The 57,671-nt window shown below is 42.3% G+C and carries 54 protein-coding genes, 1 rRNA gene, 1 pseudogene and 1 riboswitch; of the genes and pseudogenes, 28 read left to right on the forward strand and 28 right to left on the reverse strand.

The annotated features are described in order from the left end of the window. Together ACE3PQ_RS08085 and ACE3PQ_RS08090 are read right to left on the reverse strand one after the other, a co-directional pair. Positions 1-312: ribosomal RNA gene (locus ACE3PQ_RS08085) — 16S ribosomal RNA — on the reverse strand; the annotation flags it as partial. A gap of 365 nt (positions 313-677) precedes the next feature. Beyond that, the gene (locus ACE3PQ_RS08090; protein WP_374296879.1) at positions 678-1,232 is read right to left on the reverse strand and encodes a peptidylprolyl isomerase; all 555 of its coding nucleotides are present in this window, start codon (positions 1,230-1,232) and stop codon (positions 678-680) included. A 227-nt stretch (positions 1,233-1,459) separates the two neighbouring features. Here ACE3PQ_RS08090 and ACE3PQ_RS08095 point away from each other — a divergent pair, with 227 nt between their 5' ends. Together ACE3PQ_RS08095 and ACE3PQ_RS08100 are read left to right on the forward strand one after the other, a co-directional pair. Then, entirely contained in the window at positions 1,460-2,203 is a 744-nt protein-coding gene (locus tag ACE3PQ_RS08095) for an FKBP-type peptidyl-prolyl cis-trans isomerase (RefSeq protein ID WP_374296778.1), read from the forward strand. Between the two features lie 243 nt (positions 2,204-2,446). Then, a complete protein-coding gene (locus tag ACE3PQ_RS08100) occupies positions 2,447-3,136 on the forward strand; it encodes an FKBP-type peptidyl-prolyl cis-trans isomerase (RefSeq protein WP_374296780.1) in 690 nt (229 codons plus the stop codon). A 90-nt stretch (positions 3,137-3,226) separates the two neighbouring features. On the opposite strand, the gene rph is transcribed toward ACE3PQ_RS08100, so the two are convergent. The 4 genes from rph to ACE3PQ_RS08120 all read right to left on the reverse strand — a co-directional run bounded on the left by rph (position 3,227) and on the right by ACE3PQ_RS08120 (position 7,021). After that, on the reverse strand, positions 3,227-3,943 hold the full coding sequence (rph, locus tag ACE3PQ_RS08105; RefSeq protein WP_298893732.1) for a ribonuclease PH: 717 nt from the start codon (positions 3,941-3,943) through the stop codon (positions 3,227-3,229). A 132-nt stretch (positions 3,944-4,075) separates the two neighbouring features. Beyond that, complete coding sequence (locus ACE3PQ_RS08110; protein ID WP_374296781.1) at positions 4,076-4,645, reverse strand: YqiA/YcfP family alpha/beta fold hydrolase; 570 nt, start codon at positions 4,643-4,645, stop codon at positions 4,076-4,078. 123 nt (positions 4,646-4,768) lie between these two features. Continuing rightward, entirely contained in the window at positions 4,769-5,932 is a 1,164-nt protein-coding gene (locus ACE3PQ_RS08115; protein ID WP_374296783.1) for a fatty acid desaturase, read from the reverse strand. A 45-nt stretch (positions 5,933-5,977) separates the two neighbouring features. Next, complete coding sequence (locus ACE3PQ_RS08120; RefSeq protein WP_374296785.1) at positions 5,978-7,021, reverse strand: flavin reductase family protein; 1,044 nt, start codon at positions 7,019-7,021, stop codon at positions 5,978-5,980. A gap of 189 nt (positions 7,022-7,210) precedes the next feature. Here ACE3PQ_RS08120 and ACE3PQ_RS08125 point away from each other — a divergent pair, with 189 nt between their 5' ends. Continuing rightward, positions 7,211-7,855 (forward strand): TetR family transcriptional regulator, encoded by a 645-nt coding sequence (locus ACE3PQ_RS08125; RefSeq protein ID WP_374296787.1) that lies wholly within the window; start codon positions 7,211-7,213, stop codon positions 7,853-7,855. A 103-nt stretch (positions 7,856-7,958) separates the two neighbouring features. Here ACE3PQ_RS08125 and ACE3PQ_RS08130 read toward each other — a convergent pair whose 3' ends face one another. Continuing rightward, positions 7,959-8,591, reverse strand: coding sequence for a thiol:disulfide interchange protein DsbA/DsbL (locus ACE3PQ_RS08130; protein WP_374296789.1), 633 nt, complete (start codon positions 8,589-8,591; stop codon positions 7,959-7,961). A 226-nt stretch (positions 8,592-8,817) separates the two neighbouring features. Between ACE3PQ_RS08130 and ubiG the strand changes: the two are divergent. The 3 genes and pseudogenes from ubiG to ACE3PQ_RS08145 all read left to right on the forward strand — a co-directional run. Beyond that, a pseudogene (gene ubiG / locus ACE3PQ_RS08135) lies at positions 8,818-9,516 on the forward strand (bifunctional 2-polyprenyl-6-hydroxyphenol methylase/3-demethylubiquinol 3-O-methyltransferase UbiG); the annotation flags it as partial. Positions 9,517-9,602: 86 nt separating this feature from the next. Then, positions 9,603-10,280, forward strand: a complete 678-nt coding sequence (locus tag ACE3PQ_RS08140; RefSeq protein ID WP_374296880.1) for an HAD family hydrolase — start codon at positions 9,603-9,605, stop codon at positions 10,278-10,280. 124 nt (positions 10,281-10,404) lie between these two features. Beyond that, positions 10,405-11,151 (forward strand): YciK family oxidoreductase, encoded by a 747-nt coding sequence (locus ACE3PQ_RS08145; RefSeq protein WP_374296791.1) that lies wholly within the window; start codon positions 10,405-10,407, stop codon positions 11,149-11,151. Between the two features lie 463 nt (positions 11,152-11,614). Here ACE3PQ_RS08145 and ACE3PQ_RS08150 read toward each other — a convergent pair whose 3' ends face one another. From ACE3PQ_RS08150 to tyrS, 3 genes are all read right to left on the reverse strand, one after another. After that, a complete protein-coding gene (locus tag ACE3PQ_RS08150) occupies positions 11,615-12,820 on the reverse strand; it encodes an alkane 1-monooxygenase (RefSeq protein WP_374296793.1) in 1,206 nt (401 codons plus the stop codon). A 199-nt stretch (positions 12,821-13,019) separates the two neighbouring features. Next, positions 13,020-14,378 (reverse strand): hypothetical protein, encoded by a 1,359-nt coding sequence (locus ACE3PQ_RS08155; protein ID WP_374296795.1) that lies wholly within the window; start codon positions 14,376-14,378, stop codon positions 13,020-13,022. A 585-nt stretch (positions 14,379-14,963) separates the two neighbouring features. Continuing rightward, complete coding sequence (tyrS, locus tag ACE3PQ_RS08160) at positions 14,964-16,178, reverse strand: tyrosine--tRNA ligase (RefSeq protein ID WP_374296797.1); 1,215 nt, start codon at positions 16,176-16,178, stop codon at positions 14,964-14,966. Between the two features lie 79 nt (positions 16,179-16,257). Here tyrS and ACE3PQ_RS08165 point away from each other — a divergent pair, with 79 nt between their 5' ends. The 6 genes from ACE3PQ_RS08165 (at position 16,258) to ACE3PQ_RS08190 (ending at position 23,176) form a co-directional block, all read left to right on the forward strand. Continuing rightward, positions 16,258-17,391, forward strand: coding sequence for an anhydro-N-acetylmuramic acid kinase (locus ACE3PQ_RS08165; protein WP_374296798.1), 1,134 nt, complete (start codon positions 16,258-16,260; stop codon positions 17,389-17,391). Between the two features lie 193 nt (positions 17,392-17,584). Continuing rightward, positions 17,585-18,073, forward strand: coding sequence for a hypothetical protein (locus ACE3PQ_RS08170; protein WP_374296800.1), 489 nt, complete (start codon positions 17,585-17,587; stop codon positions 18,071-18,073). Between the two features lie 90 nt (positions 18,074-18,163). Then, a complete protein-coding gene (gene ribF, locus ACE3PQ_RS08175) occupies positions 18,164-19,174 on the forward strand; it encodes a riboflavin biosynthesis protein RibF (RefSeq protein WP_374296801.1) in 1,011 nt (336 codons plus the stop codon). Positions 19,175-19,243: 69 nt separating this feature from the next. Further along, entirely contained in the window at positions 19,244-22,090 is a 2,847-nt protein-coding gene (gene ileS / locus ACE3PQ_RS08180; RefSeq protein ID WP_374296802.1) for an isoleucine--tRNA ligase, read from the forward strand. Further along, positions 22,083-22,640, forward strand: a complete 558-nt coding sequence (gene lspA / locus ACE3PQ_RS08185) for a signal peptidase II (RefSeq protein WP_374296803.1) — start codon at positions 22,083-22,085, stop codon at positions 22,638-22,640. Before ileS ends, lspA begins: the two co-directional genes overlap by 8 nt. Positions 22,641-22,693: 53 nt before the next feature. Beyond that, positions 22,694-23,176: a peptidylprolyl isomerase gene (locus ACE3PQ_RS08190; RefSeq protein ID WP_374296805.1), complete on the forward strand. Its 483-nt coding sequence runs from the start codon at positions 22,694-22,696 to the stop codon at positions 23,174-23,176. Positions 23,177-23,291: 115 nt separating this feature from the next. Here ACE3PQ_RS08190 and ACE3PQ_RS08195 read toward each other — a convergent pair whose 3' ends face one another. Beyond that, positions 23,292-23,543, reverse strand: coding sequence for a GlsB/YeaQ/YmgE family stress response membrane protein (locus ACE3PQ_RS08195; RefSeq protein ID WP_241571934.1), 252 nt, complete (start codon positions 23,541-23,543; stop codon positions 23,292-23,294). A gap of 101 nt (positions 23,544-23,644) precedes the next feature. Continuing rightward, a complete protein-coding gene (gene hpt / locus ACE3PQ_RS08200; protein WP_322111815.1) occupies positions 23,645-24,184 on the reverse strand; it encodes a hypoxanthine phosphoribosyltransferase in 540 nt (179 codons plus the stop codon). 323 nt (positions 24,185-24,507) lie between these two features. Between hpt and ACE3PQ_RS08205 the strand changes: the two genes are divergently transcribed. The 6 genes from ACE3PQ_RS08205 to gluQRS all read left to right on the forward strand — a co-directional run bounded on the left by ACE3PQ_RS08205 (position 24,508) and on the right by gluQRS (position 31,097). Next, a complete protein-coding gene (locus ACE3PQ_RS08205; protein WP_374296808.1) occupies positions 24,508-25,683 on the forward strand; it encodes a hypothetical protein in 1,176 nt (391 codons plus the stop codon). Positions 25,684-25,766: 83 nt separating this feature from the next. Further along, a riboswitch (TPP riboswitch) is annotated at positions 25,767-25,911 on the forward strand. A gap of 96 nt (positions 25,912-26,007) precedes the next feature. After that, positions 26,008-27,903, forward strand: a complete 1,896-nt coding sequence (gene thiC, locus ACE3PQ_RS08210; RefSeq protein ID WP_374296810.1) for a phosphomethylpyrimidine synthase ThiC — start codon at positions 26,008-26,010, stop codon at positions 27,901-27,903. 116 nt (positions 27,904-28,019) lie between these two features. Then, positions 28,020-28,616: an NUDIX domain-containing protein gene (locus ACE3PQ_RS08215; protein WP_374296812.1), complete on the forward strand. Its 597-nt coding sequence runs from the start codon at positions 28,020-28,022 to the stop codon at positions 28,614-28,616. Next, a complete protein-coding gene (locus ACE3PQ_RS08220; protein ID WP_374296814.1) occupies positions 28,613-29,428 on the forward strand; it encodes a metallophosphoesterase in 816 nt (271 codons plus the stop codon). Before ACE3PQ_RS08215 ends, ACE3PQ_RS08220 begins: the two co-directional genes overlap by 4 nt. A 188-nt stretch (positions 29,429-29,616) precedes the next feature. Further along, the gene (dksA, locus tag ACE3PQ_RS08225; protein WP_374296816.1) at positions 29,617-30,147 is read left to right on the forward strand and encodes an RNA polymerase-binding protein DksA; all 531 of its coding nucleotides are present in this window, start codon (positions 29,617-29,619) and stop codon (positions 30,145-30,147) included. A 2-nt stretch (positions 30,148-30,149) separates the two neighbouring features. Then, the gene (gene gluQRS, locus ACE3PQ_RS08230) at positions 30,150-31,097 is read left to right on the forward strand and encodes a tRNA glutamyl-Q(34) synthetase GluQRS (protein WP_374296818.1); all 948 of its coding nucleotides are present in this window, start codon (positions 30,150-30,152) and stop codon (positions 31,095-31,097) included. A gap of 83 nt (positions 31,098-31,180) precedes the next feature. Here the strand turns inward: gluQRS and ftsW are convergent, their stop codons facing one another. Further along, positions 31,181-32,353, reverse strand: a complete 1,173-nt coding sequence (gene ftsW / locus ACE3PQ_RS08235) for a putative lipid II flippase FtsW (RefSeq protein WP_374296882.1) — start codon at positions 32,351-32,353, stop codon at positions 31,181-31,183. A gap of 81 nt (positions 32,354-32,434) precedes the next feature. Next, positions 32,435-33,778 carry a UDP-N-acetylmuramoyl-L-alanine--D-glutamate ligase gene (murD, locus tag ACE3PQ_RS08240; protein ID WP_374296819.1) on the reverse strand — a complete coding sequence of 448 codons (1,344 nt, stop codon included), beginning with the start codon at positions 33,776-33,778 and terminating at the stop codon, positions 32,435-32,437. A gap of 237 nt (positions 33,779-34,015) precedes the next feature. Here murD and ACE3PQ_RS08245 point away from each other — a divergent pair, with 237 nt between their 5' ends. The 4 genes from ACE3PQ_RS08245 to ACE3PQ_RS08260 all read left to right on the forward strand — a co-directional run bounded on the left by ACE3PQ_RS08245 (position 34,016) and on the right by ACE3PQ_RS08260 (position 36,181). Next, positions 34,016-34,369, forward strand: coding sequence for a hypothetical protein (locus ACE3PQ_RS08245; RefSeq protein WP_374296821.1), 354 nt, complete (start codon positions 34,016-34,018; stop codon positions 34,367-34,369). Positions 34,370-34,422: 53 nt separating this feature from the next. Beyond that, a complete protein-coding gene (locus tag ACE3PQ_RS08250) occupies positions 34,423-34,716 on the forward strand; it encodes a hypothetical protein (protein WP_374296823.1) in 294 nt (97 codons plus the stop codon). A gap of 21 nt (positions 34,717-34,737) precedes the next feature. Continuing rightward, positions 34,738-35,319 carry a YqiA/YcfP family alpha/beta fold hydrolase gene (locus tag ACE3PQ_RS08255; protein WP_374296825.1) on the forward strand — a complete coding sequence of 194 codons (582 nt, stop codon included), beginning with the start codon at positions 34,738-34,740 and terminating at the stop codon, positions 35,317-35,319. 70 nt (positions 35,320-35,389) lie between these two features. Further along, the gene (locus tag ACE3PQ_RS08260) at positions 35,390-36,181 is read left to right on the forward strand and encodes a PP2C family serine/threonine-protein phosphatase (RefSeq protein WP_374296827.1); all 792 of its coding nucleotides are present in this window, start codon (positions 35,390-35,392) and stop codon (positions 36,179-36,181) included. A gap of 131 nt (positions 36,182-36,312) precedes the next feature. Here ACE3PQ_RS08260 and acs read toward each other — a convergent pair whose 3' ends face one another. Together acs and mpl are read right to left on the reverse strand one after the other, a co-directional pair. Then, positions 36,313-38,256 carry an acetate--CoA ligase gene (gene acs, locus ACE3PQ_RS08265; protein WP_374296829.1) on the reverse strand — a complete coding sequence of 648 codons (1,944 nt, stop codon included), beginning with the start codon at positions 38,254-38,256 and terminating at the stop codon, positions 36,313-36,315. A gap of 381 nt (positions 38,257-38,637) precedes the next feature. Next, complete coding sequence (gene mpl / locus ACE3PQ_RS08270; RefSeq protein WP_374296884.1) at positions 38,638-39,999, reverse strand: UDP-N-acetylmuramate:L-alanyl-gamma-D-glutamyl-meso-diaminopimelate ligase; 1,362 nt, start codon at positions 39,997-39,999, stop codon at positions 38,638-38,640. 230 nt (positions 40,000-40,229) lie between these two features. On the opposite strand from mpl, the gene ACE3PQ_RS08275 reads away from it, so the two are divergent. From ACE3PQ_RS08275 to ACE3PQ_RS08285, 3 genes are all read left to right on the forward strand, one after another. Beyond that, entirely contained in the window at positions 40,230-40,583 is a 354-nt protein-coding gene (locus ACE3PQ_RS08275) for a DMT family protein (RefSeq protein WP_374296831.1), read from the forward strand. A 100-nt stretch (positions 40,584-40,683) separates the two neighbouring features. Continuing rightward, positions 40,684-42,231 (forward strand): mucoidy inhibitor MuiA family protein, encoded by a 1,548-nt coding sequence (locus tag ACE3PQ_RS08280; protein WP_374296833.1) that lies wholly within the window; start codon positions 40,684-40,686, stop codon positions 42,229-42,231. A gap of 358 nt (positions 42,232-42,589) precedes the next feature. Further along, positions 42,590-42,940 (forward strand): hypothetical protein, encoded by a 351-nt coding sequence (locus ACE3PQ_RS08285; protein WP_374296835.1) that lies wholly within the window; start codon positions 42,590-42,592, stop codon positions 42,938-42,940. Between the two features lie 83 nt (positions 42,941-43,023). On the opposite strand, the gene ACE3PQ_RS08290 is transcribed toward ACE3PQ_RS08285, so the two are convergent. Then, on the reverse strand, positions 43,024-43,731 hold the full coding sequence (locus ACE3PQ_RS08290; protein ID WP_374296837.1) for an SIMPL domain-containing protein: 708 nt from the start codon (positions 43,729-43,731) through the stop codon (positions 43,024-43,026). A gap of 345 nt (positions 43,732-44,076) precedes the next feature. On the opposite strand from ACE3PQ_RS08290, the gene ACE3PQ_RS08295 reads away from it, so the two are divergent. Continuing rightward, positions 44,077-45,051 (forward strand): mechanosensitive ion channel family protein, encoded by a 975-nt coding sequence (locus ACE3PQ_RS08295; RefSeq protein ID WP_374296839.1) that lies wholly within the window; start codon positions 44,077-44,079, stop codon positions 45,049-45,051. Here ACE3PQ_RS08295 and ACE3PQ_RS08300 read toward each other — a convergent pair. The 6 genes from ACE3PQ_RS08300 to prfB form a co-directional block, all read right to left on the reverse strand. Beyond that, entirely contained in the window at positions 45,037-45,741 is a 705-nt protein-coding gene (locus ACE3PQ_RS08300; RefSeq protein ID WP_374296841.1) for a 16S rRNA (uracil(1498)-N(3))-methyltransferase, read from the reverse strand. The two genes, ACE3PQ_RS08295 and ACE3PQ_RS08300, sit on opposite strands and share 15 nt — an antisense overlap. Next, the gene (locus ACE3PQ_RS08305) at positions 45,738-47,078 is read right to left on the reverse strand and encodes a 3-deoxy-D-manno-octulosonic acid transferase (RefSeq protein ID WP_374296843.1); all 1,341 of its coding nucleotides are present in this window, start codon (positions 47,076-47,078) and stop codon (positions 45,738-45,740) included. Before ACE3PQ_RS08305 ends, ACE3PQ_RS08300 begins: the two co-directional genes overlap by 4 nt. Before the next feature lie 91 nt (positions 47,079-47,169). Beyond that, positions 47,170-47,778, reverse strand: a complete 609-nt coding sequence (locus ACE3PQ_RS08310) for a hypothetical protein (RefSeq protein WP_374296845.1) — start codon at positions 47,776-47,778, stop codon at positions 47,170-47,172. Between the two features lie 157 nt (positions 47,779-47,935). Continuing rightward, positions 47,936-49,000: an alkene reductase gene (locus ACE3PQ_RS08315; protein ID WP_374296847.1), complete on the reverse strand. Its 1,065-nt coding sequence runs from the start codon at positions 48,998-49,000 to the stop codon at positions 47,936-47,938. A gap of 19 nt (positions 49,001-49,019) precedes the next feature. Next, entirely contained in the window at positions 49,020-49,322 is a 303-nt protein-coding gene (locus ACE3PQ_RS08320) for an ArsR/SmtB family transcription factor (protein WP_374296849.1), read from the reverse strand. A 158-nt stretch (positions 49,323-49,480) separates the two neighbouring features. Next, positions 49,481-50,576, reverse strand: a protein-coding gene (gene prfB / locus ACE3PQ_RS08325) for a peptide chain release factor 2 (protein WP_241571879.1) whose coding sequence is annotated in 2 segments (ribosomal slippage) — positions 49,481-50,503 and positions 50,505-50,576 — 1,095 coding nt in all. Because the reading frame shifts where the segments join, the coding sequence is not laid out codon by codon here. Positions 50,577-50,985: 409 nt separating this feature from the next. Between prfB and ACE3PQ_RS08330 the strand changes: the two genes are divergently transcribed. Both ACE3PQ_RS08330 and ACE3PQ_RS08335 read left to right on the forward strand, forming a co-directional pair. Then, on the forward strand, positions 50,986-51,780 hold the full coding sequence (locus ACE3PQ_RS08330) for a putative porin (RefSeq protein WP_374296852.1): 795 nt from the start codon (positions 50,986-50,988) through the stop codon (positions 51,778-51,780). A gap of 151 nt (positions 51,781-51,931) precedes the next feature. Further along, on the forward strand, positions 51,932-52,894 hold the full coding sequence (locus ACE3PQ_RS08335) for an IS30 family transposase (RefSeq protein ID WP_374296854.1): 963 nt from the start codon (positions 51,932-51,934) through the stop codon (positions 52,892-52,894). Between the two features lie 171 nt (positions 52,895-53,065). Here ACE3PQ_RS08335 and mnmE read toward each other — a convergent pair whose 3' ends face one another. From mnmE to rpmH, 5 genes are all read right to left on the reverse strand, one after another. Then, positions 53,066-54,445, reverse strand: a complete 1,380-nt coding sequence (gene mnmE, locus ACE3PQ_RS08340) for a tRNA uridine-5-carboxymethylaminomethyl(34) synthesis GTPase MnmE (protein ID WP_374296856.1) — start codon at positions 54,443-54,445, stop codon at positions 53,066-53,068. A 123-nt stretch (positions 54,446-54,568) separates the two neighbouring features. After that, complete coding sequence (gene yidC, locus ACE3PQ_RS08345) at positions 54,569-56,296, reverse strand: membrane protein insertase YidC (RefSeq protein ID WP_374296858.1); 1,728 nt, start codon at positions 56,294-56,296, stop codon at positions 54,569-54,571. 5 nt (positions 56,297-56,301) lie between these two features. Then, positions 56,302-56,622, reverse strand: a complete 321-nt coding sequence (gene yidD, locus ACE3PQ_RS08350) for a membrane protein insertion efficiency factor YidD (protein ID WP_374296860.1) — start codon at positions 56,620-56,622, stop codon at positions 56,302-56,304. 11 nt (positions 56,623-56,633) lie between these two features. Beyond that, entirely contained in the window at positions 56,634-57,065 is a 432-nt protein-coding gene (gene rnpA / locus ACE3PQ_RS08355; RefSeq protein ID WP_374296862.1) for a ribonuclease P protein component, read from the reverse strand. A gap of 95 nt (positions 57,066-57,160) precedes the next feature. Then, entirely contained in the window at positions 57,161-57,295 is a 135-nt protein-coding gene (gene rpmH / locus ACE3PQ_RS08360) for a 50S ribosomal protein L34 (RefSeq protein WP_000831329.1), read from the reverse strand. Positions 57,296-57,671: the final 376 nt, after the last annotated feature.

The following is a 57,671-nucleotide window of genomic DNA, read 5'->3' on the forward strand; positions in this document are numbered from 1 at the left end:
CAGTGTGGCGGATCATCCTCTCAGACCCGCTACAGATCGTCGCCTTGGTAGGCCTTTACCCCACCAACTAGCTAATCCGACTTAGGCTCATCTATTAGCGCAAGGTCCGAAGATCCCCTGCTTTCCCCCGTAGGGCGTATGCGGTATTAGCATCCCTTTCGAAATGTTGTCCCCCACTAATAGGCAGATTCCTAAGCATTACTCACCCGTCCGCCGCTAGGTCATATAGCAAGCTATATTTCCCCGCTCGACTTGCATGTGTTAAGCCTGCCGCCAGCGTTCAATCTGAGCCATGATCAAACTCTTCAGTTTAATATCATTCAGTGACTTAAGGTCACAATTCTGGCTCATTAACCTTACTGACTAAAAATTCGCTCAAATAAACTTCGAGTAATTTCTACCAATTCAATCAATGAATATATATTCGATCAATCAACCAGTAAAAATCCACACAAGTTGTTCTTCTTTAACTCTTAATGATCATGTTTTTATCTCGTCGATAAAAACGCAACGCAATAAAATACTCACATCACCCTAAGTGACGTTCCGATCAATTGCGTTGGGATGTGCGCATTATATGTAAATAATTTGCTGACACAAGCCCTTTATGCAACTTTTTTGCAATGCTTGTGCCTTTTTTGAGCAAATTATCATTTTATGCCCATTTGTTGTGCATTTTATTTGGTTTTAGTCACTTTTACATCACGAATGATAATGGTCTGTGCCGGTACATTTGCGTGCATGCCTTTACGGATCGTTGGTTGTTTGGCAATTTTATCGACGATATCCATGCCTTTGGTCACTTTGCCGAATACCGCATAGCCATAATCACGCGCACCATGATCAAGCATACTATTATCAACCAAATTGATAAAAAATTGACTAGTTGCCGAATCCACCACACCTGTACGTGCCATTGCGATCGTGCCTCGGGTATTCTTCAAACCATTTTTTGCTTCATTTTTGATCGGTGCATTGGTTTCTTTTTGCTGCATTTCTGCCGTAAATCCACCACCTTGAATCATAAATCCTGGAATAACACGATGAAATATCGTGCCTTTATAAAAACCTGTCTTTACATATTGCACAAAGTTCTTTGTACTGATTGGCGCTTTTTCATCATCGAGTTCGATTTGAATGTCGCCCATTGAGGTTTTCATCGTGACTTGCGTTGCTGCCAAGCTCATTTGTGTAGCGAATAAAAGTGTTGTTGCTAAGAGTAGGTGTTGCATTTTCATTTTGAGATTCCTTGTCGAGTTTCCTCATTTAATTTCTTAGGAAAGGATTGAAACAATCTATGATTTTCAACGATTGATTTTCGAAAGCTTAATTTAAAGGACGTTCTACCTTACATCTGTATAATTTTTTGTACAGGTTTATGATAATACAGCATTTAAAAGGCAAATTATCTGTTAAACTTATCACACCTTTGTTTTATTTTCTGTCCTACGGATATCTTATGAGTAAAGCTTTACCCATCGTTGTTGCAGCTGTCATTGGTGGTGCCGCTATGGTACCTGTATATATGGCAAGCAAAGATCCTGCAAGATTTCAGGCGAGCTCTCATTCAGCAACATTTAATCCTGAATCAGCGTCTGCAGTTGAAAAAATTAGCTATGTACTTGGTTATGAAGTAACGAGTCAAATGACGCCACCTGAGTTGGATGTGAATGCTTTTTCTGCGGGTGCAAAAGCGGGACATAGCAAAGAAACTTTCCCAATGACGGAAGATGAAGTCAAAGTTGCTTATCAAGAGTTTATTGCTGCTCAACAAAATGCTGCGGTACCTGCTGAGCAAGCCGTAACTCAAATGCCTGCGCCAGACGCATCTGCTGATGTCGCTTTCTTAAAAGATAACGGTAGTAAACCAAATGTCAAAACGACTGCTTCAGGCTTACAGTACACCGTTGATAAAGAAGGCTCTGGCAAGCAACCGAAAGCCACAGATACCGTCCGTGTCCATTACGAAGGCAAGTTGCTTAATGATCAAATCTTCGACAGTTCTTTTGCGCGTGGAGAACCTGTCGAGTTCGGTTTAAATCAAGTCATTCCTGGTTGGACTGAAGGTTTACAATTGATGAAAGAAGGTGCTGTATATACCTTCTACATTCCTTCTGAGCTTGGTTATGGTGTGCAAGGCAAAGGCCCTATTCCACCAAACAGCACTTTGATCTTCAAGGTACAGCTCATCAAAGTGATGTAATTTGAATTTTATCGTCAATAAGCCTTCATTATTTGCGGGCTTTTTTTATTGCTGATTATAAGTATATCATATTGATTTTCTATTACAAAAACATACAACCAGTACAATAAATTATTGTAATGTGATGTCAAAGTGGTTCTCCGTTTGGCTATAAGCTTAAAGCATGTAGCACTTGCTAAAAACAGCTAAACGACATCCAATAGAATCAAGTTGTGTCGGTGAAACAAAAAAGTTGGAATAATGATGAAAAAAATTGCCTTAGTAAGCCTCATGCTCATCGCAGGCCAAAGCTTTGCAGCAGAGAAAGTAACAGAAAAGAGTAGTGAACGTGTTCAAGCCGGTTATAGTTTTGGCTATTTAGTCGGTCGTTCAAACAGTAATGCCTTAGATGACTTAGATTTGGATAGCTTTTTTGAAGGTTTCAAACAGGGCTTCGAAGGTAAAGAATCGTCGCTGAGCAATGAACAGATGATCAGCATTTTAAATCAATATAAGAAAAAATCTGAAGCAGCTGAGTTGGTCGAATTCAAAAAACTTGCTGATAAAAACCTGACTCAAGGACAATCTTTCCTTGCGGATAATGCCAAAAAATCAGGCATTAAAGTGACCGAATCAGGCTTGCAGTATCAGATCGTCAAGCAAGGTTCTGGTAAAAAACCATCAGCAACCAGTAAAGTACTTGTGCATTATGAAGGTCGTTTGATCGACGGCACAGTATTTGATAGCTCCATCGCACGTGATCAACCAATCTCTTTTCCACTCAATAAAGTCATTGCAGGTTGGCAAGAAGGTTTGCAGCTCATGCAAGAAGGCGATCAATATCGTTTATTCATCCCTGCAAAATTGGCTTATGGTGAAACAGGTGCAGGTGCAAATATCCCGCCAAATAGTGCTTTGATCTTCGATGTACAGCTATTAAAAGTGGAATCATAAAACCTATTACAGAAGAACTTTATCATCAAAAAATGCCACAATCTTGTGGCATTTGTTGTCTTCGGTGTTGATCTAAATTAAAAAAGGAAATTACCAACCTAAAGCTTTTTGTTGTTCCTCAACAAGCTGTTTAATCCCTTCTTCCGCCAATGCCAACATTTGATTGGCTTGTTCACGAGTAAATGGTTTTTCTTCGGCTGTACCTTGGATTTCGATAAATTCACCTGACTGGGTCATCACCACATTCAAGTCTGTTTCACACGTTGAATCTTCATCATAATTTAGATCTAGTAATGCTTCGCCATTATGGATACCCACAGATACCGCAGCGACTAACCCTTTCAGCGGATCATTTTTAATTTTTTTCTTTTCTAGCAATACATTCATCGCATCAATCAATGCAACTGCCGCACCTGTGATCGACGCTGTACGTGTACCACCGTCCGCTTGGATCACATCACAGTCAATAGTAATAGTATTTTCACCGAGCTTTTTCAGATCCACCATCGCACGTAGGCTACGACCAATTAGGCGTTGAATCTCTTGAGTACGACCGCTTTGCTTACCACGTGCTGCTTCACGGTCCGAACGAGTATGCGTCGAACGTGGCAACATACCATATTCCGCAGTGACCCAACCTTGTCCCTGACCTTTGAGGAAGCGAGGCACGCTGTTCTCAATGCTCGCAGTACAAAGCACTTTGGTATGCCCAAACTCGACCAAAACCGAACCTTCTGCATAGCGTGTATAGTTGCGTGTGATTTTGATTGGGCGGAGTTGGTTTTCAGCACGTTGATCTATGCGCATGGTCGATCCTTATAAAAATGGTTTAAAAATATTTGGGAAATTTTGAGGAAACAAATTAATAGCACAGTTTGCTCAGGGCTTGAGGCAAAAGTATAACAACCGAATATGACAAAGCCTAGCCATTTACAGGCATCAGCGTTTAATAAAAGTTTCAATCTGTTGTCGATACTTGCCATTATCGGCAAAACGATGATCCTCAAACTCATCGACAATGATGTTGGCTTTCGGCAAAGTGTCGATCGCAATCTGATAGTCTAAGACCTCATCCTGCTTTGCCAATAGCATCAATATCTTAGACTGATCAAGCTGTTGGAACGATGCAGAAGATAACTGTGCAGATAATTGCTGGAGCTCATCGACCTGTTGCTGTGACCATGTAAATTGCTCACCATTATAACGTGTCACCGTACCAATATATTTCTGTAAGGTGTGCGGAGATTGTAAAGCAGGATTAATCAGCACCAATTTCACAGGAAATTGCATGGCAAGTAATAGCCCATAAAACCCGCCCAGCGAACTACCGACGATCGTGGTGATCTGTTCTTTTTTTATCAGTGCGGATAAATCATTCAAATCACTAAGCGGTCGATGATTCAGATCAGGTGCAAAAACATCATTACCAAACCATTGTTTGAGTTGCAAAGATTTCACACCATGACCAACTGATGCAAAGCCATGAATAAATAGAATTTTTTCTGACATATTGAAATTTATACAGTTTGAAGAAGTTTACTTATTTTAGCGAAAAAAAGAGCTAGCGAACACACCTACTAGCTCCATGCAAGAAACGAAATTTTTGATTTAAATTTGAAGCACTTACTTCAGTTATTTTGACAACAACTTCCCAAAACGAGCTTTAAATTTGTTTTGAACCTCAGCTTTCCATTGCTGGCGTTCATCTTTATTTGATACAGACATTTTTGCCAATCGAGTCCACACTGTCGCAAACTGTGCATTAAAACTTGCACTGTTGTAGTTGACACCAAACTCTTCGCACACAGCACGAACTTTTGGTGCAACTTCCTGATAACGATTGGCAGGCATATCGGGGAATAAGCGATGCTCAATCTGATGACTCAAATTACCACTTAAAAAGTGCATCCATTTGCCTCCTGTGAAGTTACTTGAACCACGGATTTGGCGTAAATACCACTCTGCACGTGTTTCAGTCGCTGTGTTATCTGGCTCAAAGTTTTCTGCATCTTCGGTAAAGTGACCATTAAAAATCACTGCCGATGACCATAGGTTACGGATAATATTCGCTGTTGCATTGGCTGTAAGTACAGGAATAAAGTTTACTGTGGCAATGACAGGGAAAAATACATAGTCCTTCAAGATTTGACGTGTGGCTTTATTACGGAAATTCGCCGAATCCTGCCAAACTTGCGCCCATGTTTTGGTTTTATACGCAATGGCATCTTCTAAATGTAAGTTTTGCACACCCACATACCACTCGAAGAACACCATCAATTGAATCGCCAAAGGAATATTCCATAAAAAGCGTGGCTCCCAAGCCTGCTCGTCACTGACCCTAAGCAAGCCATAGCCGACATCGTGATCCATACCGACAATATTGGTATAGGTATGATGAATATAATTGTGCGTATGTCGCCAATCATCACCAGTGCAAACATTATCCCAGTCAAAGTCTTTGCCACGCAAGCTGTCATCATTCAACCAGTCATATTGGCCGTGCATGACATTGTGACCAAGCTCCATATTTTCAACGATCTTAGACACCCCCAACATGCTTGTGCCAAGTAACCACACAGGTGGTAACCACCCTGCAAACATCAACATGCCACGTGATGCGATCTCGGTATAACGCACAAAGTTACGGACTTTGTAAATATATTTTGCGTCTTTCTCGCCTAAATCGTCCATCACCTCTTGGCAAATGGCATCAATCTTGGCACCAAATGCTTCGATTTGGTCTGCTGTTAAATATTTTGATTTGCTATTTAACGGAAATTTCACTGCTGTATTCATGGCTATTTTCCTCGTATTTGTTTTTCTAGGATTGAAATAAATGGATTAAAGATCAATGGTGACAGGGCTTAGCGCCTGACTGACACACAATTTAATCTGTTGATTGTCAATTTGATCAATTTCACCTGTGATAATGTTCTTAGTGACACCACTGACTTTAGTACACGTGCAACTATTACAGATCCCCATACGACAACCTGAAGTTGGGCGAAGTCCTGCATCTTCAGCACTTTCCAAAAGTGTTTTGGTGGCGATGAAGTCACGCTGTGCTCGGCGGAAGGTAATCGGTTGCTCTGTTGCACTATCGTCTACACATGGTTGAAAGTATTCACTATGCAACTGATTTGAAATATCATGCATTGCAAAAATGGCTTTTGCACTTTTCATCAACGGTGTTGAACCACAGATATAAGTATTGATAGATTTCCAATCTGCGCACCGCTCTGTCAATAAAGCTTCATCTAAATACTGTTTAGAGCTACTTGTATCAATGAAGTGATAATGAAACTGTGGATACTGCTGACTCAAGTGCTCAAGTTCCACGTGGAACACTGGCGCACGGTTGAAATAAATCAAATGTATTGATTCAAGGTTTTGTGCAATGGCTTGCTTCACCATTGCATAGATCGTCGTAATACCGCTGCCTGATGCAATCATCAATGCGGATGCTTTGCCATGATGTAGAACAAAATCGCCTTGCACTTGAGAGATTTCCACCACGATGTCATCTGCGGATTTGCAGAGATAGTCTGAAACCAAACCTTGTGCTTTAATACCTAAAACAATTTGACCTTTGGCATCATTATCAACAATCGAGTAACTACGTTGATGATGCACACCATGCACTTGCACAGTGACTAAGACTGACTGCCCTGCTTGCCATTGACTTTTGAATTTTGGATTGTCTGCCAAAACCACTTTGTACATATCATTGCCCAAAGTTTGACGTGCAATGATCGAGGTTTTGATTTTGCGCAACGACCATAGTGGGTTGAACTGTGCTAGGACAAAGTCGACAAAGTCTTCTTTGATCCAATGTGGTTGATAAGATGTGTTAGATATTGCTACGTGAGTTACTGCTGTGTTCATGCTCGCGTTCCTCTTTGCTGCTGGTTTTTATTGAGTGAACATATGTACTCTAAGAGAACATGTGTGCACTATATCTGCAGTTTTAATTTAAGTCAGCACTTGTACACTGAATTTTTTTAGGTCAATTTCTTCTTTTTTGCTAGACTGTGGCTTTCCATATGTCTTTATTGCATTTTTTGAGTTTAATCCATGTCGATTCGTGATGAACGCAAACAACAAAGTCGCCAAGCTTTGCTTGATGCAGCACTTAAGCTCAGCACATCAGGGCGTTCATTTAGCACCATTAGCTTGCGTGAAATCGCTCGTGAGGTTGGTTTAGTACCAACGGCGTTTTATCGTCATTTTGAAGATATGGATCAGCTCGGTTGCAACTTGGTCGAACAAGTTTCTTTGCGTTTAAGAGAAGTCATATTGCAACTACGTCAGGGTTATTTCATTCAACAAAATGCCAAAACGCGTAGCAGTATCGAATTATTTTTTAAAGCCGTGGATGAAAGCCCGCAAGATTGGTTATTCTTTATTGCTGAGCGTTGGGGCGGATCACTTGCAGTACGCCAAGAAATTGCCAATGAAATTGATATTTTGATCGCAGGACTGGGTAATGATCTGACGGAAAGTACCAGTTTTAAACATGTGGAAAGTGCTGAAGACTTGATGGTGATCTCGACCATTTTGATCAACTTATCATTTACTTGGGCGATGACGTGGCGCAATATGCGTGAAAATCTGAGCTCACCACAGCTCGAAACAGAGCAACAGCAATATATTGATCAAGTGACGGTACAGGTAAGATTACTGTTCCGTGGCATTGAAAATTGGCAAAGTGCTGAATAAAACAGCATTTCTATTTTCAAATTAGAACCTCACCGAAAATTTGTGCATAAAAAAGCCCGAACTATTTCGAGCTTTTTAAAACTAAGCACTTTTAAATCATCTATTACGATGCTTTCTTCATGCCTTGGCGTTCTTTGTTGACCAAATAATTCACGACTTGAATAACACGTTGACTATCACCATGCACGATGTACTTACCATTGACAACTACCGCAGGTACACCTGTCAATTGATAATGCATTGCCAAGTTTTTGGCTTTGTTGATTTTGCCTGTGATCGCGAATGAATTGAACAAGCTGTTAAATTTCTTGGTATCTGCACCATATTTGGTATAGAACTGCGCCAAAGATGCTTGATCAAAAATCTGTTGACCACCTTTGTGGATCGCATCAAATAATGGGATATGCGCTTTACGACGGATTTTCAATGCTTCAGATACATAGTAACCACGTGCATTTTGCTCCCAAACTGGATTCATCGCCGCAGGTGTACGCACAAAGTTTACGTCTTTTGGCAATTTGCGAAGCCATTTTTGCATTGGGTGCTCTAGGCTGTAGCAGTGTCCACAACCATACCAAAAAAACTCACGCACCTCGATCTTGCCAGCAACGTCCACTTTGCCTACTTTTGGTGCCAATTTATAATCTCTTCCTTCGATAAATTGTTCTGCGGCAAACGTCATTCCTGAAACTGTCATCACTGCAGCAGACATTACCGTTAAAGCAAGCTTTTTCATTGGTCTATACGTCCTCATCATCTTGAATAATTTTTTAAGTGTTCACACTATAAAGGATATTAAATAAAATAAATATAGAGTAAATAGGGACGAATCGTTTTAATCTGTGAACAGATTTTTGTTCGTTGATTACGATTAATAATGTTCTTCACTGGTATTCTAAGCTAAGCTAGGATAATCCGTTTATTTATAGAATAATTTTCCATTTTCCCAAAGGTACTGAGATATGACCACACCCAATGTCGATGCCCAAGAGATCGCCAAATTTGAAGCTTTGGCAGATAAATGGTGGGATCAACACTCCGAATTTCGCCCTTTGCATCAGATCAATCCGCTACGTCTAAATTGGATTGATGAAAAGTCTGGTGGACTCACAGGCAAGAAGATTCTCGATGTCGGCTGTGGTGGTGGTATTCTGGCGGAAAGTATGGCACGTCGTGCAGGTTCTGTACTCGGTATTGATATGGGTGAAGCACCGCTTGCGGTTGGACGTATCCATGCCGAGCAAGAAGGTGTAAATAATATCGAGTATAAGCAAATTCCAGTTGAACAACTCGCATTAGAACAGGCAGGTCAATATGATGTCGTGACCTGTATGGAGATGCTCGAACATGTGCCTGATCCTGCGTCTATCGTAAAAGCCTGCTTTGATTTAGTGAAGCCCGATGGTCATGTATTCTTCTCAACCATCAACCGTAATCCGAAGTCGTACCTATTTGCGATTATCGGTGCGGAGTATGTACTTCGCATGTTGCCTCGTGGTACGCATGATTATCACAAATTCATTCGCCCTTCTGAATTGGCAGGTGCGATTCGTGGTGCAGGTTTGGAACTCAAAGCCATGACCGGACTGCATTACAACCCACTGACCAAATACTATTGGCTTGCTCCGAATGTCGATGTCAACTATATGGTGCACACGGTCAAGCCTGCTGTAGCCACATCTACTGAAAAAGCATCAAATAAAACTGCTGAAAAAAGCAAAACATCTCAAGTAGGTAACGAGGCATGATCAAAGCGGTTTTATTCGACCTTGATGGCACCTTGATCGACACAGCAGCAGACTTTATTCGCATCATTCAAGCCATGTGCCGTGAAGGTAGTGTTGAGGTCGTATCTGCCGAACGCATTCGCACTCAAGTGTCTGAAGGTGCTCGTGCTATGGTGCGTTTGGTCTACCCTGAGTTAGAAGTTACCGATCCTAGATTTCTAGAACTCCGTCAAGCTTTCCTTGATCGCTACGGTGCAGATATTGCAGTGGATACCATGCTATTTGAGGGGATGGATGAACTACTCATTCAGCTTGAACAGCGCAGTATTCCGTGGGGCATTGTCACCAATAAACCTCGTGGACTCAGTGAAGCCTTACTCAAAGCCCTGAATCTGACTGAGCGTTGTGCGGTCTTGGTTTGTCCTGATGATGTCAAAAATACCAAACCTGATCCAGAGCCAATGTTTCTTGCTGCATCACAGCTCAATATCGACGCAGAGCAAATCATCTATGTCGGTGATCATCCTCGTGATATTGATGCAGGGAAAAATGCCAATATGCCAACGATACTGGCTGCCTATGGCTATCTTCCACCTGAGTCAGCAGATGACTTGGAAGCGTGGGGTGCAGATTATATTGTGCAAGATGTTGCTGAGTTATCTGATTTAGTACTGTCATTGGTTAATCAATACATTTGAAAGGTAAAAGTAGTGCAAAGTCATTAACAAATATCCTTTGACTTTGCATGTGCTTTGACCGATAAATAAAATGATCTATTCAACAATTTCTACAATGAATTACCCATACCACTAGAGGTTCCGCATGGATTTTAAAAGCTATCAACCTGATCCTGATTTACTCAAAGGTCGCGTCATTCTTGTGACGGGTTGTGGCGATGGTATTGGTCGTGCCGCAGCGATTAACTATGCACTTCACGGCGCAACAGTGGTATTGCATGGTCGTAGTATTAATAAGCTTGAAATTATTTATGATGAGATCGAAGCACTTGGCGCACCACAACCTGCGATTTTACCATTGCAACTATCCAGTGCATCTGCACATGATTATGACACCTTGTTTCATACCTTAGACAAGCAATTTGGTCGCCTTGACGGCATCTTGCATAATGCAGGGATTTTGGGTGAGCGAGTGACGCTTGAGAACTATCCTGCGGAGGTGTGGGATGAGGTGCTCAATGTCAATCTGCGTGCTCCTTTTGTCCTGACCCAAGCTTTGTTGCCTCTTTTAAAACGCTCTGACAGCGCATCCATTATCTTTACCAGTAGCGGCGTCGGTCGTGATGCACGTGCAGAATGGGGGGCATATTCTGTATCGAAATTTGGTGTAGAAGCGTTAAGCCAAATCTTTGCACGTGAATTTGCTGATCAAGACAATATTCGTTTTAACTGTATCAATCCTGGAGGCACACGCACAGCGATGCGTGCCAAAGCTTATCCAAGTGAAGATCCAAAAACCTTGCCGATACCTGAAGACATCATGCCTGCATATCTGTACCTCATGGGTAAAGACAGTCATGCCGTGACTGGTGAAAGTATTGATGCGCAGTAGATTTTAAGTAACCTCAGTTTGACATAAGATGAGTAAAAATTATCTGATTCGTGGGAGCGTCAGTCGCATTGTTCGAGGGCAGAACAGCTTTAGCAAAATGACGTTTTTCAAGGTATGGGATAAATTTTAGTGTATGACCGAGTTTGCGGCTGACAAATGGTTTTGCTTACTTTTCCCGAAAGAAAAGTGAGTCGAACCGAAGGTTAATCCCGAAATGTGAGTATACACCGCAAGACCTTGTCTAAAATACTTTTACTTTTTAATTACATGCAACACAAACTTCATCGAACTCAGGTTAAGTTATTTCAGAAATTATTCTCGATGTTTTATAGGTAAATCTCCAAAACCCATCAGTTGTCGTAAGCATCCAAAAAATTAAAAGCACAAAATCACTTTTGCGCGCGAAAGTGATTTTGTGCAACGTCTCAAGGGCTACCGACCTCCAAGCCTGCCTTTTCAAAAATCAAACATGATCTGTTTCATCCACCACATTAAACTTCTGCATTAATTCAGCACGTCGTTTCGGATGAATATTGGCTTTGTTTAAATCACCTTGATAATGATCATACACACGTTGATCCATCATCTTAAACCACCACGATGGAATCAGTGCAGGCAACAGCATCGTCGCATAACCACTTGGCAACTCAGGTGCTTCCTCAAAGTGACGCAACGCTTGGAATGGACGTGTCGGATAAGCGTGATGATCAGAATGACGTTGTAGCTGATACAGGAACAGATTGGTCAGCACATTGTTATTATTCCAACTGTGCTCAGGCATTGTACGCGCATAGCTACCATCTTCTTTTTGCTCACGTTTTAGACCATAGTGCTCAATATAATTAATGATTTCAAATAGGCTAATACCATAGAACGCTTGCGCAGCAAGATATGGAATGATCTGCGTACCAAAGGTTGTAATCAAAACTGCATGGAACGCTGTACTCATCGCCCAACCTTGAAGCAACTCGTTGTCTTTACTAAAAAATGGTAAACCTTTACGTTTCAAACGACGTGCTTCGATCTCAATACCCGACTTGATACCACCAAATACGGTACGTGGCCAAAATTGGTAAAAGCTCTCGCCCATTTGTGATGATGCAGGGTCTTCAGGTGTCGCTGCACGCTTATGATGCCCATATGGATGTTCCACACGGAAATGGTTATAAAACAATGGCATCAACGTCGCATGTGACAACATATGATCTGATTTATTCGGACGATGCGATAGCTCATGTGCCGTGGTCACTGCAATACCGTTGATCGCACCCATTGAGATGCCAAGTAAAATTCGATCGAGCATCGGCGTGTCTTTGCGTGATACCAAATACGCCGCATAGACATTCGCCGCCATTTGGATCGGTATAAACATTTTGACCAGACAATCGTAGTACGGATCTTTGACGAGGCTCTGCACATCTTCATCGGTTGGATTGTTTTCATCATTACCAATCACGGCATCGAATGCAGGAATGATCGCATGGAGAACGATCGGACCGCTGAGCGCAAACAGCTTACGTGTCCATTTTGGACCAAACTGATAGCCTGCCAAAATACCCACACCGATCATCGGCAAGCCTGGGCTCAGCAGCCACCAACGGCGCTTTTTATCAATCTTTTTTGCATGGGCAGTTGCGTCCTGCAAACTAAGCTGTGCGGGTGCATTCATTGCTTCGCCTAATATACTTTGAGTTTCTATTAGAAATTATCAAAGGCATTAGGATTTAAAAGAACTGCCGAAAAGGACAGCTTATTATCATTTTAGACCATTTCAGTCGTAGTCTTGAGCGTTTTGAACATTGACCTTGAGCGTTTTTAATATTGACGTGATTAAAATGTGTGCCTTCTTAAAGTAATAAATAGCTTAATTATTCAACATCTTGTGATTCAATTTCTACGTCTTTTTCAGCAGAGTCGGACTCATTTGATGCAGATTCTGCTTCATATTTCTTTTGCAAAATATTCGAAAAAATACTTTCAATCATCCACACTCGATACAAGCTATTGAAAACAAACTCTTGTTCGGCGATGCGCAATACCATGACAGGTTGATTCGGCTGTTGTAGCGCATCACAGTGTTGTTGATTGAGTTGTAAAGCCTGATGAACTTCGTCAGTTGAAACTTTTTCTTGAACACTTTCCTGAATAATCTGATGATTCATCAACACGCTGCGCTGATGGCTTGCCAAGCTTAAATCTTTACCCTTCGTCCATGTCAGTCGTAGCATTTCTAAGACCGCATCAACCCGTTGCTCAGGTTCAACTTGATAAAATAACTTTGCCATCGCCATCACGGTATTTTGATCAGGGCGACAAAATGGCGTAAATGCCACATCTGTACGTTTTGAGAGTCGCATCGCCAAACTCCAATCAAAAAAATCACGCCCTTGATACGGTAGCGGATAAATATTGATGTGGATGTTGTAGAGATTCGCCAATTCTTCTTTGATATAGGCAAGCAATAACCATGAAATTGGATTTTCTAAGGTGAAATACAAATCAAGCTCAGGTTGCATGGCTTGTATATCTGTCAGCTCTTCGGCATCTTGGATCAGATGCTCACGCCATTCGATATGATTAATCAGGAAAATTGGCGATGATGTGAGTAATTTCTGTTGTTGTAAGCGACGTGTCAAACGCAGTAAATCGTCCACGGCTTGATATTCCCGCCCACCAAAGCTAAAAAATGCCGTCAATATTGGCGTATCATCAAAACGAAACTGCGCATCTTCACTCGGCTGACGGTAATTCTTCGCCATCATATAGAGCATGTTTAATTTGCCATATTGTTGATTCCACAACATATGGAAAATATCTTCAAGCAAATATAAAAAGTCACGCCCTGTCAGGGGTGTGCGCTCAAGAATGGTATGCGCTTGATCCAAAGCTTGCTGTGTCGGCATCTCTGGCACATCGTCAAAGGCGAAGCGATGTTGCATTGCCAAGATTTTGGCATCATTTAAGGTGTAGCGTTGCCATGCTTCGACCGACATACCTTGCGGTGGTGGTGCGGTTTGTGTAGAGATGACAATTTTTAAAGGTCGAATCTCTTCAATAAGAATTTCTTCAAGCTGTATCAACTGTTGAACTGCAAGGTAACTGTAGACATCATCCAAGCGCAGATAGGCACTAATTCCTTGATCTATCGGCAATTCGGCTTGACGATGCGGACGGTCGAAATACCATTTCGATCGGATCGGATCAAACCACCTTCGGATCAGGGACATGATGTTTTTACCTCAAATATTTTAATCTGATAGATTACTAGGGTCTGTTGCCATTTCAACCATGCATTGCGTTATAGGCTAAAATCACATAAACGAGGCATGAAACGCAGAGAATGGTCACTCCCTTGTCAAGTTTCATAACGAAGTTTATGGCAATTTTAGCCATAACCCTTCGGGACAAGGATCTTTTTTGACGCTACGTTGTTATGAATGAATCATTTAGAATGACTAAATTTCTTCATTCATTCCTAGTATCGCCTAAAAAACATCCATTGTCGCAAGCATCTGTGAAATATCAACAGACCCTAAACAACATTCAGATCGCTATGAACGTCTTAACGATCTGATGATTCATTTTATAAGTAAAATCGAAATGACAAGTCTGCATTATGCTTGAAAATAATATGTATGTTCTAGGCATTTTCATGAATTGTTTATAACAACGCATCTTTGGTAGATCAAGTAGTGCGTGAAATCTGTTTTAAAACGCTTATTGATGACCACTAAAACTCAAAAGCTTAAAACAGAAAACGCCACTGTAAAAGTAGCGTTTTCCGATATTCGTTATGTTGTAAATGGCATCTTTTAGCTGACAAAGCTCACTCGAGCGATGGCTTTTTTCCCTGCTTGGATCACCACAGTTTTTGGAGCATTGACCGAAAACGAAGCATCAACCACTTCATTGTCTACTTTGACTGCGCCACGAGCGACTGCATCTTTGGCTTGAGCTGCATTCTTCGTCAATCCTGCAAGACGCACGATCGAGCCAATAAAGATTTCTCCACCATTTTCAGACAGTGAAATATCTACTTCAGGGGTATCTTCAGGTACTTCACCATCGACAATACGGTTCCCTGCGCTTTTATGCGCATTTTCTGCAGCTTCACGATCATGGAAACGCTCAACAATTTCTAATGCCAAGATACGTTTAATCTCTTGCGGATTACGTCCTTCTGCCATCTCTTTGAGCAAGGTTTCGATGTCATCCATCGACTTAAAGCTGAGCAATTCAAAATAGCGCTCAATCAAGCTGTCAGGCATCGACAAGATTTTTTGATACATCGCACCCGGTGCATCAAATACACCGATATAATTACCAAGCGATTTGGACATCTTTTTGACACCGTCCAAACCTTCTAAGATCGGCACGGTGATACAGACTTGCGACTCTTGCCCATAACGTCCTTGCAAGGTACGTCCCATCAGCAAGTTAAAGGTTTGATCTGTACCGCCTAACTCAACATCGGCTTCCATCGCAACAGAATCATAACCTTGTACCAATGGATACAAAAATTCATGAATGGCAATCGGTTGTTCACTTTGATAGCGTTTTGAGAAGTCGTCACGTTCAAGCATTCGCGCCACAGTTTGCTGACTTGCCAATTGAATCAAATCCGCCGCAGAGCGTTTTGAAAACCATTCTGAGTTAAACACCACTTTGGTTTTGGCAGGATCAAGGATTTTAAACACTTGTTCTTGATAGGTTTTGGCATTGGCTTCGACTTGCTCACGGGTCAACGGCGGACGTGTCGCACTTTTCCCTGTTGGGTCCCCAATCATGGCAGTATAGTCGCCTATCAAAAATAGCACTTCATGCCCAAGGTCTTGGAATACTTTCAGTTTATTGATGAGTACGGTATGACCAAGATGCAAATCAGGCGCTGTTGGATCAAAACCTGCCTTGATGCGTAGCGGTCGATTTTGTTTCAATTTTTTCAATAAATCATCTTGGGAAATGATCTCATGCGTACCACGTTGGATTAACGCCAACTGCTCTTCAGCAGGTAGAAAAGTGCTCATCAGCAAAACCTAATCGTTCTAACTTTCAAATTGTGCGATATACTAACATTTTTTCAGAAAAATGCAGGCAAAGATCGGCATGAGTGCAATATATATTGGTGTGATGACAGGGACGAGCATGGACGGCTTAGACCTCGTTGCTGCATCTTTTAATCCATTAGAGATCCACGCCACTTTGACTTTAAAATTTGAAGAAGATTTGCGTGATCAGCTCATGGCACTCTCCTTGCCTGATGATAATGAAATTGATCGCATGGCGGTGGCGCACGTGGCACTCGGCAAGATGATTGGCAATGGTGTCAATCAACTGATCCAAGACAACCAACTGGATCGCAGTCACATCCGAGCCATCGGCTCGCACGGTCAGACCATTCGCCATCGTCCAGAAAGTGGTTTTAGTCTGCAAATTGGCGATGCGCATATTATTACCGAACTGACAAATATTCCTGTGGTTTACGATTTTCGTAGTCGTGATTTGGCAGCAAATGGTCAAGGTGCACCGCTGGTTCCTGCGTTTCATCAAGTGTTATTTCAGCATGAAAATATTCATCGGGTGATTTTAAACTTGGGCGGAATTGCCAATGTCACCATGCTCCCTGCAGGTCAACCCGAGCAAATTTTCGGCTTTGATACGGGACCTGCCAATATTTTGATGGATGCGTGGTGCGACCGCTACACAGGTCAGCCTTATGATGAAAATGGCAATTGGGCGGCATACGGTCATCCGATTCGCTCGCTACTCGATCGTCTACAAGCGCACGATTATTTTTCTAAAGAACCACCAAAAAGCACAGGGCGAGAAGACTTCAATATCGACTGGCTTGATGATCAACTTGCTGATTGGCGCAACGATCTTGACTATGACGAACTGGAAGATCAGCCTGAAAATGTGCAAGCCACTTTAATGAAACTCACCACTCGAGCGATTAAAAAGGCCATTTATCGTAGTAAAGACACCATGCCGACAGGTGAAATCTATGTCTGTGGTGGCGGTGCGTTCAACGGCACATTGCTCGAACAGCTGCGCTGGCGATTGCGCAAGCACAACTGGTCTGTGCAAACCACCGATGCGCTTGGGTTGGCACCGATTTGGGTGGAAGCAACCGCTTTTGCTTGGCTTGCGATGCGCTTTTGTGAAGCTCAGGCTGGAAATCTACCTGCCGTCACAGGCGCAAATGGCTTTCGTGTATTAGGTTCAATCACACATATTTAAAACATATATTCATTAGATATAAACAAAACCGCTACATAGCGATGAATATTTGAAGAAATATTTTGAAGAAAATCACACTTTGCAAATTTTTATGCCAAGTGCGTAATGTAATAATATTTCAAATTATTACATTACTCCCATTTCTAAAAAATGTGTGTTATTTATACTGCGCCTTAAAATTGACGATGTTTGTATGATCTACGATAATGCCGCAACCGACACCGCTTATTTCAACACACAACCACAAGTCCAAGTGATCGCCGAGTCTGCCGAAAAGCATTCTGGACCTTTTGATGGTGCGCGTGGTTTGAGTGCGAAATTTTTCAATTTAGATTCTTTTACCAATAAATTAAAAAACATTACTCGTCAGACCAGTACCAGTCGTTGCGCTCGTAGCATTCGTCTGGCATTTCAATCTGCAGGGGCAAAATTTCAATCGCATCCTGTAGCAGCCGCAGACTGGGGCGATACTTTGAAGACGATCGGCTATCGTCAAATTCAACCGTCTTTTGACAATCCACAAGATGGTGATATCTATATTATCCACCGTACGCAAAAACATAAATACGGTCATATCGCAGGCTATAGTGGCAACAGTTGGGTGTCCGACTTTAAACAACGTAGCTACGATGTATATCGAGATAAAAACGTTGAATACTCTTATTATCGCCTCGAAAAATAATCTATTTTGTTGTGTGTTTTGATACATAACATTTTCAATCAATTTATGGCACAATAGTCGCCTTTAAATTGTTCAGATTTCATTTTGGCTATGAAGCTGCTTCGTTTGCATGCGCTGACTCCTCACCATCAGTTACCTCCAACGGTTGTCACGATTGGCAACTTTGACGGTGTCCATCTTGGGCATCAGGCGATGATTGCTGAGCTGAATAATGTCGCCAAAGCACAACAATTACACAGCTTGGTGATGATCTTTGAACCACAGCCTTTAGAATTTTTTCAGGGTAGTGACGCACCGCCTCGTATTTCTTCATTACGTGAAAAAGTCGAATTACTGGCTGAGCTTGGCGTGGACTATGTTGCCGTTGCCAAGTTTGATGATGCCTTTCGTGGCATGAGTGCGCTTGAGTTTGCAGAATTATTAAAACATCAACTCAATGCCAAAAGTCTCGTGCTCGGCGATGATTTTCATTTTGGTAAAAACCGTAGTGGCGACAGTGATTTTCTCCGTCAACAAGGTTTTGACGTGACCAATTTGCATACTGTCAACCATGATGCCGATCGTGTCAGCTCAACCCGCATTCGTGAAGTGTTGCAACAAGGGGATTTTGCCCTTGCTGCACAGCTTCTTGGTCGTCCGTACAGCATTACTGGGCATGTGGTGTATGGTGATCAGATTGGTCGCACCATCAATTTCCCCACCATTAATGTCGCTTTGCATCGTCATAAGCCTTGCCTCAGTGGCATTTATGCAGTCGATGTACAGAGCTTGGAAAAACCATTTTCACAAGTTTTAGCAACGCAAAATACAGATCAAATTGGTATTAAAGGTTATTTGCCTGAAAGCCTGTATGGTGCAGGTCATGTCGGTACACGCCCTGCGATCGAGCAAGATACACCTGAGTGGCGATTGGAGGTTCATTTCCCTGAACTTTCTGCTAATCTGTACGGTTTGCTGGTGCGAGTAACCTTTTTGCACTATTTACACGGCGAAAAAAATTATTCATCGTTGCAGGCTTTGCAAGATGGTATTGATGATGATGTGATGCAATTGAAAAAGTTTCGAGACGACAACGACTCGATTGATTTTTTAAACCGCTGACACCATTGACCTAATTTATCTTTAACGATCAGTGATACTGATTTGACAACCCAACTGGAAGACAGATGCATGAGCGATAAGCAAACTTCTGAAAATGTCGTGGATTATAAAGCCACACTCAACTTGCCACAGACTGATTTTGCCATGAAAGCCAACTTGGCGGTGCGTGAAGCAAAATGGTTGGATGACTGGTATGCCGACGACATTTATCAGCAGATTCGTGCATCTCGAATTGGCAAGAAAAAATACATTCTGCATGATGGCCCTCCGTACGCAAACGGCAGTATTCACCTCGGTCATGCGGTGAATAAAGTGTTAAAAGATATTATCGTAAAAAGCCGTGTCATGGACGGCATGGATGCGCCGTATGTACCGGGTTGGGACTGTCACGGTCTACCGATCGAGCTGAAAGTCGAAGAAAAAATCGGTAAAGTCGGCGTCAAAGTCGATGCAACGACTTTCCGTAAAGCCTGCCGTGAATATGCGCTCAGCCAAGTGGAATTACAGAAAAAAGACTTTAAGCGTCTAGGTGTGTTTGGTGATTGGGACAATCCGTATCTGACCATGAACTTTAAGCAAGAGGCGGATATTGTCCGTTCATTAGCTGCAATTCAGAAAAATGGTCACATCCAACCGGGTCTAAAACCAGTGAACTGGTGTTTGGACTGTGGCTCTGCGCTTGCGGAAGCCGAAGTAGAATATGAAGACAAAAAATCTGATGCTATAGATGTTGGATTTGGCGTGGTTGATCTTGCGGATTTGTCAGCGAAACTCAGTGTAACCGTCACCACAGCAACCGATATTGTGATCTGGACGACCACACCGTGGACACTGCCTGCCAACCAAGCGGTGGCATTGCACGCTGAACTTGAGTATCAATTGGTTGAAGTGCAATCAGATCGTGGAACACATAATTTAATTTTAGCGAAAGAATTAGTCGCATCCGCATGTGAACGCTATCAACTGGAAAACCCAAAAATTTTGGCGGATTTTACAGGGGATAAACTCGAAGGTTTATTATTACAACATCCATTGATCGCTGAACGTCAAGTGCCTGTCATTCTAGGAGAGCACGTCACTGCAGGCAGTGGTACAGGTGCGGTACATACTGCACCGGGTCATGGCGTGGACGATTATAAAGTCGGTTTGCAATATCGCCTTGCAGTGGACAATCCTGTTGGGTCAAATGGTGTTTATCTACCGACTGCGCCTATATTTGCAGGTGAGCATATTTATAAAGCCAATCCGAAAATCATCGAGGCACTCGGTGCAACAGGTCGTCTATGGGCGCATAAAAAAATCACTCACAGCTATCCACACTGCTGGCGACACAAAACACCGATCATCTTCCGTGCTACACCACAATGGTTCATCAACATGGAACAATGTGCCATGCGTGAAACCGCTTTGAATGAGATTGAAAACAACATCGAATTTATCCCTGACTGGGGTAAAAATCGTATGCAATCCATGGTCGATGGCCGTCCAGATTGGTGTATCTCTCGTCAACGGACATGGGGCGTGCCGATTCCATTTTTCGTGCAAAAGGACACCCATGAGTTGCATCCCCGCACGCCTGAGTTGATCGAAGAAGTCGCAAAGCTGATCGAGCAAGAAGGTGTTGACGCATGGTTTAACCGTGACGGCAAAGACTTCTTATCTGCCGAAGATGCGGAACAATACAACTGTGTGCGTGATACTTTGGATGTGTGGTTTGATTCTGGTACTACGCATTTTGCCGTGCTGGATCAACGTGACGACTTGCAAAGCCCTGCCGATCTGTATCTCGAAGGTTCGGATCAACATCGTGGCTGGTTCCAGACTTCATTGCTTGCCAGTATCGGTGTGCGTGGTCATGCGCCCTATAAGTCATTGCTGACACACGGTTTTACCGTCGATGAAAATGGGCGTAAATTGTCAAAATCTTTGGGCAATTACATTCCATTAGAAGAAATCATCAAACAACTCGGTGCCGATGGTCTGCGTCTGTATGTGGCATCGAGCGACTATCGTTATGAAATCGCTGCTTCAAAAGAAATCTTCAACCGAGTATCGGACAGCTACCGCCGTATTCGTAATACTTTGCGTTTTATGCTCGCAAACCTAAATGGTTTTGTACCAAGTCGTGATGCACTACCGATGGATGAGTTGATTGCATTAGATCAATACATCATTCAACGGGCTAGCGAAGTGCAAACAACGATTCGCAAAGCCTATGAAGAAATGAATTTCCATGTCGTGAGCAATGCACTGACCAGTTTCTGTATTAATGACTTGGGTGGTTTCTACCTCGACATCATCAAAGATCGTCAATACACCACCAAAGCCAATTCGCAAGCACGTCGCTCGGCGCAAACGGCGCTGTATCACTTGGTGCAAGCCTTTGTGCGTTGGATGAGTCCGATCTTGAGCTTTACCGCACAAGAGGCGTGGGAACTGATTCCTGAGCAAACAGAAAAATATGTGTTCACTGCCGAATGGTATGATTTACCGAAATCAACCCAGCAGAACTTAATCAGCGAATCCGATTGGCAAAGTCTGATTCAAGTCAAATCTGCGGTGAATAAGCAAATCGAAGCGGCACGTAATGCCAAATTGGTCGGTTCAAATCTCTCTGCCAAAGTTGATATTTGGGCGGATGAGGCATTAAAAACCATTCTTGACCGCTTGGAAAATGAATTACGTTTCGTACTGATCACTTCACAAGTTGCTGTACACACGTTTGATGAATCAAAAGGTGAAGCCACTGATATTGACGGCTTACGTGTTGCGGTATCGGGTGCAGACGGTGAAAAGTGTGTGCGTTGTTGGCATGTGCTCCCTGATGTGAATACCCATGCAGGTCATGAGGGATTATGCTCACGTTGTATCATCAACTTGCCATCAGGCGCAGGTGAAGAGAGAAAATATGCCTAAGCAAGCAGATTGGTTACGCTTTAACGCAGTGAATTTTTGGTGGTTAGGACTAAGTATCTTGACTATCATTTTGGATCAAATCACCAAACAAATCGCGCTGGATAAATTGGTCTTTGAAGGCAATAGTGTCAATGTCCTGCCAGTCTTCAGTTGGACATTGGCATACAACCCCGGTGCGGCTTTTAGCTTTCTCTCCGATGCAGGCGGTTGGCAACGCTACTTCTTTACAGTATTGGCGAGTGTGATGTCGGTGTTTTTTGTGGTGTGGTTACTGCGCATGCCAAAAACCTTAAAAGTTTTGCCGGCCTCGATTGCGTTGATTTTGGGTGGTGCAGTGGGTAACTTGATCGACCGCTTGACCACGCAATTGGTCAATTATCGTGGTGAACAGGTACATGGCGTGGTGATCGACTTTTTGCATGTGCATTATCAAACGTGGAATTTCCCTGTATTTAATCTTGCCGATTGTGCGATTACTTTAGGGACGATTTTGTTATTGATCGACACCTTTTTCCTTGAGAAAAAACGTCATCAAACGCCGTCTGCCTGATCATTTCCGTGGCGAAACCGTCTAAAAACTATTGTGAATCACAGTGAAAAATTATGTCTGAAATTATCAATCCAAATGACGAAACCCGCATCGAAGAGGGTTCAAAAGTGCAACTGCACTTTTCTGTGGCGATCGAAAATGGCGTAGAAATCGACAATACCCGTAGCCGTGATGAGCCTGTGTCATTGGTCATCGGCGATGGTAATCTCTTGCCCGGTTTTGAAAAAGCGCTCTTCGGCTTACGTGCAGGCGATCGCCGTACCGTGAGCCTACCGCCTGAAGATGCCTTCGGTGAATGGAATCCTGAGAATGTGCAACGTTTTGACACGGTGAAGTTTGAACAGCGTCCCGAAGTCGGTCATATGATCGAGTTTGAAGATAAAGCCAAAGCTAGTCTATTTGGCGTAGTGATGTCTGTAGCAGATGACATTACCGAGATTGATTTTAATCATCCGCTTGCAGGGAAAAATATTACTTTTGCGGTGGAAATTTTTAAAGTCACACCGCAAGGTCAGCAAGGGATTCGGTTAATGTGATTTTAATTCTCGAAGCATTTAACCAAGATGGGAAACGTCGTTGCTTAGCAGGTGATGTACCGTAGACTTAAAAAAACTGGAACTTCCCAAAGCTACAAAAAGCTTAAGCCGAAGCTTAAACTTTTTTGCGAACTAAATTATAAATCGCTAATACGATCACAGCGCCGATCACAGATACGATAAATCCAGCAGCTTCATTGGCAGAATACCACCCGAGCATCCGACCACCATAGGTCGCCAACAATGAGCCACCAATACCAAGTAAGGTGGTGACAATAAATCCAGCTTTATCATCACCTGGATGTAGCGCACGAGCGATCAGACCCGCAATAAAGCCCACGATAATAGCCCAAATTAGCGAAAGCATAATGCCTCTCCTTTGTCGTTATTTTAGTTATTATTTATCGACAAAATGCGAGAATATATAGTGACTTTATGCGCTTTATGTTGTGATATTGTGCACAAAAATCACTCAATACCGAGCACGTGACCAATATACGGCAAATGGCGATATTTCTGTGCATAGTCCAAACCATAGCCAACGATGAACTTATCTGGTATTTCAAAGCCCACATATTTGACAGGAATGTCTATCACACGGCGAGATGGTTTTGAAATGAGAGTACAAATCTCTATACTATGCGGCGTACGCGTGTGTATAATTTCCACGACTTTGCTTAGTGTATAGCCTGAGTCAATAATATCTTCGACGATCAATACATCTTTACCAGCGATCTGACCATCTAAGTCTTTAAGAATTTTTACATCACGAGTTGATGAAGTACCACTGCCGTAGCTTGATGCAGTCATAAAATCGAGCTCATGTGGAATCTCAATCTGACGGCACAAATCCGCCATAAAGATGATACTGCCACGTAATAGACCAATCAAAACCAGTTCTTTTTTATTCTCTTGATAGTCTTGATTGATTTGCGCTGCAAGTTCGTAGATACGTTCACGAATCTCGTCTGCCGAGATCATGACTTCCATTTGAGTAACTTGTGACATGAAGTGTTTGCCATACAGATGTAAAGCAATTTATTTTAACTAAACTTCTTTGCAAAATCTAACCCTATCTTTGTAGCTCGTTGTAGTTCGCTATATAAAAGCTAGCCAATTGCTCTCATGTCCACAGCACTTTCTCGTGCATTTTTAACTTTCATTTGCTGATTTCTAGGGTCTGTGAATGTCCGTAAACTTCACAGTACATTCCGTGTGCTTTTGTAATAGCTGATTTATGCGACGTATTTTTCGCTTAGAATGGCATCTGAGCTTATATCCAAATTACAACTCCAAAATTTTTCCAAAAACCAACGATTAAAAGGTTTGATATGACTATTCTAAATACCGTTCTCAATACAATAATTTTAAATACGAAGGCTCTAAAAAAATTTTCGCCGATCACGCTACTCAATGCAACCGTACTGAGTGCAATGTTCATAAGCGCATGCCAACCCTCAAATGAACCAAATCAAAAGACCGCAAATGATGCAAAAACGAATGAGCTAAAAAATACCGCACAGGCAAAACAAGTAGATAAAGCCTGCCTGAGTTTAAGCACATCCATGCGAGCGATTAACCATGAAAGCAAAGTAGAAGCTTTAGAACAGGTCAATCAATTGCTCAAAGACTGCGTCACCCTAGTCGATAATGCACAGCAACTCAAATGGATTGATGAAACAACGTCAATGTACGAGCGCTTCTTTGCGCATGAGCTCACCGATGCCAAGCAGATGGCGGCATTTGATGAATATGGACTCAGTATTTTAGAAGCGAAGCAAGGTGATGCACTTGATCAGCCAGTGGTTAAAGGCGATCCAAACATTTTTAAAACACTATCGCCTCGTGATCAATATTTGATGAATCAACAAGATAAAGCTTATATTGAGCTACATTATCAAGGCGAAGGCATGTTCCAATATCGTCGTAGCCCTGCCTATATCAAAACCATTTTCGGTGAAGCACTTCCTGAAGATCAACGTGTTTTCGTGACCCGTATGGCACAGGATAATGAAGCGCTGTTTTTCAATGATGCAGCCATTGCGATCTCGTGGGCAGAAATGGTTGATCGTGCTTTGTTTTGGGAAAATTATCTTCAGAAGTATCCAAAAAGCCATTTTAAAGCAGATGCAAAGAAACTCTTTGAAGAATACCAATATTTCATTTTCTTTGGATCAGACAATACGCCTGTATCTGATGAGTTTGCGCCAGACACATGGATAGACGAAAATGCTTTAGGACATATCAAAGCCCTTGCCAAACGCCAAGATACTGCGCTCGCAGAACCTGCAAAAAAATTCCTCACGTTCATCAAGACACCTGTAAATGAGCGTATGAAAAAGTATCCTGTCGAGCCGAAAAACCGAGATGGTTATGAAAAAAGTTCTTATACAATCGCTCGCGAACAACTCCGCAAAGTGTTGAATTTGTCTGATCCGTGGGACAGTAGCAGTGATAGCTATCGTGACTGTCATGCGGATGGAATTTGTGTGATGTGGCAGCAGTAACTCTAGTCAATATTTTGACCAATGCTTGAATCCTTGCTGACAAAATAGCCAAGCAATTTTTTTCAATTCTGTTAATCTTTTAACATTGCTTGACGGAGCGCGAGTAAGCACTCGCTGAGATCCGATAAAATCGTTTGCTGATTATTTTTCCATCAAACGATTTTGAGTCGGAGTACCGTTGAACCTGATCAGGTTAAGACCTGCGTAGGAATCAAGCCTGCTAATACACTGAAAATATAAGATAAATTTATTTATCATCGTCCCATTTTCTATCTCTGTTTTAGTTCTGCTTGATTCGTGATTGTTCTGCCATAGGATACAGCCATGAACCAACTCTCGAATCTCAATTCATCATCTAGCTCAACAACCCAACAAGAAATCAACGCACAGCACGAACAAGATGCCAAAGATTTAACTCGCATTTTACCTGCCTCACAAAAAGTTTATGTCGAAGGCTCACGCAGTGATATTCAAGTGCCGTTTCGTGAAATCACGCTCACCGATACACCAACAGGCTTAGGCGGTGAAAAAAATCTCCCGCTTCGTGTCTACGATACATCAGGCGTCTATACCGATCCAAATGTCAAAATTGATTTAAATAAAGGCTTACCGTCGATTCGCCAAACGTGGATTGAAGAGCGTGACGACAGTGAAAAGCTCGACAGTTTAAGCTCAAAATTCGGTCAAGAACGCCTCAAAGACATTCGCACCGCAGAAATTCGTTTTGCCCATATTCAAAATCCACGTCGTGCAAAAATCGGTAAAAATGTCAGCCAAATGCACTATGCCAAACAAGGCATTATTACCCCTGAAATGGAATATATTGCGATCCGTGAAAATCAGCGGCAACGTGACGGCGTAGACATGCGTCAGCACGCAGGGCAAAACTTCGGCGCAAAGAATTTAACAGAAATTACTCCTGAATTTGTTCGTCAAGAAGTCGCTGAAGGGCGAGCGATTATTCCTGCCAACATCAATCATCCTGAATGCGAACCGATGATCATTGGGAGGAACTTCTTGGTGAAAATTAACGCCAATATCGGTAACTCTGCGCTGGGTTCAAGCATTGATGAAGAAGTTGCAAAAATGACGTGGGCGACCCGTTGGGGGGCAGACACCATCATGGATTTATCGACTGGTAAAAATATCCATGAAACCCGTGAATGGATTATCCGCAACTCACCTGTCCCGATCGGTACTGTGCCAATTTATCAAGCCTTAGAAAAAGTCGATGGCGTGGCAGAAGACCTGACTTGGGAAATCTTTAAAGACACGCTGATTGAGCAAGCTGAACAAGGCGTGGACTATTTCACCATCCATGCAGGCGTGTTGCTACGCTATGTCCCGATGACGGCAAATCGTTTAACTGGGATTGTGTCACGTGGTGGTTCGATCATGGCACAGTGGTGTCTTGCCCATCATGAGGAAAATTTCCTGTATACCCATTTCGATGACATCTGCGAAATCATGAAAGCCTATGATGTGTCATTCAGCTTAGGTGATGGTTTGCGTCCAGGTTGTATTCAAGATGCCAACGATGAAGCGCAATTTAGCGAATTAAAAACTTTAGGTGAGCTGACACATCGTGCATGGGAACATGATGTACAAGTGATGATCGAGGGACCGGGACACGTGCCTATGCACATGGTCAAAGAAAATATGGACTTGCAACTCGAAGTCTGTAAAGAAGCGCCGTTTTATACGCTAGGACCACTGACGACGGACATCGCACCGGGTTATGACCACATCACCTCAGCCATTGGTGCAGCGATGATTGGTTGGTACGGTACGGCTATGCTGTGCTATGTCACACCAAAAGAGCATCTCGGTCTACCCAATAAGAAAGACGTCAAAGACGGCATTATCACCTATAAAATCGCTGCGCATGCTGCCGATCTTGCCAAAGGTCATCCAGGTGCACAGGCACGTGACAATGCACTGTCTAAAGCACGTTTTGAATTCCGCTGGGAAGATCAGTTTAATCTTGCACTCGACCCAGATACCGCACGAAGCATGCACGATGAAACCATGCCAAAAGAGGCGCACAAATCAGCGCATTTCTGTTCAATGTGCGGTCCAAAATTTTGTTCGATGAAAATCACACAAAATGTTCGAGATTATGCTGCACAGCAACTTATTGATGCAGAGCGTGCAGATGGTATGCAACAGATGAGTGAAGAATTCCGACAACAAGGCAATTCTCTGTACCAAAAGGTTTGATCTTTTTCTGAGCTCAAGCTAGGCTATTAGATGAACAAAGATTGATTGAATAATTGCCAACGATGACGAATATTTTTTCATACCAGCCGCAATTTGATCACGGAGATGTTGAAGTCTTGGACAGACAACAATGTTATCGTGGCTTCGTGCATGTTGAAAAATTACAAATTCGTCATCGCCTATTTGCCAATCAAGACTTTGGCAGTGTTATTCACAGAGAGCTCGTCCGTCGCCGTGAGGCTGCAGGCGTCTTGGTACATGATCCACATTTGCAAAAATTTTTGTTAATTGAGCAATTTCGAGCAGGTGCTTTAAATTCTGAGCGCACGCCGTGGCAATTGGAAATTATTGCAGGGCTGATTGATGATGGCGAAGATGCCGAAACCTGTTTAAAACGTGAAGCGCTCGAAGAAGCAAACTGTCAGATTGAAAATTTAAAACAATTGTATCGCTATCACCCATCGACAGGTGCAAGCGATGAGATATACAACCTTTATGTTGCTACAGCGGATTTAACTCATGCAGGGGGTGTGCATGGTGAGGTGCAAGAAGGTGAAGACATCAAGGTACATGTATTCGACTATGCGCAGCTAGACGGATTGATGCAGAGTCCTTATCTAAGTAATGCGTCTTTAATTATCGCCATACAATGGTTTCAGTTGTATCTACATCAACAACAATCGAAAAAACAATTGATGGGAGAAGTGCAATGAACCACGCCATCAAATCAGAACATTTTTCAGATCAATCACCTGTGCGACTATTGCAGATTAGTGATTGTCACCTTATGGCTGAGGCCGATCGTGAGTTTGCAGGGATCGCACCGTATCAGTCCTTACAGGCCGTCTTATCACATGCGCAAAAGAACGTGGCCTTTGATTGTGTCATTAATACAGGCGATATTGCACAGCAACCCTTGCCACAGACTTATGAACTCTATCAAAACACCCTATCCAAATTAGAACGACCGCATTATTGGGTGCGAGGCAATCATGATGAGAGTAAACATTTCCCATCATTAAGTGAAAATGATCAGCCCACGGTTATTGATCTTGGCGCATGGTGTATGATTTTGATCAATAGTCAGGTCGATCAAAAAGTGTCAGGAATGATCTCTGATCATGATCTGATTCAACTTGATCGCTTGCTTGCAAAGCATAAAACGCAATACATCATTATCGCACTGCATCACAATACCTTTGATGTCGGTTGTGATTGGCTATCACCGCATCGCCTACAAAATAGTGAACAGTTATTGGCTTGCTTAGAGTCACATGAGCATGTACGTTTGGTCATCTCAGGACACGTCCATCAAGATTTTGCACACCAACATGGCCAGATGACTTTTCTGTCTTGCCCTTCGACCAGTATTCAGTTTAAACCCAATCAAAATGAATTTTGCCTAGATCAGGCGACTCCGGGATATCGTTTACTCGAACTCTATGCAGATGGGCATTTTGAAACTTCGGTTCATCGTATTGAACATGCCGTTGGTCAAGTTGATTTTGCTCTAAAATCTTATTAATTCAGTATCTTAAGTCATATTTTCCCCTTTTGCCATATTTATACACGTTTTGGCACTTTCATCTTGATAAAAAAGTCTATATGATGTGCGCCCGAGTAATAAACAGGCAAGTAGTAGACAAATGCACTTGCTTTTTACCTCACTTTTTGCGTATAGATATACACTAGTTCGATGAGGAATGCCCCCAAATGGCAAATCAAGATAAATCACAACTGGAAGATGTAAAAGACGTGGCTACAGCAGAAAAACCAGCTGCAAAACGCACTCGCAAGCCTAAAGCGAAAAACGCAGAGAAGGGGACGACGGCGAGCCTATTTGGTTTTGCACCATATCAAGAAAAGAAAAATGAAGAATATATGTCCGAAGGACAATTAGAGCATTTTCGTAAAATCTTAGAAGCGTGGAAATCAGAATTGATGTCAGAAGTCGATCGTACTTTGACTTCAATGCAAGATGAATCATCTGCATTGCCTGATGTGAATGACCGTGCCACTCAAGAAGAAGAGTTTGCCATTGAGCTTCGTACGCGTGACCGTGAACGTAAATTGATTCGTAAAATTGAACAATCGTTGCAAGCGATTCAAGATGAAGACTATGGCTTTTGTGAAACCTGCGGTATTGAGATCGGTCTACGTCGCCTAGAAGCTCGTCCAACTGCAACTTTATGTATCGACTGCAAAACACTTGCAGAGATCAAAGAGAAGCAAAATAACGGTTAATCATGACCGTTGAGAATTTTTCAGGTGAGCCTAGCTCCTTGAGGGGTAGTACCCCTCATGCGCAGCGGCGAAACAATGTTTCGCTGACTCGCTACTCAGGTCGGTTTGCGCCATCGCCAACTGGTCCTTTGCATTTCGGCTCGCTGATCACGGCATTGGCGAGCTACTGTGAAGCCAAGTTCCGTCAAGGACAATGGCTGGTTCGTATTGAAGATACCGACATTCCCCGCATTTATCCCAACAGCGAACAGCATATTCTGCGCTGTATCGACGCTTTCGAATTCGTCCCTGACGGCGACATTCTCTTTCAAAAAGATCGTTTTGAAATTTATCAAGATGTCTTAGCACAACTCAAATCACACGATCATATTTACGCCTGCCAATGTACCCGAAAGATGCTCGGTAGCAATGCCATCTATGCAGGGACATGCCGAGCTCTAAACCACGAATTTGAAAACCAAGCCATCCGTCTAAAAGTGAATGATGAACCCATCTGCTTCGATGATCCCCTACAAGGTCGGCAATGTAGCAATTTGGCAGTAGATTTAGGCGATTTTGTGCTGAAACGTCGTGATGGCATTATCAGCTATCAACTTGCTGTGGTGGTGGATGATTATTTGCAAGGCGTGACGCATGTAGTACGAGGTGCAGATTTGCTGGACAATACAGCCCGTCAAATTTGGCTCGGTCGTTGTCTAGGCTATCCTGAGCTTAATTATCTGCATGTACCACTGGCAATGAATGCCGATGGTCGCAAGCTATCTAAACAAAACTTTGCACAACCACTTGATCCAGACAATGCCTCTGAGTTGCTCTCAGAGGCTGCTCAGGCTTTAAATCAATCACCGCTTGATCTTGACCGCCCATCAGCCATGCTTGCGCAAGCAGTGGCACAATGGCAACGTGAGCGTATCCCTCAAGGCACGATGCTATCGCAGATTTATCAATAGTTTTTGTCTATTAAGCCTTGTTTTATCTACAGCGCATAAAAAAGCAGGGATTAACCCTGCTTTGAACTTCTAAATTTCAACAATTAAGTTTCTGTCCGAAGCTCAGCTTTGTTTTGTGTATCTTTATCAATTCGAAACATTACCCCGATCATAAAAGCACACATCAATAACGATGAACCGCCATAACTAATAAATGGCAAGGTCAATCCTTTGGTTGGGATCAAGCCCATATTCATCCCTGCATTGACACAGATTTGTAGCAGGAAAATCACCGAAATACCATATGCCAAATAACCACTACGATAATGACCATTTGCAAGCGCACGATGACCAATGCGCATACAGCTTGCAAGCATTAAAAATGACAAACAGAAAATGATGCTAATGCCAAAGAAACCAAGCTCTTCACCAGTCACTGCAAGCATAAAGTCGGTATGTGCCTCAGGCAAGTAAGCAAGCTTCTGCACGCTATGCCCAAGCCCTGTACCAAACCATTCACCTCGACCAAAGGCAATCAAACTCTGCGCTAGTTGATAACCATCACCTTGCGGATCTTGCCACGGATCGCTAAACGACATCAAACGACGATAACGATACGGCTCAATCACGATAAACATCGCAAGCAATGCCACCACCACGCCAAACAGCACCATAAAGGCTCTCGTCGGCGCGCCTGCCAAAAAGAACATTGTAAACATGGTCATGATGATCACTGCCGATGCTCCAAGATCGGGCTCGAACATGATCAAACCAACGGTCGTTCCGACAGGAATACACAACCGAACAAAACTGGCAAAACTCTCACGCACCTCACCACCACGACGTACCACATAGTCTGCAGTAAACACAGTCATGGCAAATTTGGCGAATTCAGATGGCTGAAAGGTAAAGCCTGCAAAGCTCAGCCAACGTGTTGACCCATTGACATCTCGCCCCACTGCGAGCACCAAACCTAATAGGATCAGCGTTAATATCCACAACAGCACTGGTGCTTTACCAAACCAATTTTTCAGTTGGAAATTATAGGCTGCGATCCCTGCGACAAAGGCGAGGACGATATACAAGGCATGACGATGTACATAATGAAATGGATTTTCATGCAGTTGTTCGGCAAATGGCATCGACGCGGACGCCACCATCACCGTACCGATACACAGCAGACTTAACACACAAAATAATAAGGTATTGCGTGCAGTCACTTCCGCAGGTAAAAACGCCAACAGACGATTAAACCCGAGATCAATACGATGTTGCATCCATTGCAATTTTGGATAAATAAAATCTTTCATAGCGACTTTTTATTTCACTTGGTTATTACATTGCGCTTCATTTCAATTTCACAGCTGCTGAACACACTGTACAAATTGCTCACCACGATCATTATAACTTTTAAACATATCAAAACTTGCACACGCTGGCGAGAGCAATACCGCATCGCCCTGCTCGGCTTGACTTTGCGCTTCTTTGACCGCAGCCTTTAAGGTCGTGGCAAAACTCACTTCAATATCCGATGCCAATGCACTGGCTATCTTATTGGCATCTTCACCGATTAAAATCACATGGCGAGCATATTGTGATAATGCATTGGATAATGGTTTAAAATCTTGCCCTTTGCCCTGACCGCCGAGTATTGTCACCACTTTAGCTTGATGAGGTGCAAGTGCCTGTCCTAAACCATTAATCGCTGCTAAAGTCGCCCCGACATTGGTACCTTTGGAATCATTATAGTAACGCACGCCTTGCTTCTCATCGACATATTGGCAACGATGTTCCAAGCCTTTGAAATGTTTAATGGTGTCGAGCATCACATCCAACGGCAACCCTACTGATTCACCCAAAGCTAAGCACGCCAAAGCATTCGCCACATTGTGACTGCCCTGCATATACATTTCACTGCTATCGAGCAGACGTGTTGTGCCTTTCGCCAAGAACATTTTGCCCTGACTATCACGTAGTACGCCATATTGCTTGAGATCAGGTGCATTCAAACCAAAGCTGATACATGGAATATTGTCCGCTACCAATGGACGAGTGAGTCCATCATCACGGTTAAACACAAATTTTTGACAACCTTGGAAAATGCGATGTTTCGCCGCATGGTAGCCAACCATATCGCCATGACGATCCAAATGATCTTCACTCATATTCAGCACCACCGCGACCTCAGCACCAAGATGCGTAGTGGTTTCGAGCTGAAAACTAGATAATTCTAAAACGATCAATTCAGGCTCGTCTTGTAATAAATCCAAGGCGGGACGACCGAGATTGCCACCGACAGCAACTTTTTTCCCTGCATTTTTTGCCATCTCGCCGACCAATGTAGTCACGGTACTTTTGGCATTGGAGCCTGTAATGGCAATGATCGGCACTTCCGTGGCACGGCGTAGGAGCTGAATATCGCTAACCACTGGAATGCCTTGCGCAATCGCCGCTTGAATCTCTGGCAGCTGTGGTGCAAGCCCTGGGCTGAGAATGATTTCTTCAGCTTGTAAGAGTAATTCTTGATCAAGCACGCCAAAACTTTTGCGAACATCCACAGGAATCTGCTCTATGCCAGGCGGTGTCTGTCGTGAATCTGTCACAGCGACTTGATAGCCCTGTTGATGCAAATAATTCACTGCAGAAACTCCAGAGATTCCAAGTCCTGCGACTACTTTTAATCCGCCACGTTGTATCAGCATACCGCTTCCAAATTGTGAAAATTTAAACTGGCAAAATGGTAGCACTTTGTGACGTGGATTGCTGTGTTAGATACGAATTTTTAGGGGTGTTTTGTATATGATATGGGATTTTAATGCTGAATCATTTACCTGAGAATAGCTAAGCAAAAATAAATTCAATCAACCCCCCTTATTAACTTGCTATAATTTAAGTTCTATAATATTCTCCTTTTACAAACTTACTAAGGACACATTGTTATGCTTACTTATCAAAGTAAAAATTTTACAGACTTATACAATACTGATCACGGTCAGAAGTTATGGAATTTTCTGAATACAGACAGAGCGAAGATTCAAATGGAAACAGCTAGCGACTTGAAAAAACCTGCATTGTTGGGAATTGAAAAAGATTTATTAAAACTAGGTTTAATGCAAAAAAATTCAACTAGCTTTAATGATGATGAGAAAAAGGAATACGATAGAACCAAACAAATGCTTGGCTCTATGGTAAAGCAAGTTATGGCGAGTCTTGGATATATTATTTATTCAAACAATATTAAGACACCTCATAGCAATATTTTTTATTCGGCAACAATGTATGAGGAAAGATAACCCCCTCTATTGAATACCGTTTTTACTAATTTATTTATGGAATAGGCTTTAAAATGAATACATTTATATGGAATGAAGATAATCTAGATCACTTAGGAAAAAAATTTCTAAGACATATTCTTGACAATATGCGTGGCTATGAAGGAACAGTTGTGAGATTTGGTCTTACAGGTGAAGGAATCCAACCGAATTATCAAATTACTTTTCCGAATGGAATTGTTAGACCAATCAATGGAATATCTCATAAACTATTTAAAAAAGATGGTTTTGATGCCCATGAATTTTCTTCTGACAGATTGTCCCAGCCCTTTACGTTCCTACAAATTCAAAATGCATATCAAAGCTAATTGAGGAGCCTAAGGAAATTTATGTCTCATACGTTACTTTATGTTCATGGATTCGCATCATCGGGACAATCTTCAAAAGTTGAAGAGCTAAAAGATATTTTGCGTTGTAATGTGATTGCACCTGATTTGCAACATCGCCCAATGAGTGATGTTGCAATGTTGGCGCAAATTATTTCCACTGAACATGTAGCAACAATAGTTGGTAGTTCATTAGGAGGATTTTATGCACTTATCCTTGCACTTCAGTTTAAAGTAAATCTCATCTTAATTAATCCATCTTTAAGCCCACACATTACTCTGCAAGATCAAGTTGGTTTGGTGAAGAATTTTAAAGGTGGTGAGTTTTCTTGGCAAATGAAACAAATCAATGAGTTGGCTTTAATGGTCAACTCCATTAATCCGCAGGTAATAAAACAGAGTGAAATTGACTTATCACATGTTCTAGTGCTTTTAGCTGAGCAGGATCAACGGCTCGATTACCGTGATGCTGTTAACCTATTGCATGGAGCAAAAATTATCATAGATCAACAACAAAATCATAGATTTTCTAATATTGGCATATATGCAGACGATATTAGAAATGTGTCTCAAGTGAGAAACTAAACCGATTTATGTTAATTAATTTGATTCATTAATACTCAATCAAATAGTTCTGAGGTCGTGAGATTATTATATGCAATATGAAATGCAAGGTCTAACTTGGCAGGCTAGAAAACAGAATCAACAAGATGCTATCCTGATTAAGAATAAAGTTATCTGTGAAAAAGGACGATACAGTTCTTTAGATACATTGAAAGATAATAATGCTTGGTGTGTTGCTGTAGCAGATGGTATAAGCAACCAGAAAAATTCAGATAAAGCTGCCATAGCAGTACTGGAAATTATTAATGAGTATTATAAACACAATTTGGCTGATATTCGACTATCTTATATACAAGAATTACTTTGTACAAAATTAAAATCTAAATCAGTAGTCGATGCTGCTACAACAATGGCATTAATTAGACACTCGACTGACGATGAATATAACCAAATAAGGATTCAATCTTTGGGAGATAGTAGAGTTTACTATTTCTCACACCAACTTGAAAGCTGGGAAATTTTAACGCAAGACGACAATTTCTTTAATGAAATGGATATTGCTAATCTTAGTAAAGAAAGCCTTGCATTGTTAAATTCAGAGCAAGAACTCGCTTCAACATACGATACTCTCACTGGGTATTTCTGTGCAAATGCACTCCATGAAGTAGATGAGAAGATGACGCAAATTCATATTGTAGAACCTAATGATGTATTAATGGTATGCACTGATGGTGTTTTTGATGCTATTCCACATACTGAATGGCCCTTAATTAAACTAAATCAATCATTGCAAGAATGGCTTAAAAACTTTGTTAAAATATTGACGCCTTTTGCAGGAGATAATATTAGTCTAGTTCTAATTAGAGCTACTGCTACTGAGTAATCGCCATAAAAGTAACTGCAATAAATTTAGTGATGGTGAAGATGCAAACTTGTCACCTCAATTTCATACAAAAAATCTAGCCCATTTGCACAAGCTAGATTTTTATTTACTACTAATTTAAGTGTGATTGCTTACTTTTGCCCATGCACCGTAATGATCAACTGCTCGACCACTTGCGGTTCAGCCAACGTTGAGGTATCGCCGATACTGTCTTGTTCATTGGCAACGATCTTACGCAAGATACGACGCATGATCTTACCCGAGCGCGTTTTTGGTAGTGACGGTGCCCAGTGTAGCGCATCAGGACTGGCTACAGGCCCCATCACTTTACGTACCCATTGCACCAATTCTTTACGCAGTTCTTCGCTCTCATCGACACCCGCTTGTAAGGTCACGAATGTACAGATACCTTGCCCTTTGATTTCGTGAGGCATACCGACCACCGCAGCTTCGGCAACCGCTTCATGCAGTACCAATGCACTTTCGATCTCTGCTGTACCAAGGCGATGACCCGATACATTTAATACATCATCGACACGTCCAGTGATCCAGTAGTAACCATCTTCGTCACGACGGGAACCGTCACCTGTGAAATAGTTACCTGGGAATGTAGAGAAATAAGCTTCGAGGAAGCGTTCATGATCACCCCAAATATCACGCATTTGACCCGGCCATGAGTCTTGAATGACGAGATTACCCTCTGCTGCACCTTCGACCAGTTTGCCTTCTCCATCGACCAGTGCAGGTTTAACTCCGAAGAATGGCTTGGTCGCCGACCCCGGTTTGAGATCAATCGCACCCGGTAATGGCGCAATCAAAATTCCGCCTGTTTCTGTCTGCCACCATGTATCGACGATCGGACAACGTCCTTCACCGACCACTTCATAATACCAATTCCACGCTTCAGGGTTGATCGGCTCACCGACTGACCCAAGCAGACGCAAGCTACTACGATTACTTTCACGCACATAAGCATCGCCCTCACGCATCATGGCACGGATCGCCGTTGGTGCGGTGTAGAGTATCGACACTTTGTGTTTATCGACCACATGACCGATACGTGCCCACGATGGATATTGCGGCACACCTTCGAACATTACCGTGGTTGTTCCATTGGCAAGTGGTCCATAGATCAAGTAAGAATGTCCTGTAATCCAACCAATATCTGCAGTACACCAATACACATCATCTTGCTTCACATCGAAGACTTCTTTGAAAGTACTGGTTGCATAGACAAGGTAACCACCAGTGGTATGCAATACGCCTTTTGGCTTACCTGTTGAGCCTGAGGTATAGAGAATAAATAACGGATCTTCCGCTTTCATTGGCTCAGGTGGACAATCTGCATTCACTTCCATGATTTCAAGGTGATACCACAGATCACGGCCTTCTTTCATGTCGATTGGGTTGGCATTGCGATAAACCACGATGACATTGTCTACGCTTTCCGTCCCTGCGATCTCAAGTGCCGCATCGACATTTTCTTTGAGTGGTAACAGCTTGCCACCACGTAAGCCTGAGTCTGCCGTGATGACTAATTTTGCTTGTGAATCTTCAATACGACTCGCTAATGAATCAGGTGAGAAACCACCGAATACCACGCAATGCACCGCACCAATACGTGCGCAGGCCAGCATTGCTACAGCTGCTTCTGTCACCATTGGCATGTAGAGCACTACACGGTCACCTTTGCCAATTCCACGTTTTTTCAAGACATTGGCAAAACGACAGACTTCATCATGCAATTCTTTAAACGATACGATCTTATGACGTGATGGATGGTCACCTTCCCAAATGATCGCAGGCTTATGTGGATGTTCTTTGAGATGACGATCAAGACAGTTGGCAGCGACATTCAACTCACCATCGGCAAACCATTCAATTTTAAAATTATCTCGCTCAAAATTGGTGTCTTTGACTTTTGTAAAGGGTTTAATCCAGTCAATGATTTTTGCCTGCTCTGCCCAAAAGCCTTCAGGATCGTCGATCGACTGCTGATAACGTGCTTCATATTCTTCGAGATTGGTACGTGCAGTTGTGGCAAATTGCTCTGGCACTGGATAGAGTTCATTCATGTGGCTGTTTCCCTTAGCTTCCTAATGTCCGATGGCGTTATTCTATTTGTATGATAATTTCACGTTTGATTGACATGAATTATGTACATAAGCGGGAGCATGACAAATATCGCAACGCACATCAAATGATGTTTATTCTGAACTTAGTAAATCTTGCTTTGCATGGCTGAACAATCATGCTTTGGTCTAAAACTGTCAATCTTCGATAAAAATAATAATGATAAAATTTATTGCAAACTATTGATTTAAATTGATTTATAAAAATATAGCTTTGACGATTTTTAAAATTTTACACGACCAAAGTCTAGCGCTTTGATCGTGCTTACTGTGTATTTTTTTCAAAAAGTATTGCAAAAGTTTACGAGTGGTTCACTAATGAGCTTAGCCTTTTATGGCTTGAATCAACTTTTGATGCAATCCACCAAAGCCACCATTAGACATGATCACCACTGCATCGCCTGATTGCGCTTCATTTTTTACACGTTCAATGATTTGATCAAGCGATTGACTGACCTGCGCAGAGTTACTTGAAGCTTCGACCACAGGTTGTAAATCCCAATCCAAGCCTTCTGGTTGATACCAAATCACCTCATCGGCAACACGTGCCGAGTACGCAAGTCCTGCTTTATGACTACCCATACGCATGGTATTCGAGCGTGGCTCAATGATCGCCCACAAACGACGTTCGCCTAGACGTTTGCGTGCACCGTCCAGCGTAGTTTCGATCGCTGTTGGGTGATGGGCAAAGTCGTCATAAACCTCAATACCGTTGATGGTATCGAGTAATTCCATGCGACGCTTCACCCCACCGAAGTTCGATAATGCTTCACAAGCTTGGTGGATACTTACACCCACATGCTCCGCTGCAGCGATGGTTGCCAGTGCATTTGCGACGCTATGCTGACCTGTCATGGTCCATTGCACTTCACCTTTTTCAATGCCGAAATGCAACACTTTGAAATGACTACCATCCGCCGAGATCAGCTCTGCAGAGAGTTCAACTTGATCTTCGACCGCAAAACCTGTGCGTGTCACAGGTGTCCAACTGCCCATTTCTAATACTTCATCAATATGGGTTTCGGTGATGGGTGCAATGATGCGACCTGTACTTGGAATGGTGCGCACGAGATGATGAAATTGTTTTTGAATCGCTGCCAAATCATCAAAAATATCAGCATGGTCAAATTCAAGATTATTTAGAATCGCTGTGCGTGGGTGATAATGTACAAACTTAGAACGCTTATCGAAGAATGCAGAATCATATTCATCGGCTTCAACCACGAAATATTTGTCACCCAATCGAGCACTTTCACTAAAACCGAGTGGTACACCACCGATGAGGAAACCTGGATTAAGTCCTGCCTGATCAAGTACCCAAGCAAGCATGGTGGTAGTGGTGGTTTTACCATGCGTCCCTGCAACACCAAGTACGTGTTTGTCTTTAAGCACATGATCGGCTAAGAACTGAGGCCCTGAGGTATAAGCAAGCCCTTCATCGAGCATATACTCCACCGCATCAATCCCACGCTTCATGGCATTGCCGACGATGACTAAATCGGGATGTGGCTGTAGATGACTACGATCATAGCCTTGCATCAATGCGATTCCTGCATTTTCGAGTTGGGTAGACATTGGAGGATAGACGTTTTGATCGCTCCCCGTCACGGTATGTCCTAGCTCACGCGCCAATAATGCCAATGAACCCATGAATGTGCCACAAATACCCAAAATATGCAGATGCATCTGTACTACTCTCTTCTCTCTTGCTATCGCAATACGTTGCAAACGGTTGCGACGCATTGTTTTTAATTCGCCTAGCAAGATAGCAAGGCTCATCGGGAAAAGATAGTGCTTTTTATTGTCAGATCAATCTCTGTGTTTACTGGATAAAAATGAGGAGGATTTGACGACTTTTTATAGTCATGATGTGATATTTCGACATACACTATGAAAAAACTCTAGAGTAGTTTTACATGTCAATCACGGCTTGGGCTTTTGTATTTTTAGCCATTTCCAATTGTTTTATGACGTTGGCATGGTACGGTCATCTCAAATTTTTACACGATGCACCCATTTGGCAAGCGATCCTATTCGGTTGGGCGATTGCGCTACTTGAATATAGCTTTATGATTCCTGCAACACGTTGGCTCGATGCACAGGGTTGGTCACTGGGTCAGATGAAAATCAGCCAAGAAGTCATGACCTTGATCGTGTTTGTGCCCTTCATGATTTACCTGTTTAAACAACCCTTCAAAATGGATTATCTCTGGGCAGGATTGTGCTTATTGGGGTGTGTTTATTTTGTATTTCGCAGTCAAAATGCGTAGAGTTGTTATATTTTTTTTGATTTAATCATTTTAACTCCTTTTGATTTAATCATTTTAACAACATTGGCATTCGCATAATAAATTTGAGGACGGCATGACCATGAAATATTCAGTTTTAAGCATCTGCATCATCGGTGCTATTGCACAGCAAAGTTGGGCTTTGGCATTGAAAGATGCACCGATTCAACATGTGACGGTTTATCCTAATGGTGCTTTGGTCGAGCGTAACATTCCTGTCCGTGCAGGTGAGCGTTTGATTGAACTGGAAGGATTGCCTGCCAACTTCGATGTGTCTGCAATCAAAGTACAAGGGCAAAATGTCGATATCGGCGCAGTGACCAGTGTCGATAGTGCACTGGATAAACCTGCGGGACGTGAATCTTCTGCGCTTAAAAATGAAATCAAACAACTGGAAAGCGACATCGCCAAACTGAATGCCAAAATCCAAGCCGCCGAATTACAAAACACCTTTTTAGGCAATATCAAACAAGGCAATGCATTGACGGTACGCCAACAGGCTTATGATGCTTATCTCACCATTTCCACAGCAAACCAAGAGAAGAAAGAACTTGAACAACGCCTACAAGAGTTAAATCAAGATTTAAATCAAATTGGCGATCATCGTTTTAATCAGCGCACTTTACAGCTTCATGTCAATGCACCGTCTTCAGGCGTGATTCAAATTGCTTATCAAGTGCCTTATGCGACGTGGCGACCAAGTTATAAAGCTGAGCTAAATAGTGTGACGAAACAAGTCACGCTCACACGTATGGCGATGATTGCACAAAAAACAGGTGAAGATTGGGACAATGTAAAATTGACACTATCGACCAATACGCCACAAGGTCGGATTGAACAAATCCAACCCAATCCGTGGTGGGTTAACTATTATGAACCTCGTAATGAGCCTATGTATGAACCTGCACCTGTTGCGATGGAAGTTGCCGCATTACAAGCAAGATCGAGTGCTGATGCGATGGGTGCCAAGCGTGTGGAAGAACCTCGTTTTCCTCAGTTTGAGCAAGTGCAACAAACCTATAGCACGCAATTTACCACTACCACACGGGCATCAATCCCAAGTAGTAAACAGCAAATTTCACTACCACTTGATCAACAATCTTATGCGGCTAAACTCAGTACATGGGTGATTCCACAGCAACAGCAACGTGCCTATTTGAGTGCCGAGATTCCACGTGTCACAGGTGACTGGCCAAGTGGTGAAATCAAACTCTATCGTGATGGCGACTATATCGGTCAACGTCAGTGGCAAAACCCAAGTGCAGAACAAATGCACTTTAACTTTGGTGAAGATGAGCAAGTCTTGGTCAAAGTCTTAAATGATCAACGTGATCAAGATCAAACAGGTGCATTTAGCAAACAAACTGTAGAAGTCTTATCGAAACAATATCAAATCCAAAACCGTCATACACAAGCGATTGATTTGCTCGTCTTTGAAAGTGTACCGCAGAGCCAAAATGATGCGCTCAAAGTTGAACATCAATTTAGCCATGCGCCGACAGCAACAGAATGGCAAGGGCAAAAGAATATCTACCAATGGCAACAGCCACTTGGTGCAAATCAAACGTGGCAATTGGATTTGAAATATCAGTTTAAATATCCAAAAGAAGGTTACGCATCAGGCTTCTAATCTGTCTTGTAATTTGCCTTTTTTAACCCTCCCCAGCCCTCCTTTTTCAAAGGAGGGAGTATTTCGATATTCAATACAGTGCTGAATTTAATGATATTCCCCTCTTTTTCAAAGATGAGAAACATTGTTTCGCAAGAGGGAGATTTATCAATCAGTAATCCTGAAATTTCACTTAACTGATCAGCATTACGCTTTTAAGTAGGTTTTCAATCAAGGGATTTTAGCGTTTGCTATCAGTGTTTAGTATCAATGCTTCGTCAGCATGTAAATAAGCATGTAAAAAGCTTGCGTGATGGCGAATTTTTGCGCATAGTAAAATGAAATCAACCCGATGTGAATTTTTACTGAGGATCGTCTAATGCCCTACTATCATCTCATCATTGAAGCCAAAGAAAACTTAGGAAAGAACGATGAAGAGCGTGACATTTGCGTATTTGACATCACTGATATTCAGTCCATCATTCCGACGATTATTCGTCCGTATCTCACGCAAGAAGCGCTGACTCTTGATGATGAAGAAATTCCATTCGAAGACATTGATCTGTTTGCGATTAAACAGACTATTTTACCAATCGAACATTTGATCGAAGAAGAACAAAAACTCCTACCATCGAATACTGATGTCACCATCACTGCTTATGAAATCTTTAACGATCGTGATCTTTGCCAAGATGTCACGCAAGTCATACTTGATGTATTAGATCAATAAACCTTTGGATCAACAAAGCCACCGCAGAAATTCAATGTAAAAAAATACTCGCTTTTGCGAGTATTTTTCAGCGATCAAATCGCTTATTTCAACTGAATACTACCATTGGCAATCACGGTAATTTCACTATTCCCTGCTTCAACATTTTGACTTTCAATGCTATCAGCTTTGAATGATGCGGCACGTGACGCATAGATCGGCATTGGACGGTTTGCATTGGCATTGAGTTGTAGATTCACCAACTCATAATTCGATGCGCCCCACGGTGCAAGTAAAAGCTTGGCACGTTGTTGGAATGCTTTTGACGCTTCGATATATAGCTCACTTTCAACTTTGTTGCGCTGTTCCGCAGACACCTCAAAATTAATATTGCCGAGTTGCATGCTTTCTTGCAATTTTGCGATCAATTCACTGGTTTGTTTAAAGTCTTGGCTGTTTAAAATCACTTCCGCACGACCACGCCAGTTCACCAATTGTTGTTTATCGTTATAAACAGGATAGGTATTTTGACCACCTGTTTTGATCTCAACTTTTGGATAACTTTTCGCTGTGTTGATTGCTTGATTGACGATGCTATTGATCTTATTGGCAAGCGTGGCTGCATCTTTTTCATTCAGCTCTGTATAGAGCGTAGCTTGCATTTCATCATTCGCAACGGAGCGCATTGCTTCCGCTTGAAGATTGATAATGCGATGCTCAGGCGCATCAGCAAGTGTATTTTGCGCCATCAGTACACAGCTTAACCCTGTAGCAAGCATGGCAAAGGTTTTTGCAAATTCTGATTTCAACATGTTATTTCTCCAAAGAATTCTTTGATTTTTATACCGTTTAAAATAATGCCTTGCCTCGCCATGCTTCACCAGTTGGATTTTGTTAAGCCGATCAGCAATCATGAATATAATGCGTGCCTTGTGTAACGCACCTTGTGAAACCGATCTGGTTTCAGCCATATTGTATCAATCAGCATCGTTTCACGTGGAACATATACGGCATTGCTTCCGAAGCAAAATTTCATCAATGCAAACTATCGCTTAACCAATCATCACTTCATAAAGCATATCTAAAATTCACATTTTATAAACTGAAAGACTTTGCTACTTCAGGCACACTATTCTTTATTTTATTTGGAACATGTTGTGAGTAATGAATCTACAGCTTCAGAAACAGCCAAACAGGCTGGTCATGTTTTGCTTGAAGCAGGACAAAAAACCACGGCTAAAGTCATTGAAGAATCACAAAAATACAGTGACAGCTATGCCATCGTGAATAAGTTCATCGCTGCCTTTTGGGAGCGTGTGCCATATATCATTATCGGGCTTATTGTTTTCTGTATTTTCTTATTGCTTACACGTCTATTCAAATATTTTATTCGTAACGCATTATTAAAACGCTCTAATACTCGTCAAAACCTTGTCATGGTATTGAACCGTGTCGGTAGTGTGGTGATTATTTCTCTCGGCTTTTTGATTGCATTGGTGATCATTATTCCTGGCTTTTCACCGGGTCAGTTGATCGGTGCACTCGGTATCGGCTCCGTAGCTATCGGTTTTGCTTTTAAAGATATTTTCCAAAACTTATTGTCAGGGATTTTGATCTTACTTGGCGAACCGTTCCGTATCGGTGATGACATTATCGTCGAAGGTTTGGAAGGTACAGTTGAAGACATTCAGATTCGTGCGACTTTTTTGCGTTCATATGATGGTCGTCGTTTGGTGATTCCAAATGCCACAGTTTATACCAGTCCGATCACGGTCAACACTGCGTATAATCGTCGTCGCTGTGAGTTTGTGGTGGGTATTGGCTATGATGATGATATTGATAAGGCAAAAGGCATTATCAATCGTATCTTGGACAACAATGCCAATGTACTCGGCAATCCTGCACACACGGTCACTGTAACTGCATTGGCTGACTTCTCTGTAAATCTTACCGTGCGTTGGTGGATTGATCTGAAAGAAACCAATATTCTCGCTTCGGCTAGTGAGATTCAGGCGGAAGTGAAACAAGCCTTCAACCGTGAAGGTGTGAATATTCCGTATCCAATCCAAGAAATGAAAGTGTCTGCTCAAGCACTTGCGCTCTCCAATCAAAAGAATTTAAGCGCAGAATAATCGCCCGAGAATATTCGACACAGCGGTTTCAGTGCGTAAAATACGGTTGCCAACATGATGAATGTGGCAGCCGTTTTCTTTGAGCAAATCAATCTCATAGGGAATGAATCCGCCTTCTGGACCAATCATCAGTTGACATGGCTGATTGAAATCAATCGGCATCGTGTCCGTTGTATATGGATGCGCTACAAAGGTTGGTTGGCTATGATTCCAAACCGATAAACGATCTTCAACAAAAGGCTTAAAGCGTTTTTCGAGAAGAATAGATGGTGCAATCACATCCCCCGCTTGTTCGAGTCCAAGCTGAATATAATGATCTAATTGATCGAGAAACGGCGTTTGCCAATAGCTTTTATCGACCCGATAGCTATGCAATAACACGATTTTTTCTACACCCAAGGTCACACTATCCATGATCAAGCGTCTAAGTACTTTCGGGCGAGGCAATGCTAAGATCAAGGTCACGGGTAATTTATTAGGAATGGCTTGTTGTTCGACTGGTGTCACAATAATTTGATTAGATTGAATTTCAACCACTTCTGCAAGATAACGTGCTTGATTGATCACGCCAACTTTGATTTGATCACCAATTTTAATGTCTAAATGTTGCTTTAAATGGCTAACTTGCCGTACATCATTGATTTGCCAAATTTTTTCATCGGTTTGTTCAGGCAATAAGACTAAATTCATAAACCAGACTCAGCTGTGATGCTTTCAGCTTTGCGATGTGTTGCATTTAGATAGCGATCAATTAAGGCAATGTGTCGCTCAACTGCGCCTTGATTGGCATGTAAAATTTGCCGTGCCTGATCCACTTGTTGTTGACGGCGTGACGGATCATGAATTAAATCCATCATTTGCTCAACAGCGTGTTTAGCATCTGATGCGACAAGCACAGCAGCATGACTAACAAATTCATCGACGATCGTTTGAAAGTTAAAATAATTCTTCCCTAAAACCGTTGCCACATCGGTTGCGATCGGCTCAAGAATATTATGTCCACCACCAGGTTCATTCAGCGAACCACCGACATAGGCGACCTGCGCCAATGCAAACCACAACCACATCTCCCCCATCGAATCCCCTAAATAGACTTGGGTCGATGCGTCAATAGTTTGATGTAAACTACGACGTTGTACATTCAAATCAAGACTTTTGATCTCATCAAAAACGGCTTGAAAACGTTCAGGATGACGCGGCACGACTATACATATTAGCTGTGGATTCTGCTGTAAATGCGGTTTCAATGCGTTGAGTAATTGCGCTTCTTCAGGCGCATGAGTACTGGCAAGCACAATGATGTGTCGATGTTGTAATAACCACTCTTGTTTTAATTGTTCTGCTTGCTGAAGAAACTGCTTTGGCATAGTCATATCAAATTTGACATTGCCCAAGACCTCGACTTGCTCACTGGATTTTCCCAAATCGACAAAGCGTTGTTTGCTCGCTTGATCTTGCGCCGCAATAAAATCTAGTTGTTGCAACATCGGTGCGGTCAGACGCTTAAACTTAGCATAGCCTTTGGCTGATTTTTCCGATAAACGTGCATTTACTAAAAGCTGTGGAATCTGTCGTTGATGTACGCACGCCAATAGATTTGGCCACAGCTCGGTTTCCATCAACAATAAAATCCGTGGCTGATATTGTGCAATAAATTTTTCGATCAAATCACGTTGATCAACAGGCAAAAATACCGCTTGGAATAACTCAGGATAGTGTCCTAAAAATAATGACTTGGCACGAGCCTGCCCTGTACGTGTGGTATTGGTGACCAGTACCGCTTGCCCAAGTTTGAGATAATGCGCAATCAACGGCTGTGCCGCATTGGTTTCACCCACCGATACCGCATGAAACCAAATGACGTTTTGATTCTTCGCTGTTTGATATTCACCAAAACGCTCCCGCACCTCATCCTGATAATCCACCAAATGCCCCGAGCGTTTTTTCACCCGTGAACGGTACAGTGGCTTGATACAACTTAAAAGCAGGTTATACCAAAATGGGGGGAATTGAGTCTGTTCAGTCATCGGCAAAAGGGCTTTGATAATTCTAAAAAGTCTTGCGCATTATGCGTGAAATTCAGGGCTTTTTCATCTGCACAGTTTTATTTGTTTCTTTTTATTTTTTCTTTATCAGCGCTGGAATTCGACAGTCTGTATAAGCCTCAGGTTTTGGAATTTTCGGCAGAATAATCTCTATACCGGGTAAAATGCCTTGCTTGTCTTTCCACTCTGCATCGGCTGACGGCACACGCTCGCCACACACCGCAGCGATATTACGACGATAGCTTTCATCTAAGCCGACTTTGTCCGAGCCAATCATCATCAAGCCATTTGGACCAAAAATCGGGGTAAAGACATAACCGCCATGTTCAATATTGATGTCCTTAATTGGTACAGTTAGTGTGGCACGATAAGCTCTATTGGTCATCAACTCGATCCACTGCGCAGACACTTGCCATTGCCCATCTCGACCGACATCTTTTGGTGGTGAAAGCACACTATTTCCTGCCCCGCCTCCATTACGCTCCGACATGGATTGATCTGCTGCACCTGCAATGAGCATCGGTGGCGTTTCTGCCAATGGCATTTCCATCGCATAGTGAGTCAAAATCACTGGGGTATTTTCATAGCTGTTAAAGCCTAAACCCAGATACAATAGATCGTTTGCTGTGACGCAAGCACTCAGTAAGGCGCAAGTAGCAATTAAACTGATGGCTTTTTCCATTTTCACCGCTGCCTTTTATTATTCTCTGCTGGATGACAGGATACAGTATAGACATATCTCGATGTTTCACGTGAAACATTTAGTAAATATGCAATAAAAGCTCACCACCAAGATTGCCTTAATGATGAGCTTTTTAGATAAAAATCATAAGTAACAATTAAGCGTCTGCTTTTTCCAAAACAGGATAGTCGGTATAACCTTCGGCAGTACGTCCGTACAAGGTTTCTGGATTAACTTGATTCAACGGTGCATTCTCAAGTAAACGCTGGTAAAGATCAGGATTGGCGATATAGGCTAAACCAAATGCTACTGCATCGGCTTTGCCCTCAGCAAGGATTTGTTTTGCAGATTCAGCGGTGAGCTTTTCATTGGCGATCCAAACACCTTTAAACTTGGCACGAAGCTCTGGACTCAAGCTATCTTCAGCTTGATATTCACGGGCAAAAATAAATGCGATGCCACGCTGACTGAGTTGTTCTACGACATAGCCAAAAGTTTCACTTGGGTTGGCATCACCCATGTCGTGCGCATCCATACGTGGTGCAAGATGTACACCGACTCGACCTGCACCCCATACTTCGATAAAGGTATCAACCACTTCTAGCAATAAACGCGCACGATTTTCGATCGCACCACCATATTCATCATCACGCAGATTGGTTGAGCTTTGTAAGAATTGATCAATCAAATAACCGTTGGCAGCATGTAGTTCTACGCCATCGAAGCCTGCTTGTTTGGCAAGTGCTGCGGCATTTTTATAGTCTTGTACAATGCTTTTGATTTCATCGATCGATAATGGACGTGGCGTTTCATATGGACGTTTCGGACGAAGCAAACTGACATGACCATCAGCTTGCACTGCACTTGCAGAAACAGGTGTGTCACCATTTAACAAGTCTGAATGAGAAATACGTCCCACATGCCATAGCTGAGCAAAAATTTTTGAACCTTGCTCATGTACTGCATCGACGACTTTTTTCCAGCCTGCAACTTGTTCTGCATTATATAAGCCAGGGGTGTGTTCATAGCCGACAGCCGTTGGACTGATCACAATCGCTTCGGTGAGCATCAATCCTGCATTGGCACGTTGCCGATAATATTCGACGTTCAGATCATTCGGGACACGAATCTCGCCAGAACGTGTACGCGTCAATGGTGAAAGCACCAAACGATTTGAAATCTCTACATCACCAACTTGTAACGGTGTATTTAACTTAGCCATTTTGACCTCACATGACGACTTACAATGCGTCTTTTAAGTATGCGATAAATTGCTGAATTAAGTCTTCATTGCGGGTGAAGTATGACCATTGTCCACGTTTATGCACAGTGATTAGACCTGCTTGTTGCAACACCGAGAGATGATTGGACATGGTCGATTGCGACACACCACCGAGTCGTTCGATATGCCCTGCACACATACTGCCTGGCACAATATAGTCGTGTAATTCTACAGGGAGATACTGCTCAGGTGCACGTAACCACTGTAAAATCTGTCGACGCACTGGGTTTGCCAGCGCCTTAAATATTGCCTCGGTATCCATAAATCTCTATCAATGATCGAAATGAATCAATTAATTCAGCACCTGAATACAATATATCGTAATTTTTCGATATTTAAATCTATTTTTTACGATATAAATTCAAGATGCTGAATTTATTTAATATTTAATTTGTGAAAAAAGATTTCACTCGAATTTTTTTACAATCCTTGCTTTAAACTCGCTTCAATAAATTTATCCAAATCACCATCTAATACCGCTTTGGTATTTGAGGTTTCAATATTGGTGCGCAAATCTTTGATGCGTGAATCATCCAACACATAAGAGCGAATCTGACTACCCCAACCGATGTCTGACTTGGTATCTTCGAGGGCTTGCGCTGCTTCATTCCGCTTTTTCATCTCTAATTCATAGAGTTTTGCACGAAGCTGTTTCCACGCTGCATCACGGTTGGCATGTTGTGAACGCTGGTTTTGGCACGCCACCACGATGCCTGTTGGCGCATGAGTCAGACGCACTGCCGAATCAGTTTTGTTAATGTGCTGACCACCTGCACCCGAGGCACGATAGGTATCAGTCCGCACATCGGCTGGATTAATATCAATCTCGATATTGTCATCAATCTCAGGCGAAACAAATACCGCAGAGAACGAGGTATGACGGTTATTATTACTGTCAAATGGTGACTTACGCACCAGACGATGCACACCAGACTCAGTACGCAACCAGCCATAGGCAAACTCACCATCGACACGGATCGTTGCAGACTTAATCCCTGCCACATCACCGTCAGAAACTTCCATCAAATCGGCTTTGAAGCCATGACGCTCAATCCAACGCATATACATCCGTAGTAGCATCGATGCCCAATCCTGCGCCTCTGTACCACCAGAACCTGATTGAATCTCAACGAAACACGGATTCGGATCCATCGGATTGCTAAACATGCGTTGGAATTCTAATTTTTCTAAGGCTTGTTCTGCGGTATCAAGTTCTGCAGTGACATCTTCGAGCAGGCTTTCATCTTCTGCTTCTACTGCCAAATCGAGCATTGCCTGTGCATCGACCAATTGCTCAGCGAGCTGATCTAAGACACCAACACTATTTTCCAAAGCGCCTTTTTCTTTGGCGATGGCTTGCGCACGCGCTTGATCGTTCCAAATCGCAGGATCTTCTAATTCACGCAAGACTTCTTCTAAGCGTTCTTTCTTTAGATCGTAGTCAAAGATACCCCCGTAACATATCGCCACGATCGGTCAAATCTTTTAATCGAAGTACAAAAGGATTAATTTCCATAACTTAAACTGTCACAACACAAAAAAATTAGCGCATATTTTAGCACACTAAGCATCCAAGCTCATCATTCGAAATCGTGTATTAAAATAGGAAATGCACATTTCGAAAATTTCATTAAAAATTGCAAATATTTCAAAAATCGTATCAAAGTTTGTCCATAAAAATTGAAACTATTGATGAATATTTCATCAAAAAAAGCATGGTATACATAGCATAACAATTCATTGATGAATCTTTACATTATTATTATATCAATATTTTCAATTAGTTATAATTTAATATTTCAACATTGTTACAGAAGTTGCTACTTACCTTACACGACTTAACCAAGTCGATTTGACGAGATAAAAATAACTCTTAAACTAGAAAATGTAACAAAAAATGTGAATTCCAAAATTTGGAGGATATTATGAATAAGTTAACTCTTGCTACTGCCATTCTTGCAGCATCTACTTCTCTTGCGATGATCAATGCCAATGCATATCAATTTGAAGTTGGTGCAGGCGCAGGCTATCTGGACCCTGACAATGGCGACTCTGGTAGCCAATTTGATTTGGGTGGTACGTACTACTTCAATCCAGTTCAAGACAAAAATGCACCACTTGCAGAAGCAGCTTTTGTAAACCGTGCAAGTAATGTGTCTGTTAGCGCAACTTTCCAAGATCAAGGCGATGATGAAGAGCATAACCGTTATGGCGCTGGCGTAGAATACTTTGTACCAAACTCAGACTTCTTCATCGGTGGTAATGTCGCTCAAAATAAATTTGAAAATGATGATGAAGATTCTGATAACGATTTGACAACTTATGGCGTTGAAGTTGGTTACTTACCAGTACCAAACTTGTTGATCGCTGCAGGTGTCAAAGGTTATGAAGATGACCGTGACAACGATGGTGTAGACCCTACACTTCGTGCGAAATATGTCACGCAAATCGGCGATAATGCTGTAAATCTTGAAGCAGGCGCAGCATTCGGTGATTTGGATGAATATAACCTTGCTGCTGATTACTTCATCGACAACACCTTTAGTATAGGTGCAGATTACTATAGCAATGATTTAACTGATAACAGTGAATTCGGTATCAATGCACGTAAGTTTATTTCACAACAAACCAGTCTTGAAGGTCGTGTAGGCTTCGGTGATACTGGTGACAGTGACAACGACTACAATACATTTGGTATCGCTGCGAAACACCGTTTCTAAGCCATACTCGCTAAAAAAAACCGCTCTCATGAGCGGTTTTTTTTCGTCGCAGATTCAAATCCCAAGTGCAACACATTTGTAGTTAGTTGAAAAAGTTAGGTGTATTTATAGAATCATTAGACTTTTTCAACTCGCAATTGGAAAGCACACAATGAAGAAATACACCCAACTTTCTCAAGATGAAAGATACGAAATTTATGCCACTTTGAAAAGTAAAAGTTCAATCGCTACCCTTGCTCGGGAGTTAGGACGTTCACGATCAACCATCTACCGTGAAATAAAAAGAAATACTGGGCAACGTGGATATAGAGCTCAACAGGCAGCGAAATTTGCAAGTCAAAGACGGTACCGTCCTTCATCACCCATGACAGCATTTGCCTTCGCTTATATTGATTACTTAATTGGCTTGGACTGGTCGCCAGAACAAATTTCAGGTGCTTTAACACAACGCGGTTGGCTAGATGTACCTTCACATGAGTGGATTTACCAGTACATTTATCAAGATAAATCACAAGGAGGTAAACTTCATCTACACTTAAGGCATCAGAAGAAATATCGAAAACGAGGTTACAAAAACACGGATCGTAGGGGTCAAATCATTGATAAAACAAGTATTCACTGCAGAGACCAGGTCATTGATCAACGACAACGTTTAGGAGATTTCGAAGGTGATACGGTGATTGGTAAACATCATAAAGGTGCTTTATTGACTCTCGTTGATCGAAAGAGCCTGTATGTACATATTGTTCATTTAGGGCCAACGAGAGCATCATCTCAAACGATTACTTGTGCATTAGATCGTTTACAAATGAGCCATGCTTATAGTGTGACATTTGATAATGGCAAAGAATTTTCCGAACACAAAAGAATTACTGATGTTGGCATAGAGACGTATTTTGCTGATCCTTACAAGTCTATTCAGCGAGCTAGAAATGAAAATACGAATGGTTTAATCCGTCAATATCTGCCAAAATCATCATCGTTTGATAACGTGTCAAACGAACAAATAGAGCAGATAGAATTTGCACTCAACCATCGTCCTAGAAAAACACTAGGTTGGTATACACCGAGTGAAGTTATGGCTGGTTTTTATACTGTTGCACTTGCCGCTTGAATCCGCCTTACGAAATAATCCACTTTAGCTTCCTAAGACCCAAATAAAATTTAAAAGTAAATTTAAATTTGTGCCTGAACATCCTGAATTCTATAGAGTTAGACCACCTTGCTAGACTTTGCTTCATTGAAAAATATTAGGTTCGGTTCATATCTCACTCAAAGATTTATATCATTTCCCAATACAGAACGATCCAAAGATTTTCCCAAGCAAATCATCTGCGCTAAATTCGCCTGTAATCTCGCCTAAGGCGTTTTGAGCAAGTCTGAGCGACTCCGCCACCAATTCCCCCGCATGATACTCTACAAGCTGTTCTCTTGCTTCTGCGAGATAAGCCTGCGTGCGTTGCATGGCATCTAAGTGTCGTGTCCGAGCAATAAAGCTATCCTCTTCAGGTTGAAAACCTGCATATTGGGTAATGACTTCAATTAACTCATTAATACCAAGCTGTTGTTTCGCCGATAAAATCACCCGTTTGTAACCATTTAAACTGTCCACTTGCGGTGTCGCATTGCTTAAATCACTTTTATTGGCAATCAAGATCAGATGCTTCGGATCGATATATTCCGCAAAAAATTGCTGTGCTAATGCAATCGGCTGTTGCTCTGCACTCATGTCATAGACAAACAAACGTAAATCAGCCTGCGCAATCTCTTTATAGGCACGACGAATGCCCTCTTGCTCCACCACATCGCCTGTATCACGCAATCCTGCGGTATCAGTCAGGGTAATCGGTAAACCATTTAAGCTGATTTTTTCATGTAATACATCACGCGTTGTCCCTGCAATATCGGTGACAATCGCACGATCATTGCCTGCTAAGGCATTGAGTAGACTTGATTTGCCTGCATTGGGTTTACCTGCGATCACCACTTGCAAACCTTCACGAAGCAATTGCCCTTGCTTGGCAGAAAGTTGCACTTGTTTCACCGAAGATTGCACTTCTTCCAATAAGGCTAAAATCCGTCCATCTGCAAGAAAATCAATTTCTTCTTCAGGAAAATCAATCGCTGCTTCAACGTGTAGACGCAGATGAATGAGTTTTTCTAAGACCTCATTGACTCGTAGTGAAAAAGCACCTTGTAATGAGCGCACCGCAGAACGTGCCGCCGCCTGTGAAGTCGCATCAATCAAATCGGCTATGGCTTCGGCTTGGACCAAATCCATTTTGCCATTTTCAAAAGCACGCATGGAAAATTCGCCTGCTTTGGCAGCCGTTGCACCAAGCGACAAAACCCGAGCAAGCAAGGTGTTGAGAATGACTACACCACCATGCCCTTGAATCTCAACCACATCTTCCCCTGTGAATGAAGATGGATTGGCAAAGCATAGAATCAAACCTTCATCAAGCACTTCCCCTGTTTCATCAAAAAACTGACGAAATCCAGCCATACGCAGTTCAGGCAATTTTTTCTGCGTCAGTGCCTCAGCGATTTGAAAAGATTTTGAGCCTGATAAACGAATCAGCCCGACACCGCCACGCCCCGATGGTGTTGCTATCGCTGCAATCGTGGGTTGAGTGGCTTGAATTGGCGTGTTGGATTGGCTCATGGTGAGATTCGCTTGATTTACAACAAAATAAGTTAAATGATTTTTTCATGAATTGGCATTGATAGCCAGCATTAAAAAACCGCCTAGAAATCCTAGACGGTTGATCTGCTTCAAGACAAACTACTATTTAGCAGTTGTGGTACTTAAACCTTGTTTTTCAGCACTCTTATTGATAAACCATTGCTGCGCGATAGTAATCAAGTTGTTGACGATCCAGTACAGCACTAGTCCTGCAGGGAAGAACAACAAGAATACAGTGAAAATAATCGGCATCAAACGGAATACTTTCGCTTGCATTGGATCGGTCGGTTGTGGGTTCAACATCTGTTGGAAATACATGGTTGCACCCATGATCAGTGGCAAAATAAACCACGGATCCATCGCCGATAAATCTTGAATCCACAATATCCACGGCGCATGACGCAGCTCGACACTTTCCATCAATACCCAATACAAGGCAAGGAAAATTGGCATCTGCATCAATAGCGGTAAACAGCCTGACAACGGATTGACCTGTTCACGTTTATACAGCGCCATCATCTCTTGCGAGAAGCGCATACGGTCATCGCCAAACTCTTCTTTCATGCGTTGCATTTCAGGTGCGATGACACGCATCTTCGCCATTGAGCGATAGCTTTTTGCAGATAATGGCCATAAGATCAATTTGACTAAAATGGTCAATAAGACAATTGCCCAGCCCCAGTTGCCCACGATGTTATGGAAGAATTCCAAGCCCCAGAACAAGAGTTTTGCAATCGGCCACAACCAACCATAGTCTACAGTTTGGTTCAGACCCGTTGCCAATTCTTTCAGTTCAGATTGGATTTTTGGACCAGAATACAAAGTCGCACTGATATCGAATTGTTTGCCCGCAGGCACATTCACCAATGGCGAACGGAAACCAATGATATGCATATCATTGATATTGCGTGATTCTAATTGTGCGGTGTAACTCTTATCAGGAACCCAAGCCGAAACAAAATAATGTTGAACAATCGCTACCCAAGCTTCTTTGGCTTGGACATTCAATTTTTCTTCATTGAAATTGGCAAATTTCAACTTGTTATAATGTTCTTCAGGCGTACCCCAAGCACCACCTAAGAAGGTGCCTAAGGTGAAAATCCCTTGATCAGATTTACCAGGATCGGCAGCGTCGTCACGTTTCAGCTGACCAAACATCTGACCTTGCCAGTTGCCTGCGCTACGGTTGACGATACGATGTGTCACCTGAATCGGATATTCACCTGAAGTAAATTTAAAAATTTTAAAAATTTCTACGCCATCAGAAGTTTTGTACACCATTGGTACTTCAAGCACTTTATGTGCTGTATCGTCCTTGGTGACTGTTGATTGTGCTTCGTCGATGCTATAGCTGTTTTTATCAACTTCATACATCGGACGACTACGGCTATCAGGTCCATCCGCACCAATCAAACCAGACTGCGCTACATAGATATTTTTGTCATTATGCAACATCACAAAAGGCTGATCACTGTCTTTGCTCTTGTCATGTGACAACAGCTCCAAACGCACAATATCGCCACCTTTTGGATCGATCCAGACATTGTACATATCTGTTGCAACCGTCACCAATTGCTGAGAATTGGCAGTCGTCGCTACTGGTGTATTTGCTTGTGCAGTGGTGGCTTGCGGAATATCCGTAGCCGTTGTTGTCGCTTGCGCTTGTCCAGATGGAATATCAGATGATGATGTATTTGCACTTTGTACTGCGACAGCTTGTTGTGCTGTTTCAGCTTGTGCGCCACCATAATCCTTTTGCCATGCCAAGATGAGCAAATAAGCCGTCACAAACATGGCGCCGAGAATCGCAAATCGAGCCCATTGTTGCATAATGTTTACCCTAAATGATTAAAAACAGTTGAATTTTTTTGACGTTCACGCAAGGGTACATAAACGTAAGAGATTTGAGAATCAGAAAGTTGCAACGAAATACATCGGAAAGGCTTTTTCGGTACAGGATCATAGCCATAACCGCCCCACGGATGACATCGACAAATACGTTTGGCGCTATAATACACACCTTTTGTTGCACCATGAAGTTGGATTGCTTCAATCGCATACTGAGAGCATGTTGGAATATAACGACAACGCGGTCCGAGTAATGGACTAATCGCAATTTGATAAAATCGGATACACCAATGAAGAAATTTTTGCATTGGCTAATACTCTACTGATTCGAAACAGATGGAGTCGAGACAGATGGAGTCGAAGCAGGAAGTGGAGAATTTTGGCGCCGATGTTTGGCAAATTGTTTAGATAACTTCTGCCATGCCAATTGTAATTGTTGATGCAAATCTGCATTAGGTATGTGCTCTATACCCACTTTGGGTAAGACCACAATATCTAAGCCCGTCAAATCTCGTTGATGTAAACGAAAGCTTTCACGGCTAATACGCTTAACACGATTTCTCTCGTGCGCACGTCGAACTTTCTTTTTTGCAACCACCAAGCCAATACGTGCCGAAGCAGTAGATGGCTTTGCTGTTGCAAGGATCAAAAAGCTAGGCTGGTGAACTTTAAATAAAGTGTGATCAAATACGCCTGAAAAATCTTTAGCGCACAATAATCGCTGTTCTGCTCCAAAAGGATAACGTGTCATACGACTTCACAATTTATTCAAATCGCTAGCTTTGATCGAGCTTTAGCAACTCATCAAGCAAAGCTTTAGTCAGCAGAAACAGTATAATACAAAGATTATACTGTTAAGCTGTGACGACCTTTTGCACGACGACGAGCAAGCACTTGACGACCAGCTTTTGTAGCCATACGAGCGCGGAAACCGTGAACACGTTTACGTTTCAATTCACTTGGTTGGAATGTACGTTTCATGTCGAAACTCCAAATCAATGTTCTGTATTAAAGGTGCGCAATTTTATGCATCTCAGCCATAACTGTCAATGCAAAAAATACAGATTTGGGATAAGTTTTCCACAAACCGATGTGTTTTTTTGAATTTAAATTCAAAAAAACAGACTATATAGGCTAAGCATTGATTTTTAAATTCAAAGCACCAATCGAATCTTAACGCTATCTGTACTCTTTTTTACAATACTTCATTACTGAAGTCCACACTGTTATTGATCTAAGAAGTCCAGAGTAAGACATGAATAAGACTGCAAAGTAAAACTTTAAGTCGTTTTTAAGTCGTTTTAAACTCAAAAAGGTGAGTCTTTGATCTGCGATTTTCAAAGTTCTTCGCGAAGCT

Source organism: Acinetobacter sp., from assembly GCF_041911495.1.
Classification (GTDB): domain Bacteria; phylum Pseudomonadota; class Gammaproteobacteria; order Pseudomonadales; family Moraxellaceae; genus Acinetobacter.

What these genes read in the sequence shown, in the direction of transcription:
- ACE3PQ_RS08260 (WP_374296827.1), top strand. Translation starts at nt 35,390, where the DNA reads ATGCAATATGAAATGCAAGGTCTAACTTGGCAGGCTAGAAAACAGAAT.
- rpmH (WP_000831329.1), bottom strand. Translation starts at nt 57,295, where the DNA reads ATGAAACGTACATTCCAACCAAGTGAATTGAAACGTAAACGTGTTCAC.
- ACE3PQ_RS08125 (WP_374296787.1), top strand. Translation starts at nt 7,211, where the DNA reads ATGTCGATTCGTGATGAACGCAAACAACAAAGTCGCCAAGCTTTGCTT.
- ACE3PQ_RS08205 (WP_374296808.1), top strand. Translation starts at nt 24,508, where the DNA reads ATGACTATTCTAAATACCGTTCTCAATACAATAATTTTAAATACGAAG.
- ACE3PQ_RS08275 (WP_374296831.1), top strand. Translation starts at nt 40,230, where the DNA reads ATGTCAATCACGGCTTGGGCTTTTGTATTTTTAGCCATTTCCAATTGT.
- ACE3PQ_RS08155 (WP_374296795.1), bottom strand. Translation starts at nt 14,378, where the DNA reads ATGTCCCTGATCCGAAGGTGGTTTGATCCGATCCGATCGAAATGGTAT.
- tyrS (WP_374296797.1), bottom strand. Translation starts at nt 16,178, where the DNA reads ATGAGCACTTTTCTACCTGCTGAAGAGCAGTTGGCGTTAATCCAACGT.
- ACE3PQ_RS08145 (WP_374296791.1), top strand. Translation starts at nt 10,405, where the DNA reads ATGGATTTTAAAAGCTATCAACCTGATCCTGATTTACTCAAAGGTCGC.
- ACE3PQ_RS08130 (WP_374296789.1), bottom strand. Translation starts at nt 8,591, where the DNA reads ATGAAAAAGCTTGCTTTAACGGTAATGTCTGCTGCAGTGATGACAGTT.
- ileS (WP_374296802.1), top strand. Translation starts at nt 19,244, where the DNA reads ATGAGCGATAAGCAAACTTCTGAAAATGTCGTGGATTATAAAGCCACA.
- ACE3PQ_RS08220 (WP_374296814.1), top strand. Translation starts at nt 28,613, where the DNA reads ATGAACCACGCCATCAAATCAGAACATTTTTCAGATCAATCACCTGTG.
- ACE3PQ_RS08280 (WP_374296833.1), top strand. Translation starts at nt 40,684, where the DNA reads ATGAAATATTCAGTTTTAAGCATCTGCATCATCGGTGCTATTGCACAG.
- ACE3PQ_RS08110 (WP_374296781.1), bottom strand. Translation starts at nt 4,645, where the DNA reads ATGTCAGAAAAAATTCTATTTATTCATGGCTTTGCATCAGTTGGTCAT.
- ACE3PQ_RS08190 (WP_374296805.1), top strand. Translation starts at nt 22,694, where the DNA reads ATGTCTGAAATTATCAATCCAAATGACGAAACCCGCATCGAAGAGGGT.
- ftsW (WP_374296882.1), bottom strand. Translation starts at nt 32,353, where the DNA reads ATGCAACATCGTATTGATCTCGGGTTTAATCGTCTGTTGGCGTTTTTA.
- mpl (WP_374296884.1), bottom strand. Translation starts at nt 39,999, where the DNA reads ATGCATCTGCATATTTTGGGTATTTGTGGCACATTCATGGGTTCATTG.
- lspA (WP_374296803.1), top strand. Translation starts at nt 22,083, where the DNA reads ATGCCTAAGCAAGCAGATTGGTTACGCTTTAACGCAGTGAATTTTTGG.
- ribF (WP_374296801.1), top strand. Translation starts at nt 18,164, where the DNA reads ATGAAGCTGCTTCGTTTGCATGCGCTGACTCCTCACCATCAGTTACCT.
- gluQRS (WP_374296818.1), top strand. Translation starts at nt 30,150, where the DNA reads ATGACCGTTGAGAATTTTTCAGGTGAGCCTAGCTCCTTGAGGGGTAGT.
- ACE3PQ_RS08115 (WP_374296783.1), bottom strand. Translation starts at nt 5,932, where the DNA reads ATGAATACAGCAGTGAAATTTCCGTTAAATAGCAAATCAAAATATTTA.
- ACE3PQ_RS08320 (WP_374296849.1), bottom strand. Translation starts at nt 49,322, where the DNA reads ATGGATACCGAGGCAATATTTAAGGCGCTGGCAAACCCAGTGCGTCGA.
- rnpA (WP_374296862.1), bottom strand. Translation starts at nt 57,065, where the DNA reads ATGACACGTTATCCTTTTGGAGCAGAACAGCGATTATTGTGCGCTAAA.
- mnmE (WP_374296856.1), bottom strand. Translation starts at nt 54,445, where the DNA reads ATGAGCCAATCCAACACGCCAATTCAAGCCACTCAACCCACGATTGCA.
- ACE3PQ_RS08165 (WP_374296798.1), top strand. Translation starts at nt 16,258, where the DNA reads ATGAGTGCAATATATATTGGTGTGATGACAGGGACGAGCATGGACGGC.
- acs (WP_374296829.1), bottom strand. Translation starts at nt 38,256, where the DNA reads ATGAATGAACTCTATCCAGTGCCAGAGCAATTTGCCACAACTGCACGT.
- ACE3PQ_RS08305 (WP_374296843.1), bottom strand. Translation starts at nt 47,078, where the DNA reads ATGACTGAACAGACTCAATTCCCCCCATTTTGGTATAACCTGCTTTTA.
- yidD (WP_374296860.1), bottom strand. Translation starts at nt 56,622, where the DNA reads ATGCAAAAATTTCTTCATTGGTGTATCCGATTTTATCAAATTGCGATT.
- ACE3PQ_RS08330 (WP_374296852.1), top strand. Translation starts at nt 50,986, where the DNA reads ATGAATAAGTTAACTCTTGCTACTGCCATTCTTGCAGCATCTACTTCT.
- ACE3PQ_RS08315 (WP_374296847.1), bottom strand. Translation starts at nt 49,000, where the DNA reads ATGGCTAAGTTAAATACACCGTTACAAGTTGGTGATGTAGAGATTTCA.
- ACE3PQ_RS08170 (WP_374296800.1), top strand. Translation starts at nt 17,585, where the DNA reads ATGATCTACGATAATGCCGCAACCGACACCGCTTATTTCAACACACAA.
- dksA (WP_374296816.1), top strand. Translation starts at nt 29,617, where the DNA reads ATGGCAAATCAAGATAAATCACAACTGGAAGATGTAAAAGACGTGGCT.
- ACE3PQ_RS08120 (WP_374296785.1), bottom strand. Translation starts at nt 7,021, where the DNA reads ATGAACACAGCAGTAACTCACGTAGCAATATCTAACACATCTTATCAA.
- ACE3PQ_RS08310 (WP_374296845.1), bottom strand. Translation starts at nt 47,778, where the DNA reads ATGGAAAAAGCCATCAGTTTAATTGCTACTTGCGCCTTACTGAGTGCT.
- ACE3PQ_RS08285 (WP_374296835.1), top strand. Translation starts at nt 42,590, where the DNA reads ATGCCCTACTATCATCTCATCATTGAAGCCAAAGAAAACTTAGGAAAG.
- ACE3PQ_RS08195 (WP_241571934.1), bottom strand. Translation starts at nt 23,543, where the DNA reads ATGCTTTCGCTAATTTGGGCTATTATCGTGGGCTTTATTGCGGGTCTG.
- rph (WP_298893732.1), bottom strand. Translation starts at nt 3,943, where the DNA reads ATGCGCATAGATCAACGTGCTGAAAACCAACTCCGCCCAATCAAAATC.
- ACE3PQ_RS08335 (WP_374296854.1), top strand. Translation starts at nt 51,932, where the DNA reads ATGAAGAAATACACCCAACTTTCTCAAGATGAAAGATACGAAATTTAT.
- ACE3PQ_RS08245 (WP_374296821.1), top strand. Translation starts at nt 34,016, where the DNA reads ATGCTTACTTATCAAAGTAAAAATTTTACAGACTTATACAATACTGAT.
- thiC (WP_374296810.1), top strand. Translation starts at nt 26,008, where the DNA reads ATGAACCAACTCTCGAATCTCAATTCATCATCTAGCTCAACAACCCAA.
- ACE3PQ_RS08250 (WP_374296823.1), top strand. Translation starts at nt 34,423, where the DNA reads ATGAATACATTTATATGGAATGAAGATAATCTAGATCACTTAGGAAAA.
- ACE3PQ_RS08300 (WP_374296841.1), bottom strand. Translation starts at nt 45,741, where the DNA reads ATGAATTTAGTCTTATTGCCTGAACAAACCGATGAAAAAATTTGGCAA.
- ACE3PQ_RS08290 (WP_374296837.1), bottom strand. Translation starts at nt 43,731, where the DNA reads ATGTTGAAATCAGAATTTGCAAAAACCTTTGCCATGCTTGCTACAGGG.
- yidC (WP_374296858.1), bottom strand. Translation starts at nt 56,296, where the DNA reads ATGCAACAATGGGCTCGATTTGCGATTCTCGGCGCCATGTTTGTGACG.
- ACE3PQ_RS08255 (WP_374296825.1), top strand. Translation starts at nt 34,738, where the DNA reads ATGTCTCATACGTTACTTTATGTTCATGGATTCGCATCATCGGGACAA.
- ACE3PQ_RS08090 (WP_374296879.1), bottom strand. Translation starts at nt 1,232, where the DNA reads ATGCAACACCTACTCTTAGCAACAACACTTTTATTCGCTACACAAATG.
- ACE3PQ_RS08095 (WP_374296778.1), top strand. Translation starts at nt 1,460, where the DNA reads ATGAGTAAAGCTTTACCCATCGTTGTTGCAGCTGTCATTGGTGGTGCC.
- hpt (WP_322111815.1), bottom strand. Translation starts at nt 24,184, where the DNA reads ATGTCACAAGTTACTCAAATGGAAGTCATGATCTCGGCAGACGAGATT.
- ACE3PQ_RS08150 (WP_374296793.1), bottom strand. Translation starts at nt 12,820, where the DNA reads ATGAATGCACCCGCACAGCTTAGTTTGCAGGACGCAACTGCCCATGCA.
- murD (WP_374296819.1), bottom strand. Translation starts at nt 33,778, where the DNA reads ATGCTGATACAACGTGGCGGATTAAAAGTAGTCGCAGGACTTGGAATC.
- ACE3PQ_RS08100 (WP_374296780.1), top strand. Translation starts at nt 2,447, where the DNA reads ATGAAAAAAATTGCCTTAGTAAGCCTCATGCTCATCGCAGGCCAAAGC.